Annotated in this window: 50 protein-coding genes (2 of these 50 only partly in view); 14 read left to right on the top strand and 36 right to left on the bottom strand. The window is 42.2% G+C overall.

Features of this window, described 5'->3' with window-relative positions:
• Nucleotides 1–407, bottom strand: partial view of a S9 family peptidase gene (locus tag CLV32_RS12970; RefSeq protein WP_243732307.1) — the beginning only. Its footprint begins 1,486 nt before the window's first position; 407 of the gene's 1,893 nt are visible here — the first part of the coding sequence; the start codon lies at nt 405–407; its stop codon lies off the left edge, out of view.
• 176 nt (nt 408–583) lie between these two features.
• On the opposite strand from CLV32_RS12970, the gene CLV32_RS12965 reads away from it, so the two are divergent.
• The 3 genes from CLV32_RS12965 to rfbC are packed head-to-tail and all read left to right on the top strand — an operon-like array spanning nt 584 to nt 3,274.
• Nucleotides 584–2,395 carry a tetratricopeptide repeat protein gene (locus CLV32_RS12965; protein WP_133556179.1) on the top strand — a complete coding sequence of 604 codons (1,812 nt, stop codon included), beginning with the start codon at nt 584–586 and terminating at the stop codon, nt 2,393–2,395.
• A 14-nt stretch (nt 2,396–2,409) separates the two neighbouring features.
• Nucleotides 2,410–2,712, top strand: coding sequence for a DUF4286 family protein (locus CLV32_RS12960; RefSeq protein ID WP_133556177.1), 303 nt, complete (start codon nt 2,410–2,412; stop codon nt 2,710–2,712).
• 7 nt (nt 2,713–2,719) lie between these two features.
• On the top strand, nt 2,720–3,274 hold the full coding sequence (gene rfbC, locus CLV32_RS12955; RefSeq protein ID WP_133556175.1) for a dTDP-4-dehydrorhamnose 3,5-epimerase: 555 nt from the start codon (nt 2,720–2,722) through the stop codon (nt 3,272–3,274).
• A 54-nt stretch (nt 3,275–3,328) separates the two neighbouring features.
• Here rfbC and CLV32_RS12950 read toward each other — a convergent pair whose 3' ends face one another.
• The 19 genes from CLV32_RS12950 to CLV32_RS12860 all read right to left on the bottom strand — a co-directional run bounded on the left by CLV32_RS12950 (nt 3,329) and on the right by CLV32_RS12860 (nt 22,903).
• Nucleotides 3,329–4,171 (bottom strand): OmpA/MotB family protein, encoded by an 843-nt coding sequence (locus CLV32_RS12950; RefSeq protein ID WP_133556173.1) that lies wholly within the window; start codon nt 4,169–4,171, stop codon nt 3,329–3,331.
• Nucleotides 4,172–4,197: 26 nt separating this feature from the next.
• Nucleotides 4,198–4,866, bottom strand: coding sequence for a DUF2461 domain-containing protein (locus CLV32_RS12945; RefSeq protein ID WP_133556171.1), 669 nt, complete (start codon nt 4,864–4,866; stop codon nt 4,198–4,200).
• The gene (locus CLV32_RS12940; RefSeq protein WP_133556169.1) at nt 4,859–5,113 is read right to left on the bottom strand and encodes a hypothetical protein; all 255 of its coding nucleotides are present in this window, start codon (nt 5,111–5,113) and stop codon (nt 4,859–4,861) included. The genes CLV32_RS12945 and CLV32_RS12940 overlap by 8 nt, the downstream gene beginning before the upstream one ends.
• A 76-nt stretch (nt 5,114–5,189) precedes the next feature.
• Nucleotides 5,190–5,762: a DUF420 domain-containing protein gene (locus CLV32_RS12935; protein WP_317130256.1), complete on the bottom strand. Its 573-nt coding sequence runs from the start codon at nt 5,760–5,762 to the stop codon at nt 5,190–5,192.
• Nucleotides 5,763–5,780: 18 nt separating this feature from the next.
• A complete protein-coding gene (locus tag CLV32_RS12930) occupies nt 5,781–6,488 on the bottom strand; it encodes an SCO family protein (RefSeq protein ID WP_133556167.1) in 708 nt (235 codons plus the stop codon).
• Nucleotides 6,489–6,845, bottom strand: coding sequence for a cytochrome C oxidase subunit IV family protein (locus tag CLV32_RS12925; protein WP_133556165.1), 357 nt, complete (start codon nt 6,843–6,845; stop codon nt 6,489–6,491). It lies immediately after the preceding gene.
• 11 nt (nt 6,846–6,856) lie between these two features.
• A complete protein-coding gene (locus CLV32_RS12920; protein WP_133556163.1) occupies nt 6,857–7,564 on the bottom strand; it encodes a cytochrome c oxidase subunit 3 in 708 nt (235 codons plus the stop codon).
• A gap of 30 nt (nt 7,565–7,594) precedes the next feature.
• Complete coding sequence (locus tag CLV32_RS12915; RefSeq protein ID WP_133556161.1) at nt 7,595–8,173, bottom strand: cytochrome c oxidase subunit 3; 579 nt, start codon at nt 8,171–8,173, stop codon at nt 7,595–7,597.
• A 5-nt stretch (nt 8,174–8,178) separates the two neighbouring features.
• On the bottom strand, nt 8,179–9,081 hold the full coding sequence (gene cyoE / locus CLV32_RS12910; protein ID WP_133556159.1) for a heme o synthase: 903 nt from the start codon (nt 9,079–9,081) through the stop codon (nt 8,179–8,181).
• Nucleotides 9,082–9,095: 14 nt separating this feature from the next.
• Nucleotides 9,096–10,154 carry a COX15/CtaA family protein gene (locus CLV32_RS12905; RefSeq protein ID WP_133556157.1) on the bottom strand — a complete coding sequence of 353 codons (1,059 nt, stop codon included), beginning with the start codon at nt 10,152–10,154 and terminating at the stop codon, nt 9,096–9,098.
• Nucleotides 10,155–10,242: 88 nt separating this feature from the next.
• Complete coding sequence (locus CLV32_RS12900; RefSeq protein ID WP_133557133.1) at nt 10,243–12,036, bottom strand: cytochrome c oxidase subunit I; 1,794 nt, start codon at nt 12,034–12,036, stop codon at nt 10,243–10,245.
• A gap of 123 nt (nt 12,037–12,159) precedes the next feature.
• The gene (locus CLV32_RS12895; protein WP_133556155.1) at nt 12,160–13,407 is read right to left on the bottom strand and encodes a cytochrome c oxidase subunit II; all 1,248 of its coding nucleotides are present in this window, start codon (nt 13,405–13,407) and stop codon (nt 12,160–12,162) included.
• 62 nt (nt 13,408–13,469) lie between these two features.
• Nucleotides 13,470–14,684: a quinol:cytochrome C oxidoreductase gene (locus CLV32_RS12890; RefSeq protein ID WP_133556153.1), complete on the bottom strand. Its 1,215-nt coding sequence runs from the start codon at nt 14,682–14,684 to the stop codon at nt 13,470–13,472.
• A gap of 15 nt (nt 14,685–14,699) precedes the next feature.
• The gene (locus CLV32_RS12885; RefSeq protein WP_243732306.1) at nt 14,700–15,284 is read right to left on the bottom strand and encodes a c-type cytochrome; all 585 of its coding nucleotides are present in this window, start codon (nt 15,282–15,284) and stop codon (nt 14,700–14,702) included.
• Nucleotides 15,277–15,813 carry a DUF3341 domain-containing protein gene (locus CLV32_RS12880; protein WP_133556149.1) on the bottom strand — a complete coding sequence of 179 codons (537 nt, stop codon included), beginning with the start codon at nt 15,811–15,813 and terminating at the stop codon, nt 15,277–15,279. The genes CLV32_RS12885 and CLV32_RS12880 overlap by 8 nt, the downstream gene beginning before the upstream one ends.
• Before the next feature lie 2 nt (nt 15,814–15,815).
• Nucleotides 15,816–17,288: an NrfD/PsrC family molybdoenzyme membrane anchor subunit gene (gene nrfD / locus CLV32_RS12875; RefSeq protein ID WP_133556147.1), complete on the bottom strand. Its 1,473-nt coding sequence runs from the start codon at nt 17,286–17,288 to the stop codon at nt 15,816–15,818.
• Between the two features lie 23 nt (nt 17,289–17,311).
• Nucleotides 17,312–20,332, bottom strand: coding sequence for a TAT-variant-translocated molybdopterin oxidoreductase (locus CLV32_RS12870; protein WP_133556145.1), 3,021 nt, complete (start codon nt 20,330–20,332; stop codon nt 17,312–17,314).
• A 46-nt stretch (nt 20,333–20,378) separates the two neighbouring features.
• Nucleotides 20,379–21,671, bottom strand: coding sequence for a c-type cytochrome (locus CLV32_RS12865; RefSeq protein ID WP_133556143.1), 1,293 nt, complete (start codon nt 21,669–21,671; stop codon nt 20,379–20,381).
• Nucleotides 21,672–21,922: 251 nt separating this feature from the next.
• On the bottom strand, nt 21,923–22,903 hold the full coding sequence (locus tag CLV32_RS12860; RefSeq protein ID WP_133556141.1) for a deoxyhypusine synthase family protein: 981 nt from the start codon (nt 22,901–22,903) through the stop codon (nt 21,923–21,925).
• Between the two features lie 214 nt (nt 22,904–23,117).
• Here CLV32_RS12860 and CLV32_RS12855 point away from each other — a divergent pair, with 214 nt between their 5' ends.
• Nucleotides 23,118–24,251: a BamA/TamA family outer membrane protein gene (locus CLV32_RS12855; RefSeq protein ID WP_133556139.1), complete on the top strand. Its 1,134-nt coding sequence runs from the start codon at nt 23,118–23,120 to the stop codon at nt 24,249–24,251.
• Here the strand turns inward: CLV32_RS12855 and CLV32_RS12850 are convergent.
• Complete coding sequence (locus CLV32_RS12850) at nt 24,248–25,030, bottom strand: O-methyltransferase (protein ID WP_133556137.1); 783 nt, start codon at nt 25,028–25,030, stop codon at nt 24,248–24,250. The two genes, CLV32_RS12855 and CLV32_RS12850, sit on opposite strands and share 4 nt — an antisense overlap.
• Nucleotides 25,031–25,103: 73 nt before the next feature.
• On the opposite strand from CLV32_RS12850, the gene CLV32_RS12845 reads away from it, so the two are divergent.
• A complete protein-coding gene (locus CLV32_RS12845; protein WP_133556135.1) occupies nt 25,104–25,967 on the top strand; it encodes a transglutaminase-like domain-containing protein in 864 nt (287 codons plus the stop codon).
• On the opposite strand, the gene prfB is transcribed toward CLV32_RS12845, so the two are convergent.
• Both prfB and CLV32_RS12835 read right to left on the bottom strand, forming a co-directional pair.
• Nucleotides 25,964–27,041 (bottom strand): peptide chain release factor 2 gene (prfB, locus tag CLV32_RS12840; RefSeq protein WP_133556133.1). Its coding sequence is split into 2 segments (ribosomal slippage): nt 25,964–26,980 and nt 26,982–27,041, totalling 1,077 coding nucleotides; the frame shifts between segments, so codons are not numbered across the junction. The two genes, CLV32_RS12845 and prfB, sit on opposite strands and share 4 nt — an antisense overlap.
• A gap of 18 nt (nt 27,042–27,059) precedes the next feature.
• The gene (locus tag CLV32_RS12835) at nt 27,060–28,364 is read right to left on the bottom strand and encodes an amidohydrolase (protein ID WP_133556131.1); all 1,305 of its coding nucleotides are present in this window, start codon (nt 28,362–28,364) and stop codon (nt 27,060–27,062) included.
• An 83-nt stretch (nt 28,365–28,447) separates the two neighbouring features.
• Here CLV32_RS12835 and pgi point away from each other — a divergent pair, with 83 nt between their 5' ends.
• The 4 genes from pgi to CLV32_RS12815 all read left to right on the top strand — a co-directional run bounded on the left by pgi (nt 28,448) and on the right by CLV32_RS12815 (nt 34,347).
• Nucleotides 28,448–30,097, top strand: a complete 1,650-nt coding sequence (gene pgi, locus CLV32_RS12830; protein WP_133556129.1) for a glucose-6-phosphate isomerase — start codon at nt 28,448–28,450, stop codon at nt 30,095–30,097.
• A gap of 34 nt (nt 30,098–30,131) precedes the next feature.
• Entirely contained in the window at nt 30,132–31,445 is a 1,314-nt protein-coding gene (locus CLV32_RS12825) for a M16 family metallopeptidase (protein WP_133556127.1), read from the top strand.
• 32 nt (nt 31,446–31,477) lie between these two features.
• Nucleotides 31,478–33,553 carry a M16 family metallopeptidase gene (locus tag CLV32_RS12820; RefSeq protein WP_133556125.1) on the top strand — a complete coding sequence of 692 codons (2,076 nt, stop codon included), beginning with the start codon at nt 31,478–31,480 and terminating at the stop codon, nt 33,551–33,553.
• Between the two features lie 272 nt (nt 33,554–33,825).
• Nucleotides 33,826–34,347 carry a DUF4251 domain-containing protein gene (locus tag CLV32_RS12815; RefSeq protein WP_133556123.1) on the top strand — a complete coding sequence of 174 codons (522 nt, stop codon included), beginning with the start codon at nt 33,826–33,828 and terminating at the stop codon, nt 34,345–34,347.
• Here CLV32_RS12815 and CLV32_RS12810 read toward each other — a convergent pair whose 3' ends face one another.
• From CLV32_RS12810 to secA, 8 genes are all read right to left on the bottom strand, one after another.
• Nucleotides 34,348–35,454, bottom strand: coding sequence for a glutaminyl-peptide cyclotransferase (locus CLV32_RS12810; protein ID WP_243732305.1), 1,107 nt, complete (start codon nt 35,452–35,454; stop codon nt 34,348–34,350). It lies immediately after the preceding gene.
• Nucleotides 35,411–35,776, bottom strand: a complete 366-nt coding sequence (locus CLV32_RS12805) for a YraN family protein (RefSeq protein WP_133556121.1) — start codon at nt 35,774–35,776, stop codon at nt 35,411–35,413. Before CLV32_RS12805 ends, CLV32_RS12810 begins: the two co-directional genes overlap by 44 nt.
• Nucleotides 35,777–37,750: a DNA primase gene (gene dnaG, locus CLV32_RS12800; protein ID WP_133556119.1), complete on the bottom strand. Its 1,974-nt coding sequence runs from the start codon at nt 37,748–37,750 to the stop codon at nt 35,777–35,779.
• Nucleotides 37,747–39,309: a serine hydrolase gene (locus tag CLV32_RS12795; RefSeq protein WP_208111001.1), complete on the bottom strand. Its 1,563-nt coding sequence runs from the start codon at nt 39,307–39,309 to the stop codon at nt 37,747–37,749. Before CLV32_RS12795 ends, dnaG begins: the two co-directional genes overlap by 4 nt.
• Nucleotides 39,310–39,311: 2 nt before the next feature.
• Nucleotides 39,312–40,262: a hypothetical protein gene (locus CLV32_RS12790; protein WP_133556117.1), complete on the bottom strand. Its 951-nt coding sequence runs from the start codon at nt 40,260–40,262 to the stop codon at nt 39,312–39,314.
• A 4-nt stretch (nt 40,263–40,266) separates the two neighbouring features.
• Nucleotides 40,267–41,451: a M20 metallopeptidase family protein gene (locus CLV32_RS12785; RefSeq protein ID WP_133556115.1), complete on the bottom strand. Its 1,185-nt coding sequence runs from the start codon at nt 41,449–41,451 to the stop codon at nt 40,267–40,269.
• Entirely contained in the window at nt 41,444–41,881 is a 438-nt protein-coding gene (locus CLV32_RS12780; RefSeq protein ID WP_243732304.1) for an SPOR domain-containing protein, read from the bottom strand. Before CLV32_RS12780 ends, CLV32_RS12785 begins: the two co-directional genes overlap by 8 nt.
• 69 nt (nt 41,882–41,950) lie before the next feature.
• Nucleotides 41,951–45,259, bottom strand: a complete 3,309-nt coding sequence (secA, locus tag CLV32_RS12775; RefSeq protein ID WP_133556113.1) for a preprotein translocase subunit SecA — start codon at nt 45,257–45,259, stop codon at nt 41,951–41,953.
• A gap of 196 nt (nt 45,260–45,455) precedes the next feature.
• Here secA and purD point away from each other — a divergent pair, with 196 nt between their 5' ends.
• Complete coding sequence (gene purD / locus CLV32_RS12770; RefSeq protein WP_133556111.1) at nt 45,456–46,727, top strand: phosphoribosylamine--glycine ligase; 1,272 nt, start codon at nt 45,456–45,458, stop codon at nt 46,725–46,727.
• Between the two features lie 3 nt (nt 46,728–46,730).
• Here purD and CLV32_RS12765 read toward each other — a convergent pair whose 3' ends face one another.
• On the bottom strand, nt 46,731–47,444 hold the full coding sequence (locus CLV32_RS12765) for a DUF2071 domain-containing protein (protein WP_133556109.1): 714 nt from the start codon (nt 47,442–47,444) through the stop codon (nt 46,731–46,733).
• Nucleotides 47,445–47,609: 165 nt separating this feature from the next.
• On the opposite strand from CLV32_RS12765, the gene CLV32_RS12760 reads away from it, so the two are divergent.
• Nucleotides 47,610–49,694 (top strand): tetratricopeptide repeat-containing sensor histidine kinase, encoded by a 2,085-nt coding sequence (locus CLV32_RS12760; RefSeq protein ID WP_133556107.1) that lies wholly within the window; start codon nt 47,610–47,612, stop codon nt 49,692–49,694.
• A gap of 382 nt (nt 49,695–50,076) precedes the next feature.
• Here CLV32_RS12760 and CLV32_RS12755 read toward each other — a convergent pair whose 3' ends face one another.
• Both CLV32_RS12755 and CLV32_RS12750 read right to left on the bottom strand, forming a co-directional pair.
• Nucleotides 50,077–51,225 carry a TlpA disulfide reductase family protein gene (locus tag CLV32_RS12755; protein WP_133556105.1) on the bottom strand — a complete coding sequence of 383 codons (1,149 nt, stop codon included), beginning with the start codon at nt 51,223–51,225 and terminating at the stop codon, nt 50,077–50,079.
• An 84-nt stretch (nt 51,226–51,309) separates the two neighbouring features.
• On the bottom strand, nt 51,310–52,491 hold the full coding sequence (locus tag CLV32_RS12750; RefSeq protein WP_133556103.1) for a formimidoylglutamase: 1,182 nt from the start codon (nt 52,489–52,491) through the stop codon (nt 51,310–51,312).
• Between the two features lie 34 nt (nt 52,492–52,525).
• Between CLV32_RS12750 and CLV32_RS12745 the strand changes: the two genes are divergently transcribed.
• The 3 genes from CLV32_RS12745 (at nt 52,526) to CLV32_RS12735 (ending at nt 56,006) form a co-directional block, all read left to right on the top strand.
• Nucleotides 52,526–53,539: an NAD-dependent epimerase/dehydratase family protein gene (locus CLV32_RS12745; RefSeq protein ID WP_317130253.1), complete on the top strand. Its 1,014-nt coding sequence runs from the start codon at nt 52,526–52,528 to the stop codon at nt 53,537–53,539.
• Entirely contained in the window at nt 53,536–54,831 is a 1,296-nt protein-coding gene (locus CLV32_RS12740) for an HAD-IB family phosphatase (RefSeq protein WP_133556101.1), read from the top strand. The genes CLV32_RS12745 and CLV32_RS12740 overlap by 4 nt, the downstream gene beginning before the upstream one ends.
• A gap of 107 nt (nt 54,832–54,938) precedes the next feature.
• Nucleotides 54,939–56,006 (top strand): branched-chain amino acid aminotransferase, encoded by a 1,068-nt coding sequence (locus tag CLV32_RS12735; protein ID WP_133556099.1) that lies wholly within the window; start codon nt 54,939–54,941, stop codon nt 56,004–56,006.
• A gap of 49 nt (nt 56,007–56,055) precedes the next feature.
• Here the strand turns inward: CLV32_RS12735 and CLV32_RS12730 are convergent, their stop codons facing one another.
• Nucleotides 56,056–56,679 carry an NYN domain-containing protein gene (locus CLV32_RS12730; protein ID WP_133556097.1) on the bottom strand — a complete coding sequence of 208 codons (624 nt, stop codon included), beginning with the start codon at nt 56,677–56,679 and terminating at the stop codon, nt 56,056–56,058.
• 205 nt (nt 56,680–56,884) lie between these two features.
• Nucleotides 56,885–57,671: the 3' end of a hypothetical protein gene (locus CLV32_RS12725; protein WP_133556095.1), read on the bottom strand. Its footprint extends 1,034 nt past the window's final position; 787 of the gene's 1,821 nt are visible here — the last part of the coding sequence; its start codon lies off the right edge, out of view; it ends in the stop codon at nt 56,885–56,887.

Below are 57,671 nucleotides of genomic sequence, written 5' to 3'. Positions count from 1 at the left end.
TCCTTTAACACGCGCATTCTGCTCTTGGCGTTATCATTAAGCTGTCGCTGGTTATTTCCTGATTTATCAATGATAAATACATCTGATTGCCGCCCTGGCCCTTGTTTATCTTTATAATAGATCAGCTCATTATCACTCACCCAAAAATAAAAGCCTACTCCCTTTTCAGAAAGTTTTGTTACCTGAACAGATTCTCCGCCCTCAGTGTTCTCAATAAAGATATTCTGAACCTTATCCGTCAGCTTAAGGTAAGACAATGTCTTCCCATTAGGCGATAATGCGAAGGACACTTTATCCTGTGATTTAAAGAAATCGTTTACAGGAATAAGTTTACCCTTGCCAGGTTTGCAGGCAAACCATAGCGGCAATAAAGCAAACCATAAAAATTTCTTATACCCGTTCATCATATTAAATAGCTTACAAAAGTACACAACACTAGCTCGCCATTGGGACAATACACCAACATTGTTACTTACTCTGCATCGAGATTACATAATCTCAAATTAATGATATTTAAAGCAATCGAAATATAAACTTGGTAACATTTAAAATACTAATTTTAACGTTACAGAATAAAATGTCTATGCGCAAAGTCCTGCTTATCTTCCTGTATTTAGTTTCACAAAGCTTTTTCAGCTTTGCTCAGTTCGATAACGACGACATGGCTGCTTATCGTTTGTATGAGAAGGGCGACTATGAGAAGGCCGTTGTAGTATACCAGCGGTTGTTCGAACAATCCCAGGATGACAGATATTTTGACAATTATCTGAATAGCTTGCTTAAGACCAAACAGTTTGATGTGGCCACACAGATGGTAAAAAGACAGCTGAGCACTTTTCCTGGAAATGCAAAATACCTGATCGCCGCTGGTAGGATTCTGCAGGAGAAAGGCGATGGTGATAAGGCTTCCAAGATCTTCAATACCGTACTGGCTTCCTTACCGAATGACGAATTTAAGATTCGGGAACTTGCCAACAGCTTTTACCAGTTTGAAGCATACGACCTGGCTATCGCCGCTTTTGAACAGGGAAGAAAAAAACTAAATAATCCCCAGGCATTCAATTATGAGTTACTGAGCCTTTTCAGATTCAGGAAAGACAAAGCCCGGCTGATTGCCGAATATCTGAATACGCTGCCTGCAGTACCTCAACTTCTGCCGCAGGCACAGAACATTTTATCCTCAATATTTGAAGAAGATGCAGACTATGTAGTTCTTCAGACTGCCCTGCTTAAAAAACTGCAGAAAAATCCTGATGAAGAAGTACTTGTCAATTTGTTAATCTGGCAGTACCTGCAGCAGAAAAACTACGACATGGCATTGAAGCAACTCATTGCTCAGGATACAAGACTGCAGGGCGAGGGCCTTAGTCTATATCAGAATGCAGGTATCTTTGCAGCTAACGGGGCTTACAACACGGCCATATCCGCTTATGAATATCTTGTTGCTAAGGGCCAAAGCAGCCCCTACTACCTGCCCTCCAGAATGGAACTCATAAATGTTAAATATAGCATCGCGATTACCGGAAAAACAGACCGCAAGGCGCTAACCGAAGTTGCGAGTTTATACCGGGCCCTTTTGCAGAACTCGGGAAAGAATACGCAGACGCTTCAGGCACTAAAGCGACTATCAAATCTTCAGGCCTATTACCTGGACAGTTTACCGCAGGCCGAAGCAGGATTGGAAGATGCCTTAAAGATCCAGGGTGTATCGGCCTCAGAAAAGGGTCAGCTGAAACTGGATCTCGGTGATATCTATATATTAACCGGTCAGCCTTGGGAAGCAATCCTTATGTTTGAGCAGGTGGCTGCTGATTTTGAAAACCAGATTATAGGGAACGAAGCGAGATTCCGATCGGCAAAACTATCTTTTTATCAGGGAAATTTTAGTTATGCTAAATCTCAGGCCGATGTATTGAAAGCATCGACGTCGCAACTTATTGCCAACGACGCCCTAAATCTTAGTCTCCTGATCTCCGATAATACGCAGAGCAGTGCTGACAGTCTCGCTTTGAAAATGTATGCGGATGCGGAACTGCTAAACTTCAGAAACCTTCCGGAAAAAGCATTGCTAAAACTAGATAGCATCAGTGTTAAATACCCAAAAAACACGCTTGATGACGACATACTCATGGCCAAATCCAGAATATTTCTGAAAACAGCCGCTGTAGACAAAGCTACATTAGCGCTTCAGCAGCTTATCACGAACTTCCCGCAGAGTTTATGGATCGATGATGCAATCTTTACCCTTGGCGATGTATACGAAACCCAATTGCATAATACCACTGAGGCCAGTACACTATACCAACGCCTGATCAATGAATTTCCCGGTAGCATGTACACGACAGAGGCCCGTGCCCGTTTTAGAAAATTAAGAGGTGATAATACAGGAACATAATTTATCTTTACACTATGTATTTATATAATGTTACTTTAATACTTGATGATGCTGCAGCAGATGAATGGCAGCAATGGATGCAGGAATCACATATCCCAGAAGTGATGGCCACAGGTAAATTTATTTCAAACAGACTATTGCGGGTTGTAGATTCGCCAAACGAAGGAGTTACTTTCTGCGCCCAGTACGTGGCCGAAACTATAGAAGACTATGAGAGCTACCAGGCTAACTTCGCTCCGGCCTTGCAACACGAACTTAATGAACGCTTCAAAGACAGGTATGTAGCTTTTCGTACCCTAATGGAATATATCGACTAAACTTATTATGAACATTACATCAACGCCAATTGCAGATCTCTTTGTAATTGAACCAAAAGTCTGGAAAGACAACAGAGGCTATTTTTACGAAAGTTATAGTGCCAAAAACTTTGAAGCTGCAGGTATCCATGCCACGTTTGTACAAGACAACCAAAGTTTCTCTCAAAAGGGAACGCTTAGGGGGTTACATGCACAAAAAGCACCTTTTGCCCAAGGCAAACTGGTACGTGTAATACAGGGAAGTGTACTTGATGTTGCAGTAGATGCAAGAAAAGGATCGCCAACATACGGACAACACTTCAGTATTGAGCTTAGTGGTGACAACCATAAACAGCTATGGATACCACCTGGATTTCTTCATGGTTTTTTAACCCTGGAAGATGATACGATCTTCACCTATAAGGTTACCAACTACTATGATAAAGAATCTGAAATTGGCGTAATCTGGAACGATCCCACTTTGAATATCAACTGGAGTGCCACCCTGGATCCGTCGGAATTACTACTATCTGAAAAAGATCTTATTCTTCCTGCATTTGCAGATTTCAGCAGCCCTTTTTAACAATACATACCCATAAAATAAAAGGGAGCATCGTGATCGGTGCTCCCTTTTATTTTATTGTTTGATGAGGTCGTACAGCTCATCCAGTTTTGGAGAGAGTACAATTTCAATTCTTCGATTCTTGCTTCTTCCGTCAGCCGTAGTATTTGGCCCCAATGGCTGGAATTCTCCTTTACCCGTAGCGGTCATCCGTACACTTTCAACCTTTTCAACTTCCGTTAGGTAACGCACTACAGATGTTGACCGGAGTACACTTAGATCCCAGTTATCTTTAATCTGACCAAGGTTGTTTACCTTTTGGGTATCTGTGTGGCCTTCAACAGCGATATTGATTTCTGGTTGTAGCTTTAAAACATTAGCCAATTGCGTCAATGCCTGCTTGCCTTTTTCATCGATGACGATACTTCCAGAAGGGAAAAGCAATTTATCTGTTAGCGACACATATACTTTTCCATTTTTGATCTCGACGGTCAACCCATTCTTAGTGAAACCAAGCAGGGCCTGCTGCAATTTCTCTTTCAACTGATTGGTAGCCTCATCACGTTTACGCAATACCTCTTCTACCTCCTTTAAACGCTGCTCGCGCTTCTTAAGGTCATCCGACAATTTGTTGATCTCAGATGAGCTGTTACTGCGCAACTTAGCGTAGTTTGCATCCATATCAGCATAGCGACCTCTAAGATCTGCCAATTGCCCATTGATATTGGAAGTATCTTTTCTGAGTTTGTTGAGCAGTCGTTCCAGCTCTTCATTTTTTAACTGTGATTCTGTCCAACCATTATTCAATGAATCCTGTTTGGCAAGCATGGCGTTATACTTTTTTGTTGAAAGGACACGGCATGCACTAAAAGCGCTGCAAAATAAAGCGAGGGCTAGGATTAAGCTAAGTTTTTTCATGTATATCTATTTGGCCTTTCGGCTGTTTAATTGCTGTCAGCAACCGCAGTTCTCAGAAAAGAAATCAGCGGGTAAACGGTCTTAAAAGCGATATCAATTTTATTGGAAATACCTGGTTTAAAAAGTTCTTCATCTTTAAGCGGATACACGGCTTCAAAGCTTTTAAGCTTAAGTATATCTATTAAAGGATTATCAATATCGTAACCCTTCGGCGCATTTTTTAAAGTGTCTTCCCGGGTTAACTGAAAAAGCCTTGTAAATGCTTCATCTTCTACAATAGCTCTAAATTCCGCTCCATTATAGTCAATCTCTTCCCTGATTTGCTTAAGGTCTGCCGCCGCTGGCTGCCAATATCCTCCTGCGAAGAAAGATTTACCGGGCTGCAAATGCAGATAATATCCAGGTTGATTTACATGCTTACCAATTGGGGCAAAGTAAATACCATAATTCGTTTTGTAAGGATCTTTATTTTTGCTGAATCTGACATCCCTGTAAATCCGGAGCAGACATTTTTTTGCTGGTGTATCGATAGAAAAAACAGGGTCGGTCTTTGCAAGCAGCGGGATCAGATCAGTTATAAACTGAATAAGATCTGCTTTAGCCTCCTCATACCTGTCTTTATTCAGTGCAAACCATTCTCTATTGTTATTCTGGTCAACTTCTTTTAAAAAATGAAGCGTGTCCCGTTTAATCATGGCCCAGGCTTGGAGTTGATTTTTTACGGAATTTGAAATACCAAAGTGCGCCTAAACTTCCGATAAGTAAATAAGGAATGGCCATCAGGTAAAGTACGCCTGTGTTTAGACCTTTGGCTTGCGTATTACCGTTCTTTACACCCTGCTCGGCACTGATGGTGCACATGGCACATTGTGCCTGGACCGGAGCCGACTGCCCAGCACTAATTGCAATTACCAGTAAAAAGATATAGACTAATTTTTTCATTGACTTATTTTACGATGGAGGAAAATTGATCAATCTTCTCCTATGCTCAAATATACATATAAAACGAAAAAACGTTTCAAAAATTATAATATGGAGAAATCATCAGATAGACAATCACACCTGTTACGGCTACATATAACCACACAGGATAAGCCCAGCGCACAATTTTGCGGTGTTTCTCAATCTGCATGTTAAACCCGCGTAAAAAGCTAACCAGAATAAGCGGTAATACAACGATGGCCAGCAAAATGTGGGTAAGCAAAATAACGTAATAGATGTACCGGACCGCGCCTACAGATGCAGCTTCGGCAGCTGATAACACACCATTGTGATCAATATCGCCAAACTTAGTATCTTTCTCATATAAGTGGAAAATGATATAAAATATTAGGAAGATGGCAGACAGGCAGAATGTAATTACATTCGTCACCTTATGTGCCTGGATATTCTTCTTCTTGATGAAGATCAGGGACAGGATTAGCAGGACCGAGCATAGGGCGTTAATACCGCCAATTAGATGTGGCAGCACATAAACGAACGACGGAATAGGTTGCGGCGCCGGAGCAAGCTTTAAAATGATCACAACAGTAAGTACTACTGCGGTAACAACCCAGATCAGGCGCAAAAAGAATTTATCAGTTATATTCATTGTATTTGGATTCCGGAATTATCTTCCGTCTGTATTATTTCTTAGTTCTTCCGTAATGAGTACTTTAATCTCATCGTCAAGTTTAGAGAGCGCTTCCTGACTTGTCGCTTCATAATAGCCGCGGATCCGGTGTTGTGGATCAATCAGGACAAACAGATTGCTGTAGATAAATTTCTGTCCATTGGCATCTTTTGTTTGCAATGCATCAATAAACAGCTGTTTGTTTACAAGATTATATACCTGGGCACTATCACCAGTCAGGAAATCCCATTTCCGGTATTTAGCTTCCAATTGCTTCGCATAAGGATCGAGCACAGCTGGTGTATCATGTAGCGGGTCAATACTGACACTTACAAAATTTAAGATTCTGTTTTTACCGTAGGTGAATTCGAAAGCCTTGATTGCCTTATTTGCATAGGTTACTCCGAAGTTAGTACCCTTTGTATAGAATAAATTAAGAATCAGGATCTTCCCTTTATAAGTATCCCAGCTTACTACGGATCCTTTCTGATCCAGCAATTTAAAGTCAGCGATCTGATGGTACAATGTGTCGGGAACCTTTTTCCCCCTAACACTATGGAAGGTATTGGCCACAATTTTAGGACCGAAAAAAGGAAGCGGTCTATACCTGTTTTTACCTTTATCCTGTAGTAAATAATATAAAAATCCCGGTACCGCTAAAATGGTGACCAGGATTAATATTTTCTTTATAGAGAAATTCTTCATCTATTGAAATGGCATATGTAAGTGCAAATAGCCGCCTTCAATAAGCATTAGCGTGATAAAGTAAAAGATAAATATAAAGGATACAGTTAGTGAAAGCTGCAATCCTAATTTCTCATATTTCAAGTGCATAAAATAGGCTACGATATAGAACGCTTTTACTAAAGTTAACGCGATATATACGAAGTTACCTACATGGTGTGAAAGGTAACCGTTTGGCAATACCCAAAGGGCGATGATAAATTCAATTACCGTGATCAGCAAAAGAATTCCAAATACCTGCCATATTTTGGCTTTGCTTAGTCCGGCGTGCTCATCATGAGCATGCTCGTCTGTTGTATGTATGTTATGATCTGACATGTGATTGATGATTAAACTAGATAGAAGAATGTAAATACGAATACCCAAACAAGGTCTACAAAGTGCCAGTAAAGACCAACTTTCTCTACCATCAGGTAGTGACCACGTCTTTCAAAAGTACCATTGATAACCATGCAAAGAATAATGATGTTGATAATTACACCGCTAAATACGTGGAAACCGTGGAATCCTGTGATTGTAAAGAACAGATTTGCAAACTGTAAAGCTGCGATATCGGATACTGCACCATTATAGAAGTGTTTCAACTCTTCAGGTCCTGGAATAGATCCCCACCAGAAACCTTCGTGGTGTAAGTGTGTCCACTCTAAAGCCTGACAGCCTAAGAACATGAATCCACCAATAATTGTAGCGATCATCCAGCCTATTACTTCATTTTTAGCACGTCTGTGCCCTGCTTCTACAGCAAGTACCATCGTTACTGAACTCATGATCAGGATAAAAGTCATGATACCTACGAAAACCAAAGGAGCTCCGCTGTCCATAACACCTGGGATAGACTGGAATACCAGATCCGGATCAGGCCATGTAAATTTCGTAAAACGTTGTGCTCCGTAGTATACCAGTAAAGAAGAAAAAGTAAAGGCATCTGATAGCAGGAAAAACCACATCATGACTTTGCCATACTCTACAGACCAAGGTGAGCGGCCGCCACTCCATGGATCGGTTTTAACCTGATCTAATTGTGATAATGAATCCATTTTAAAAATTGTAATAGTTTGTTAAAAAGTCTAACTGTTCAAAAGTAAAAAAACATACAGATATATCCACAATATATCTATAAAATGCCAAAAAATCGAGGTTATTTCCATCCGAAATTGCTGTCTGTCCACAGAAATATTACGGTAGGCCCCGAACAGGCTGCCCAAGACCAATCCAAGTCCTGCTAGAATGTGTAAAATGTGAAATCCTGAGACCACATAGATCAACGAAATTGCTGCGTTATTGTTCGAGAAAACTGCTCCTGTTTGTACCAGAGTTCCCCATGCGCTGATTTGTAAATAAGCGAAAATAACACCAAGACCTAATGTAAGCCAAAGAAAGAACTTCTGCATCGAAAATTCCTGATTTCTGAAAGCTCTGGAGGCCAAAAATAAACATACACTGCTTACCAGTAGCACGCCTGTGCTATACATAAAAAGATCAGGAAGTACCAAACCATGCCCCTTACCTTTCGATGCTGCAAAAACGATGTAATAACTTGTCCATCCTCCAAACATAATCGTTGAAGAAACAACAAATAACCAGATTATAAATTTCTTAGCCCTAAAATCGAGCTTCACTTCGTGTTGATTGATTGATTGTACCATATATACTATTTTGCTATAAGATCAAATAATAGGGCGAGCTGAACAAGTGGCAGGTAAAAGAATGAACAGAACATCACCTTCCGGGCACTAGCCAAATCCTTTTTGATAACCAGCTGTGCTCCATAATAAGAAAAGAAAAGACCGGCGATCAATGAGATACCACCTACATAATATCCACCAAATCCATAATATGTTGGCAACAGTCCTGCAGGTATAGTCAGTAAAGTTGTAATCAAAATAACCACAGCGCTGATTTGATCGCGTTTCCCACTTGGAAGCAGTCTGAACCCCGCCAGTTTGTAGTCATCATCCAGCACCCATGCAATCGCCCAGAAATGTGGAAACTGCCACGCAAACTGAACCAGAAATAAAACAATCGCTATGTTATAATCTACAGCTAAAAAATCGGTCGTTTTACCCAATGCAGCGAGGTATCCAATGAGTGGTGGCAACGCCCCCGGTATGGCGCCAACAAAAACAGAAATTACTGATTTACGTTTGAGGGGTGTATAGGCAAAGGCGTATAATAAAATTGAGAAGACCGACAATAATCCTGTTTCAAGGTTAAGCTTACCCAATAACCAGGTACCCAGCATTCCCATCAATAAACCTGACACAAGTCCTTGTCCTGTTGTCATACGTCCTGCTGGCATAGGCCTGTCTTTCGTACGTGTCATTAGCCTGTCGAGGTCTTTTTCAATAATTTCATTGAAACAATTTGCTGCTCCCGTAACGAAAAACCCACCCACAATAAGAATCAACCAATTCCCCCAGGCTATTCCTTCAATCGCTCCCCTTGACACCTGCATCTTTGACCCGATCAGGAAAGTTACTGATGCAGAAAATACCACCAGAAAAGTAAGTCTGAATTTAATGAGTTTCGAGAAGTCTGAAAAAAACTGTTTCAATCTTATATAGTTAATTATTTATTGTAAGTGCTGGTTCTATATACCAACAGGTACAAATAGAATTGTAAGGTAAATAAGGTAGTAGAAAAAAGTATATGTAAAGCCTGAGCGTAAGGAGGCAATGCAAAGTTAGACAATAAAATCCCAGTTGCAATTTGAACAATCAAAACAATGACAATAGAATTGCTCACCAATAAAGCTGTAGCCCTTCCACCAAATTTATCAGCCACAAATTTATAAACCAGCGCACTTATCACAGCCACCAGAACAGCCATATCACGGTGATAGTCAAAAATAGACCCTGCTTTGAGCACCCAGGTGTTCCGTTGATCATAGCCCAAAGATTTTGAAATAAAGTCTATGGCTTCACGCAGTTCTGTACCCATCACAATCTGCACTACCGTTAACACAAGCGATAAAAATATAAGCAGGCGCAACCAAGTCACATTGGAAATCACTACAACAGGCTCGCTATGCATTTCCCTGGCGTAGTTATAGGTATAAACTAATACCGCAAGTATAACAAGAGCCAACAGCATGTGAACGGTAACAACCCAGGCCAATAGATTTGTGGATACCACAATAGAGCCAAGCCATGCCTGGAAGCCAACCATAACGAGGTTAAACAAACTCAACCAGATTATCCGTTTAGCGGTTTTACGATAGGTAAATGAATACACAGTAAGACCAATCAGGAAAAAGCCAGTAAGTGCGCCCATCAATCTGTTTCCATATTCTGTCCAGGTCTGAGCAGCGTTGAAATGCTCAGGAATCAGGATGGTTTTATCATTTCTGATTTTATCGGCAAGTTCCTTTTTGCCCATTTTGTCGAGCGACTTCGCAAAACGTTCGTTCTTAGCTACCCGCTGTGCAACGTATTTCTGCTGATAATCTGCCGGCAACTGCTCAACGGACGTTGGAGGGATGTATTGTCCAAAGCACTTAGGCCAGTCTGGACAGCCCATGCCAGAGCCCGTACTGCGCACAATACCACCAGCCAGAATAAGCAGTAATGTTACTGCTATTGTGATCAGGTTAAGTCTTACAAACCTACGTTCGGACTGAGAAACCATTGGGGAATACTTTTAAAAAAAATGAGGTATCTGCGGTAAAATATTACTCGAACAGATACCTCAATATGAATACGATCAGCGATCAGCTTTAGTCAACTATTGTTTTTTGTTTTGCTTCCTGTGCAGCCATCCATTCTTCCTGGATACGTTCTGCCTCTGTATTGCCTTCAAAATCGTGTGGCATGTTAGAGCTCATTGTCAATGAGAAAGGAACAGTCTGAGGAATAAAATCCTCTTCAGCACCTGGCTTGCTATAATCATATGGCCAACGGTATACTGTTGGGATCTCTCCAGGCCAGTTGCCATGTAAATGTTCTACTGGTGTAGTCCACTCTAAAGTATTTGCTTCCCAAGGGTTTTGAGGAGCAACTTTACCTTTGAAAATTGAATAGAAGAAGTTGAACAAGAAAGCAACCTGAGCAAGTGCTGCAATAATTGCTGCCCATGTTACGAAGATGTTTACAGTAACCCATTTCTGCATAAATTCAAACTCGGTGAATGCATAGTAACGACGTGGCACACCATCAAGACCTAAGAAGTGAAGCGGGAAGAATACCAGGTATGCACAGATAAAAGTTAACCAGAAATGCAGGTAACCCAATTTAGCATTCATCATTCTACCAAACATTTTAGGGAACCAGTGATAAACACCGGCAAGCATACCAAAGATCGCTGCAGACCCCATTACAAGGTGGAAGTGAGCAACAACGAAGTAAGTATCATGTAAGTTAATGTCTAACGAAGCGTTACCAAGGAAAATACCTGTTAAACCACCCGAGATGAAGAACGATACCAAACCGATAGCGAACAACATTGCAGGCGTAAAACGGATGTTACCTCTCCATAACGTTGCCAGGTAGTTAAACGTTTTTACTGCCGAAGGAACAGCGATAATTAACGTTGTGATCATGAAGACCCCACCTAACAATGGATTCATACCGGTCACGAACATATGGTGACCCCATACGATAAACGACAGGATAGTAATACCAATCAATGAATAAACCATCGCATGGTAACCGAAGATTGGTTTTCTTGAGTTTACAGAGATAACCTCAGAAGAAATACCCAATGCTGGCATAATTACAATATATACCTCCGGGTGACCAAGGAACCAGAACAAGTGTTGCCAAAGGATAGGTGAACCACCTTCATTTGGTAATACCTGTGTACCAATAACGATATCGGATAAGTAGAAACTTGTACCGAAACTTCTATCGAAGATCAACAGCACAACACCTGCAACTAATACAGGGAAAGAAAGGATACCCAAAATAGCAGTAAGGAAGAAAGCCCAGATTGTCAAAGGCATTTTCCAAAGGTCCATACCTTTAGTACGCATGTTCAATACAGTACTCACGTAGTTGATACCGCCCATCAGGGAAGAAACAACGAAGCAGATCATGCTTATCAACCATAATGTCATACCAGTACCCGAACCAGGAATGGCCTTAGGCAATGCAGATAATGGTGGATAAACTGTCCATCCAGCACTTGCCGGACCTGTCTGAACAAAGAAAGAACACATCATTACCACACATGCAGTAAAGAAGAACCAGTAAGATAACATGTTCATGAAAGGCGAAGCCATATCACGTGCTCCCAATTGAAGCGGGATCAATAAGTTACTAAATGTACCACTCAGTCCAGCTGTAAGTACAAAGAATACCATGATGGTACCATGTATGGTTACCAATGCCAGGTAGAACTCCGGACGGATCCTGCCACCTTCAGCCCATTTACCCAGGAATGTTTCCAGGATAGGGAAAGATCTGTCAGGCCATGCCAGTTGCAGACGGAACAAGATCGATAGGCCCATGGCAATAACGGCCATAATGATACCTGTGATCAAGAACTGCTTAGCGATCATCTTATGATCCATGCTGAAAACATACTTGCTTAAGAATGTCTCTTTGTGATGTCCATGAGCATGATCATCATGACTATCGTGGTGTTGATTATTTTGTATTGTTATAGTTGACATAATGTGCTATTCCAGTATGAATTATTTTTTTAAAGCCAATTGATTTGATTTAACAGCTGAAGAATCCTTAGCAGCTGAATCTGCAGGTGCTGCAGCAGCCGGCGCAGCAGGATCCGCTACCAGTGGCAAATTGAATTGCTTTCTCAAATCATTATTTAAATACGTTGGTTGTTTAACAATCCAGGCATTGTATTCTTCCTGAGAAACAACTCTTACTACCTTTTGCATGTTATAGTGTCCTGATCCGCAGATTTTAGAGCAATAGAACAAATACTTAAAGGCCGGATCGTTGGTTTTAACCTGCATATCTGCAGTAGTAATCGTTGGCGTAAACTCGAAGTAAGACACCATACCAGGAACTGTGTTCAGCTGAACCCTGAAGTTTGGCATGTAGAAACTGTGCAGTACATCTTTACTGGTCAGGATCAATCTTACTGGTTTGTTAACCGGGATTACAAGCTCATCTGCTGTTTGATCATCCAGGTTATTTTTGTCTTTAAAGTCGATACCCAATGCGTTCGTACCGGTAATCATTTTATAGTTTTTCACACCAACTACACCGTCTTTTCCAGGATAACGGATAGACCATGCAAATTGCTGAGAAGTAATTTCAACGCTCAATGGTTTGTTGTTAGGGTCTTCCACTTTATAGAAGATAGATCTCCAGGTTAAGAAACCCATCAATACCAAAACACTCAATACTACCGCAGGGATAATAGTCCAGATGCGCTCTAATGCATTGTTATGTGGATAGTAATACGCTTTTCTTTTTCCACTGTGTTTGTAGAAGTAAGAGAATGCAAACAGGATAATGTGTGTTGCTATAAATACGATAGTGGTGATGATCAATGTCAGGTTAAACATCTCATCAATCTTCTTACCGTGCTCTGAAGCTGCCTCAGGAAGGATCATGTTACCATGAACCGTATATTCCCAATACACGCCATATAAACCTACGATAAGGAATAAGGCAAAAAGACTTGCGTTTACGGCATTCCAGTTAATTGCAGCAGGTTTATCCTGAGCTTCTCTGGTTAGCTCATATACCCTGATCGCTTTACCTACAATTGCTATAAATAAGCAAAGTAGTAAAAACAAGAGCGCATAGAACGCTATAGACTTATAGATAGGTTCCATATCTATAGGTTTTGCCGGCGCAGCAGCAGTGGCAGCAGCTTCTTGCGCAAATACACTGGTATTTGCAAACACAGTTAGGATAACTGCCAGACCCGCTATTGTCTTATTACTTATAAATTTTCTTAAACTCATTTTCTTAAAAGTAGTACGTTGTACTTCTATATCTATTAATTAATATGCCCTCTATCTTAATCCTAGAGATGGTGATTCAAACTTTCTTCCAATAACGGGTGATTTTTTGCAATCAACGGTTTCTTGCTTAAAGCGGTTAACACGGTAAAGGTAAACAAACCTACAAAACCTACAGCAGTTCCGATCTCAATAAATCCAAATCCATTGTGTTGTTCTACTGTACCTGGCATAATCATCTGATAATAATCGATCCAGTGACCGCAAAGTACTACGATAGAAACAAACAGCAATACGTTCTCCTGTCTTTTATTGTCACGATCCATTAATAATAGCACTGGCGACAAGAAGTTCAGGAACAGGTTCAGGAAGAACCATATTTTATAATATTCAAATCTTTTGTAGAAATAAACAGTCTCTTCAGGCATGTTGGCATAATAGATCAACATAAACTGTGCAAACCATACGTAAGTCCAGAAGATAGAAAAACCGAAGATAAACTGACCTAAGTTGTGCAGGTGACTGTTGTTTACCCATGGCATATAACCTGCTTTTCTCAACAGGATAATGATGATAGCCATAGTAGCCAGACTGCTTACCCACATGGCAGCAAAGTTGTACCAACCAAACATGGTAGAGAACCAGTGTGCTTCAAGAGACATCACAGTATCGAAAGCGAAGATTGGTGTAGTAAATCCGTAGATAACCAGAAATATACAAGAGTATTTAAAGCTTTTTCTGTAAGAATTCAAACCACCTTCCAGATCTTCGTTATTAGACAACTTGGCAAGCAACGTAGCGAAGAAGCTATAGATAGCTAAAAACACAACTTGTCTGGTCATGAAGAAAGGCACATTTAAGAATGCCGATTTACCATCGATCAGTTTGTCATAATTAGAACTATTAGGATCCGTTAAACCTGGAGCATTCCAGTGGTGATACAGATTATGTGTGTATAGACCTGCACCGATGATGGCAAGCAGGATAACTACAGCAATTGGTAATGTTTTAGCCATTGCCTGAGGCACACGGAGGATCGAGGCCGACCAGCCTGCTTGTGCAACAAACTGTACAGCAAGAAAGAATGCACCCGACATACATACACATGCAAAGTAATATCCCATTAATAACAGGTTTGCAAACGTCCGCTCATGAAGTTCATGATCAGAAAAACCGTAGGCAATCGCAGCGATACCGATAACGATACCTACAATGCTTAAAGTCTTTGCTTTACCTGCAAACTCAAACTGCTCAGTCAAATTATAATTATGAGTTCCCATTTATTTAGTGCTTTTCTATTGTATTTTTTGTAATTGTTGAACGTACATCACTACTTTCCATCTTTCTTCAGGAGACAATTGTGAAGCATGTGAGCCCATGTTATTTAAGCCATACATTATTGTATGGTAGATTTTACCTGCGCTTAGGTCTTTCATTAAACCGCCTCTTGAAGAAGCTGCGTCGCCATGATAAGCCGGTACACCGGTAAATTTCTCTATTTGAACCAGGTGGCCTTTACCATCTCCTGCATCACCATGACACGGTGCACAGAAAACTGTAAAATAGTGCTTACCTGAAGTCAGGTTTTCTTTTGTCAAAGGAAGTGGATTTACCAGGTTTGCCCCTGCTGCCTCATATCCTTCTTTGGTATTCGCATACTCGTATTTAACAAATCCAATCGGATCAGTGTTTGGCGGCGGCGTTTGAGCCGTCTGCCCGTTAGCGAAATTCTTGTTTGCCTGATCCGGATTATAAGCAATAGGATCGTACATATTTCTTGCGTACTCCAGCCCTGTGCTCTGCTTATTTCTGCATGCCGTAAATGACACTGAAACAGCTAACACAAAAAACGCGGCGTAAACTATATTATTCTTATTCATAGCTAATATACTTCCTTTCATTATGCTTCACTTCCAAAGCACCTGCATCTTTTAATAAACCATCAATCTTAGTGTGATCAGCATTTTGTTGTGCATCAACAGCAATAACAAACCTGTCGTCAGTCGCCCTTAAATCCATTACCCTTGGTGCTCTGCCCGGGAAAAGGTGGGTAGATGCGTAGTAAGAACCTACTAATCCGAATGCGGTGAAAAGGATAGTCAACTCGAACATAATTGGAATAAAATCCGGCAATGCAAATGACGGCTTACCACCGATGTTATTTCTCCAGTCTACAACCGAGGTCAGGTAGATCAGTGCAAAGGCAGACATCGTTCCTGTAATCCCGCAGAAAAATGCGAAGATATCCAGTCTGGATCTTTTAACCCCTAATTTAGCTTCAATTCCGTGGATAGGCATCGGTGTATACACATCGTGTATAGAAATGTTGTTGGCCTGCAATTGCTCGATGCCATGCATCATTTCATCAGGATCACCAAAACTGCCTAAAATATATTTGATATTACTCATTGTTATATTTTTGCGTATTCTTCTTGTTTAACACTATCAAATTTCTCTAAAGACTCTACGTATTCATCAACGTAAACCTTGTTCAGGTGACCATCTTTAATTTGCTCCATTTTAGCCTGCTCACTTGCGCTTTTCAGTAGTAGTTTAACCTCTGCAATTGCAATAGAAGGAAGAACCCTCAGGAACAATAAGAATAAGGTAAAGAACACACCGATTGAACCAACAAACACACTCACGTCTACCCATGTAGGAGAGAACATTACCCATGATGATGGCAGGTAATCGCGGTGTAACGAAGTAACGATAATTACGAAACGCTCAAACCACATACCGATGTTTACTACGATCGACAGAATCCAGGTAGCAGGAATGCTCAATCTGATTTTCTTGAACCATAACAATTGCGGAGAGATTACGTTACACGTCATCATCATCCAGTAGGCCCACCAGTAAGGACCTGTTGAACGGTTAACGAAAGCGTAAGCTTCGTATTCAGAACCCGAATACCAGGCAATGAAGAACTCAGTAAGGTAAGCCACACCCACGATAGATCCTGTAAGAATGATGATCTTATTCATCGATTCAATGTGGAACATGGTGATGTAGTTTTCAAGACCCAATACTTTACGTGCTACCAGCAATAAGGTAAGTACCATCGCAAAACCTGAGAAGATCGCCCCTGCAACGAAATATGGAGGGAAGATTGTAGTGTGCCATCCAGGAATTACAGATGTTGCAAAGTCCATGGATACAATAGTGTGTACAGAAAGTACTAGTGGTGTTGAAATACCTGCAAGGATCAGAGACACAGCCTCAAAACGTTGCCAGGTTTTAACGTTACCAGACCATCCAAAAGAGAAGATAGAATAGATACGTCTGCGTACACCCGTAGCACGGTCACGGATTGTAGCGATATCCGGTAATAAACCTGTATACCAGAATAAAAGTGATACAGAGAAGTAAGTTGAGATGGCAAACATATCCCAAACCAGTGGTGAGTTAAAGTTAACCCATAGTGATCCGAATTGATTTGGCAATGGAAGTACCCAGTAAGCTAACCATGGACGGCCCATGTGTGATACTACATATGTAGCAGCACAGATTACCGCGAAGATCGTCATCGCTTCTGCCGACCTGTTGATCGAGTTCCTCCAGTTTTGACGGAACAGCAAGAGTACTGCTGAGATCAGGGTTCCGGCGTGACCGATACCTACCCACCATACAAAGCCGGTGATATCCCATGCCCATCCTACTGATTTATTTAATCCCCATGATCCGATACCGTTCCAGAAGGTATAACTTACGGCAACAAGCCATAAGGTAGCACCCATTAGGGAAACGATAAACCCTATCCACCATGCCCGGTTAGGCTTATTCTCAACCGGCATTAAGATATCATTCGTAATCTTTGAATACGTGATATCGTTACCGGTGATTAATGGTTCTCTTAATATTGATTCGTTATGTCCTGACATAATTGTTTTTCTTTAATATCAGCTTACGCTTGTACTGTTGTGTCTGTATTTCTAATTTTTGTCATGTATCCGATTCCTGGCTGTACATTGATCTCTTCCAACACATAATAGATACGTTCGCTGCGAAGTGCTTTAGACACTTCTGAGTTAGGATCGTTTCCATCACCGAAGATGATTGCGTTAGCCGAACATGCTTCCTGACAAGCCATTTTGATATCGCCATCTTTCAACGGACGTTTCTCAATTTTAGCCTGCAGTTTACCTGCCTGGATGCGTTGAATACACATAGAACATTTCTCCATAACACCTCTTGAACGTGTAGTTACATCAGGGTTAAGTACCAACTGAGTAAATTCATTGTTCAGGTAGTTATCGAAACGTGAATCATTCCAGTAGTTGAACCAGTTGAAACGACGCACTTTGTATGGACAGTTGTTTGCACAGTAACGTGTTCCTACACAACGGTTATAAGCCATGTGGTTTAAGCCGTCTGAAGAGTGAACAGTTGCCAATACCGGACATACAGTCTCACAAGGAGCGTGGTCACAGTGCTGACAAAGCATTGGCTGGTGAACTACAGATACGCGATCCATATTTTCCAGATGTGCAATCTCTTTTTCTTCAGTTACACTCTCGCCGTTTTCTTCGAAGCTATAGTAGCGGTCGATACGGATCCAGTGCATTTCTCTACGTCTGCGTACTTCGTCTTTACCTACAACAGGGATGTTATTCTCTACGTTACAAGCAACGATACATGAACCACAACCTGTACATGCATTCAGGTCAATCGCCATAACCCAGTTGTTACCTGGCTTCTCGTATTTATCCCAAAGATCGTAAGTCTTATGTTTCTCACCGTGGTTACCAGAACCAGCAGCAGGATCTTTCACATATTCTTTAAAGGTAGCTTCGCGGATAATGTTACGTCCCTCAAAAGAGTGGTGCGTTTGTGTTTGCGCAAGCTCTTCTGTTCTTCCTGTGCCGCTAAGCTTAACTGTAGTTGCATATTTTAACGTGCCATTTGCATAACCTACAAATGGATAGGCATTCTGACCAACGTTATTTCCAGCTTTACCTACTTTAGTACGACCATAGCCTAAAGCTATTGAAGCTGTACCCTGAGCTTGTCCCGGCTGAATAAGCACAGGCAATTCAATAGTATAACCTTTATCGTCTTTTACAGATACAACATCAAATTCTTTGTATCCTAACTTCTCAGCAAATTTAGGTGCTAAGGCAATGTAATTATCCCATGTTACTTTACTAACCGGATCAGGAAGCTCTAATAAGAATGCGTTGTTTGCATACTTACCATCGCGCATCGGCAAACTTTCGTAAACCTGAAGCTCAATGTCCTTAGCTAATAATTTACTGCTGCTTGCAATTGAAGAAGCAACAGCGTCTAATGATAAACTGAAAGTATAAGCACCGGCAGGTTTTGCTGTAGCAGCAAAAACCCCTGTCTGCAACAAGTCATTCCAGGTTTTTCCTAATCCAGGAAGGATAGTAGCTTCCCAGTTATTACGTACATACTGATAGTATTCTTTAACCGGACCGTTAGACCAGATCAATAAGCTCTCTTCTGCCTGACGTGAGTTAAATACGGGATTGATTGTTGGCTGTACGATAGAATAGTATCCTTCGTAAGCATTAGCATCACCCCATGACTCCAGGTAGTTCGGATTGATTGCAATCACATCACACAGTGAAGACGTTTCGTCTGTTCTGTCTGAGAATGATACTTTCAAGGCTACTTTTGCCAATGCATCAGTAAATGCTTTTGAATTTGCTACATCGTAAGCAGGGTTTGAGTTCAGGAAGAACACAGCACCTACTTCACCCCTGTTCATTTCATTGATCAACTCAGCAAACTCAGCATCGTTACCATTGTAACGTTTGCTTGGATTATCTAAGTCGATTGTAGTACCATAACTACCGATAGCGGAGTTGATGGCATTCACAAGGATTTGTGTAGAAACATCATTAGAACCGCAAACAACAAGGGATTTACCTTTATTTTGCAGCAATTCTTTACCCAATAACTTCAGTGCTTTATCAGCAGATCCGTTGTTTGGCAGTCCACCACCAGCAAGGTTACTTCCTGTGATAGCATTATATAAGGTAATTAAGGCTGGGCCTTCTTCTGATAATTTTACGGGGATACGGGTATCCGCATTGGTACCTGTTAAGCTCATTCCAGCCTCAAACTGGAAGTGGCGCGACATTTTGCCTTTAGCAAGAGATTTATGATCTCTGTTTGATACATACTGCGAAGTGAACTCTTCACCGCTGATCCACGTTCCAAGGAAGTCAGCAGCGAAACTTACTACTAAGTCAGCTTTGTCAAAATTGTATTTAGGGATTACCGCTTTACCAAAGCTGTTCTCGTTCGCTTTGATGATACCTGTATAAGATACAGCATCATATTGAACATGCTTTGTAGTAGGATATACTTTAGTAAAATCAGCAACAACAGCTTTTGTTGACGGACTGTTTACTGATGATGAAACGATACGTATTTTCTTTCCTGCAACCTTAGCTAAACCATCTTTCACAAACTGATCTATTGCCGCCCAGTTCGCTTCAGCATTCTTAAGCACCGGAGCTTTCAGCTTAGATACATCGTACAGGTCTAATACCGAAGCCTGCGCTACAGCATCAGTACCACAGTTGAATGCACCAGCATTAGGATTTGGCTCGATTTTAATCGGTCTGCCTTCCCTGGTTTTAACTAAGATACTCTGTCCATTGAAACTAGACACATAATAGTTAGGTATTCCTGGTACTACTTCTTCCGGCTTGATTAAATAAGGAATAGACTTGTGTACCGGGGCAGGTTGACAGGCCGCCAGCGTAACTGCACCAAGACCAAAGCCTAAAGCTTTCAAAAAGTCGCGGCGCGGAGTTACTGTACTCAATCCTGCTTCATTTAAAACATCTTCTATTGGAAGGGGCTCAGCAAATTCGTTTTTGTTGTTGTCAACAAAATCGGGAGTGTTTTTATACTCCTCTAAGCCTTTCCAGTATTTTTTATTGCTTTCCATTTAAGCTATATTACTGTTTATCGAACGTTCTTTTTACTAAACTCTATTAATAGTGACATTTACCGCATTCCATACCACCAAGGGCAGCAGGTGTAAGTTTCTCGCCTTTTTTGATTTTCTCATGCGCTTCAATGATTTTGTCATAGAATGCATTGCCTTTCATATCAAGCTGCGTCTCTTTATGACAGTTGATACACCATTTCATGGTTAAAGGAGAATATTGGTAGATTTCCTGCATGGTATTCACCGGACCATGACAAGCAAAACAAACCGGCTCATTAGGTTTAAGTCCCTTAGCCTTACGGATAGACTCTTCAGCTACAACAACGTGTTGTGAGTGGTTGAAGTAAGCGAAATCTGGAAGGTTATGAACACGAATCCATTCAACTGGCTTCTCTTTAGATTTATCGTAAGTCATTTTATCTGCATCGTAACCCAATGCATTGTAGATTTTCTGAATCTCAGGAGAGATGTTGCCATCATGGCTGTCTCTTGCCTGAACCTGCTTGTGACAGTTCATACAAACATTCAATGAAGGGATAGAAGCATTTTTAGACTTGAATGCACCTGAGTGACAGTATTGACAGTCGATCTGATTCGTACCCGCATGAAGCTCATGTGAGAACTTAATCGGCTGTACCGGCTGGTAGCCTGTATGAACACCAGTGTTCCACATACCCATCCAACCAAATGTACCCAACACCATCGCTACGCATAGGATGAAGAAAAATACGAATTTTTTGTTTTTGAACAGCAGGCCTATTCCTTGTGATAAAGGCACCTTAACGTCCTCTTCAACAACAATACCTTGTTTTTGCAGAATCAAACGCTCCAGCATTTTAACCGCACGTCCCAGAAGAACAAGGATAATGATAGAGACAACGATGATCGCAACAACTCCTGCAATAGAGAAGCTAGATACTTCGTCAGAGCCAGCAGGGTTTTTAGGATCGTCAGCTTTCTTAGGCTCGCCTACTTTAACATAAGCAAGGATGCTTTTGATCTGCTCCGGAGTTAACGAAGGAAACGCTGTCATCTCCGCATTCGGATTGAACTTCGAAGCCTCAACAGCTTCTTTGTCTCCAGACGCAATAAATGCAGGCGCATTGTTAATCCATTTTAACAAGAAGGCCTCACTCTTCGTTGGAACGATTGTTTGCAGAGCCGGACCAATCAGATCACGGTCTAAAGCGTGACAAGAAGTACATTTCTCTTTAAAAATTTTCCGTCCTTCGGCGGCATCTTGTGCTTGTGTACCAGAAACAATTAAAACAGATAGAGCCGTTAACATAAACGCCGACTTCCAAACTCTTCTAATGATCAATGAGATATTCCTCATAATGAGTATTTTAATGCTTTATTTTAATAACTTGATATTAAGAATTGATGTTTAAACGCTCGTCTATCACCAAAACGTCAACAAAAGTAAAGTTTTATAGGATACCAATGACAAATAAATGACAGGAAATACAATTTATAATCGTTCTAAATTATGCGCTTAAATGCTTTTAAACGAAGAAAATCAGCAATTTTTTACAATTGCTGATTTTCAGGCACTCAAAAAATTTGAGTAAAATTTGCAGATTAAAATTACATTTTTAATATCCACGCAAACATCAGTGGAGCCACGATGGTTGCATCAGATTCTACAATAAATTTCGGTGTATGGATATCAAGTTTACCCCATGTGATCTTCTCATTTGGCACAGCACCAGAATAAGATCCGTATGAAGTTGTAGAATCAGAGATCTGACAGAAGTAGCTCCAGAACGGAATATTCTCCATTTCCATATCCTGATACAACATCGGTACAACACAAATCGGGAAGTCTCCCGCAATACCGCCACCAATCTGGAAGAACCCAATTCCTTTACCATCACTGTTGGCGATATACCAGTTGGCTAACCAACCCATATACTCTATACCACTCTTCATGGTTGTTGCTGTAAGCTCCGATTTCATCACATAAGAAGCGAAGATATTACCCATAGTAGAATCTTCCCATCCTGGAACAACGATAGGCAGGTTTTTCTCTGCCGCTGCAAGCATCCATGAATTTTTAGGATCAATCTCATAGTATTGCTCCAAATCTCCACTCAGCAACATTTTATACATAAACTCATGTGGGAAATAACGTTCACCAGCATCATCTGCATCTTTCCAGATCTTATGGATGTGTTTTTGCAACCTGCGGAAGGCCTCTTCCTCAGGAATACAGGTATCTGTTACCCTGTTGTAATGGTTCTCCAACAGATCCCATTCGTCCTGTGGACTAAGATCGCGGTAATTAGGTACTCTTTTATAGTGTGAGTGTGCAACAAGGTTCATGATATCCTCTTCCAGGTTCGCCCCTGTGCAGGAAATAATGGCTACTTTGTCCTGACGGATCATTTCAGCTAAAGAAATGCCCAGCTCAGCCGTACTCATCGCACCCGCAAGGGTGATCATCATTTTACCGCCCTCATCTAAATGCGTTTCATAGCCTTTGGCTGCGTCCATCATTGCCGCAGCATTAAAGTGAAGGTAATGCCCTTCCATGAATTGAGATATAGGTCCTCTTGTTATGCTCATCTTTTCGTTTTTATGAACCGCAAAAATAAGTAAATATTTAGAATCACCGCATTTTGGTATCAACAGCCAATTCATATTGTTTTTGGCACGCTACATAACAGGTGTAAAGCAGCCGAAATGGCCTACAACCTAAAAAAGTATTCCCAAAAAGAATAACTCACAAAAAAGTTACAAAGCATGCTTTAGATATCAATCCTTTATCTATTTTTAGCTCATGGGAAAATTCATGTTGTGTGTCTTGCTCCTCCTAAGCACACAAGCATTCTGTCAGCGCAAACTGATTAACAAACTTTTATCGAACGAGTCAGACACCACCAGGAAAAGCAGCTTCATGCCGATACCTGTGCTTGGATACAGTCAGGAAACAGGTTTACAATTTGGATTGGGAGTGTTATATTCCACTTACCTGGACAAGAATGACACCCTCAACCGCAGTTCCAACTTTTCCGGAACCAGTGAGATGACCACGCAGAAACAATACCTGCTATCTCTCCGCGGTGATGTATGGACTAAAAGAAATGATATCCACCTGATCGGTGAATTGCGTTTTAAACGCACTCCCTTTAATTTTTATGGCATAGGTAATAAAACGTTGGCTTCAAACATGAGCAGACTTGTTGGAGAACGATTCGGTTTTCTGATAGAAGCTGAAAAGAAAGTTATCAAAAATGTATACTCAGGGATCTCCGTTGGATTTGACAAACAGAAATTTACCAACAAAACTGAAGGCGGCTACTTTGACACTAATCCTGATATCCTTGGCAAAAGAGGCGGATCGGTACTCTTTCTTGGCGTTTCTCAGGCCTACGACAACCGTAACTCCAATAACTACCCTACTCACGGACTTTTCGCAAGGGCGACATTCCAGTATGCACCAGACAATTTTTCAACCAGAGATTTTACAGCGAACCAATTTAAAGTTACAGTCAGCAATTTCTGGACAGTGATGCCGAAAGTAGTACTGGGTGTAAATGGTTATTTCCAAACCATCCAAAGCAATACCAAAAGAACCCCTTTTTATCTGCTTCCGCAGCTTGGCAGCGATGAAATGATGCGCGGATATTATAGTGGCAGATTCAGAGACGAGAATTACATCACTACCCAGGCAGAGTTACGCTACCGTTTCAGCAATCGCTTTGCCGTTGTTGCTTTTGGCGGACTTGGTAAGGTATATCCTAACGGACAATTATCTTTTACCTATCTAAAACCGTCTTATGGCGGAGGTGCCAGATATTTCTTTGATCCCGCAAAGGGACTAAGTGTTCGGATGGATTATGGAATAGGAGAAAAACCGATCAATGAACCCCGTCAAACTGGTTTCTACATCAGTCTCGGCGAAGCTTTCTAATACCGGATTTTAAAATGTTCCTTAGCCTGCCCCTTTTTAAAGAACACTAAACCTATCCAGAACAAGTCTATCGTTACCGTAACCTCGGGATGTGCTTTGATTTCCGCCCAGGCTTCTTTCATTCCCTCACTCCAATAAATATCATCGAAGATGAGCATAGACCGCCCGGTAACTTTAGGCAGGCACCATTTAAAATAATTAAGTGTAGCATCCTTCCTATGGTTACCATCAATATACACAAAGTCCAGCTGCTCCTGCCCTGCTATTACATCAGGCAACAGCAGGTCAAAGTTTCCTACCAATAATTCAATATGCTGCAAGCCCAGCTCCTCGAAGTTCCGTCGGGCAACTGCTGCCGTTTGCGGACAGCCTTCAATAGTGATCACCGCTGCATCGGGCGATGATTTAGCCAGATACGCTGTTGTTAAACCTAAACACGTCCCCAGTTCGATAATAGATGATGGTTCAGCAAAGCGTGCCAGCCTGTAAATCAACTGTGCCAGTTTCGGACTCTTCAAGGCATTCTTGGCAATCTGTTTAACGGTCTTTTTCCTGTTCTTATTCAGGTGCGAACCCGCCCCCAGGTCGGTCACCTCAACGATGGATTCGTCATGATAAAGTTTTTTTCTTTGCGCTTCAATGCTTTCATAATCACTTTTAGCAGCAAAATCGTAAATTACCTCATCGGTAAGCTTATAAACAAAAGGTGAATGTGTGCCATGCCTGGAATTGGAGGTAAGCCAATGCTGCACATAATCTTTGATGAAAGTAAATACCATATAGCAAAAGTAGGGAAACAAATGAAACCTGCCTAAGGTTATGGCAATATTAGAACCGTTAAATTGCAGATCAATGGACAAAAGCTCAGAAATCAACGCACTCGTAAAATTACTTGACGATCCCGATCCGGAGGTCTTTGAACATGTAGAAAAGCGCTTGCTTGACTATGGTAACTTCGTGATCGATTATCTCGAGGAAGCCTGGTCAGATTCTCTGGATACCAACCTTCAGGAACGCATAGAAAATGTGGTACACCAGATTCAGTTTAATAATGTTAAAGAAGACCTGAACCTCTGGTACCAGAGTGGTGCTTTCGATCTTCTTCAAGGTGCATTGGTCATCAACAGGTACCAATACCCTGACCTTGATGAACAAAAAATCATCAATCAGATTGAAGAAATCAAAAGGGAGATCTGGTTGAACCTGCAATATGAAATGAGTTCGATCGAAAAGATCAAACAGATCAATCACGTATTTTATAACGTTTACGGCTTTTCAGGTAATACAAAAAACCACCACGACCCACAGAATTCGTACCTCAGTCAGGTTGTAGAAAGCAAAAAAGGAAACCAGATCTCTTTGGCAATCCTGTATGCTACATTGGCCCAGAAGCTGGATATTCCGGTCTACGGTGTAAACCTGCCTCAACATTTTATTCTCGGCTATATTGACGAAAGCAAAAGGGAAGAGCAGGAGTTTGGTGTGCTCTTTTATATCAATGCCTTCAACAAGGGGGCTATCTTTGGTAAACACGATGTGGATCAGTTTTTACGACAGCTAAATCTGGATCCCATGCCAGGCTTTTATGCTCCCTGCAGCAATGTAGAAATCATCAGGCGCATTATCCGAAACCTGATCTCTGCTTACGAGAATCTTGGCTCTACAGATAAAGTTGCAGAGTTGAAGCAGCTTCAGGATATCCTGATGAAGCCCTAAAACTCCATCAGGTAAGCCTTTAAAAAGTCGTTCAGATCACCATCCAACACAGCCTGTGCATTGGAAGTCTCATAATTTGTGCGCAGATCCTTGACAAGTTTGTAAGGATGCAGCACGTAGTTACGGATCTGAGAACCCCATTCTATTTTCTTTTTCGAACCTTCGATTGCGGCCGAAGCTTCCATCTTTTTACGCATCTCAATCTCGTAGAGCTGTGAGCGTAACAGACGCAAAGCGTTTTCTTTATTTTGCAATTGGGAGCGCGACTCCTGGTTCTTGATTACAATCCCGGAAGGTTTGTGGTATAAACGCACAGCAGTCTCCACTTTATTCACATTTTGTCCGCCAGCACCACCAGACCTGAACGTTTCAAACTCAATTTCAGAATCCTTCACATCAATCTCTATGGTATCATCTACCAGTGGATAAACATATACAGAGGCAAAAGAGGTATGCCGGCGGGCATTGGAATCAAAAGGGGAAATCCGCACCAGTCTGTGCACACCATTCTCCCCTTTCAGGTATCCATAAGAGAATTCACCAGCGAACTGCAGCGTAACCGACTTGACACCGGCAATCTCACTTTCCTGATAATCCTGTTCTGTAACCTTATAACCATTCTTCTCGCCCCACATGATGTACATCCGCATCAGCATCGCCGCCCAGTCGCAGCTCTCCGTTCCACCTGCACCTGCCGTAATCTGCATCACCGCCTGCAACTGGTCTTCCTTGCTACTCAGCATATTCTTAAGTTCCAGGTCTTCTACGGCATGTAAACACAGTTCGTATTGTTCCTGCATCTCTTCCTCAGTAGCATCACCGGCCAGCATAAATTCAAAAAGCACCTGAGTATCTTCCAGCAGGCTGTTTACACGCTGCCAGCCATCAGTCCATACTTTTTTTGCGTTAAGTGCCGCTAAATGTTTTTCTGCTTTTTTGGGATCATCCCAGAAATCTGGTTGCAGGGTAAGTTCCTGCTCGATATATATATCTTCTAAACGTGTTTCGACGTCAAAGATGCCTCCTCAGAGACGCTACTCTGTCTCTTAAATCCTGAACTTGTTCTTTAGTCATACAACAAAGGTAAAACAATTATTTCTTCATGGCCATATAATCCAGTGTTAGATTACATAGCGTTTTAACGCCAAGCACAAAGCCACTCTCATCGATAAAGAAATCGGGTGTATGATGTGATGGTGCTTTAACCGCATCTCCGCCTTTTGGCATTCCACCCAGAAACACAAAAAGTCCGGGTACCTTCTCCTGAAAAAACGAGAAGTCTTCTGCCCCCGTTACCGGTGGTCTGAGCAGTACATTTTCAGCTCCCGCACTATTGCGCAGACTTGGCAACATTTTCTCCGTTAGCTTCACATCGTTGAACGTTACCGGATAGTGATTGCTATAAGGGATCTTCACCTCCGCTGTAGCACCATAGGCTTCCGCTGTTTTAGTGGCTATTGCTTTGATCCGGGAGATAAATAGGGCTTCATCTTCCTTAGTGAAGTTCCTGATCGTACCCAGCATCTCTACTTTCTCAGGAATGATATTTGAACGGACACCGCCATGTAACGAACCGATGGTTACCACGCCTGGGTTTTCGGTCACGTTCAGGTTCCTGCTTACTATGGTCTGCAGGCTGTTAATAATTGCTGCCGACGCAACAATCGGATCAACACTGCTCCACGGATAGGCACCATGAGCCTGACGCCCCGTTACTGTAATTTTCATATCGTTAACACCTGCCATCGTTCCGCCCGGGCGGTAGGTAACCTTACCTACAGGTGTCTGGGAATTGATATGCAGACCGAAGATCACATCTACCGCAGGGTTCTTCAGCACACCTTCCTTCACCATCAGCTCTGCGCCACCTTCTTCACCTACCGGAGCTCCTTCCTCAGCGGGCTGAAAGATAAATTTTACCGTTCCGGGAATTTCACTCTTCATTCCCGCAAGCACCTCGGCCACCCCCATTAAGATCGCGACATGTGTATCATGCCCGCAGGCATGCATCACACCTACCTCCTGCCCGTTGTACATCGTTTTTACTTTAGATGCAAAGGGTAAATCTACACGCTCTGTAACCGGCAGCGCATCCATATCTGCACGCAGTGCTACTACAGGCCCAGGCTTACCGCCAACCAATAACCCCACTACGCCGGTTTTAGCCACGCCCGTTGTTACCTTTATGCCCAGCGACTCCAAATGCTTCGCAATAATACCTGCCGTACGCACTTCCTGGTTACCAAGCTCCGGATGCTCATGGAAATCGCGACGCCAGGCAATAACCTTCTTTTCGATGGCCTGAGATTTATCAGAAATCTGTGCTGAAACAGTTTTTTTCTGTGCAAAAGCCACAGAAGAGGATAGCAGTAAAATAGTTAGGTAAGTGACTCTCATCGTGTTAATTTTCTTAAATATATAAATAAATCACTTTTTAACCCGGGTTATAACCCCTATTTTTAGCAAATAAATTAAAAGATATGTTACCTACAATAAATTTCACAGAAACAGAAGCCTACAAATATCTGGCTGATCACTTTATCGACATCAACGAAAAAAGTCTGAAAGATCTCTTCACCGAGGACAAGGAGCGCTTTGAGAAGTTCTCTTTATTATTTGAGGATATCCTGCTGGATTTTTCTAAAAACAGGATCAACGATACCACATTTGCGCTACTGATTCAACTGGCAAAAGAATGTAAGTTGGATGAAGCCATCAAGGCGATGTACGCCGGCGAGAAAATCAACCAGACCGAAGACCGTCAGGTTTTACATATTGCCCTGCGCAACCAAAGTAACACACCTATCCTCGTTGATGGGAAAGATGTGATGCCCGAAGTGAACAAGGTATTGGATAAAATGAAAGATTTCAGCGCGAGGATTATTTCTGGCGAATGGAAAGGATATACCGGTAAAGCCATTACTGATGTAGTAAATATCGGAATCGGTGGGTCTGATCTGGGTCCCGTTATGGTGACTGAGGCTTTAAAAGCTTATAAAAACCACCTGAATATGCACTTTGTGTCAAATATCGATGGCACACACATGGTGGAAACGTTAAAGACAGTAGATCCTGAGACAACACTCTTCCTGGTAGCTTCAAAAACTTTTACTACCCAGGAAACGATGACTAATGCCAATTCTGCGCGCGACTGGTTTCTTGAATCTGGCGCTGTTAAAGCAGACATCGCTAAACACTTTGCCGCATTGTCGACCAACGAAAAGGATGTAACAGCTTTCGGAATTGATCCTGAAAACATGTTTGGCTTCTGGGATTGGGTAGGTGGCCGCTACTCCCTTTGGAGTGCTATTGGTTTACCTATTGCTCTAAGTGTAGGCTTCGACAATTTTAAAGCGTTGCTGCAAGGTGCACATGCCACTGATCAGCATTTTGAAAGTACACCTTTCGAAAGCAATATCCCTGTGATTCTTGGCCTGCTCGGCGTTTGGTACATCAACTTCTTTGGTGCAGAAACTCAGGCTATCCTCCCTTACGATCAATACATGCACAGGTTTGCTGCCTACTTTCAGCAGGGTGATATGGAGAGTAACGGAAAACATGTAGACAGAAACGGAAACGAAGTAACCTACGAAACAGGACCTGTAATCTGGGGAGAACCGGGAACAAACGGGCAACATGCATTCTACCAATTGATCCACCAGGGCACCAGATTGATCCCTTGTGATTTCATCGCACCTGCAAATAGCCTGAATCCATTAGGCGAGCATCACCCGATACTCTTGTCTAACTTCTTTGCACAAACGGAAGCGTTGATGAACGGCAAAACCGAAGAACAGATCGTTGCTGAGTTGCAGAAAGATGGTAAATCTGAAGCAGAAATCACCAAGCTTGCACCGTTCAAAGTGTTTGAAGGAAACAGGCCAACCAATTCTATTTTATTAAAAAAAGTAACACCTTACACACTTGGGAGTCTTATAGCCATGTACGAACATAAAATATTTGTTCAGGGAATCATCTGGAACATCTTCAGTTTCGACCAGTGGGGCGTAGAATTAGGTAAACAACTGGCAAAAAGCATTTTGCCTGAACTTAAAGACAACGAGCCGGTATCGACACATGACGCTTCAACAAACGGACTGATCAACCAGTACAAAAACTGGAGAGCATAAAACTAACCCAATATATTATCCATAAAACAAAAACATGAAACAAAAATTGTTTTTTACCCTGGCCATTTCAGGTCTTTGCCTGAGTGCAAGTGCCCAGAAGGTCAAATTCACAGAATATGATCTTGATAACGGCCTTCACGTTATTTTGCATCAGGACAAGACGGCGCCAGTGGTTGCCGTTTCCGTAATGTACCATGTCGGATCTAAAGATGAAGATCCACAGCGTACAGGCTTCGCCCACTTTTTTGAGCATTTGCTTTTTGAGGGTAGCGACAACTTGAAACGCGGTGAATTTATGAAAACGGTGAGCAGTAACGGTGGTCAAAACAATGCCAACACCTCGCAAGACCGTACTTTCTATTACGAGGTGTTTCCTTCCAATCAACTGGAATTGGGCATGTGGTTGGAAAGCGAACGCATGCTGCATCCAAAAATTGATGAGATCGGCGTAAAGACACAAAACGAAGTAGTAAAGGAAGAAAAACGTATGCGTATAGACAATGCTCCTTACGGACAGTTTGCAGCAAACATCTTCCAGAAATTATATGCAGGAACCCCTTATCAGTGGGCACCAATCGGTACTATGGAGCACCTTGATGCAGCCAAGCTGAGCGAGTTCCTGGCTTTCTTCAAAAAATACTATGCACCAAACAATGCCGTGCTGACTATCGCCGGAGATCTGGACATTGATAAAACGAAAGAACTGGTAACAAAATACTTTGCTGAAGTACCTAAAGGTGAGCCGGTGGTTAAAAAACCGTATGACCTGAAACCAATTACCCAGCAGATTATTGATACCGCTTATGATGCCAACATCCAGATTCCTGCGATTATGGCTGCATACCGTGTTCCCGGCATGAGAAGCAGGGATACCAAAGTATTGGAAATGATCAGTACGGTATTAACTGGCGGCGCAAGTTCAAGATTAAACACCAAGCTTGTTGATGAAAAGAAAACAGCACTACAGGTAGGTGCCTTAAATTACACGCTGGAAGATGTAGGTGCCTATATTACCTATGCATTGCCTAACAACAATACCCCGATTGCTGATTTGCTGAAAGATATTGATGCTGAGGTAGTACGTATACAAACAGATCTGATCTCTGAGAATGAATTCAAGAAATTACAGAATCAGTTTGAAAACAGTTTCGTGAGTGCAAACAGCAAGATGCTCGGCGTAGCTGAAAACCTTTCCAACGGCTATACTTTTCATAATAAAAATACGAATGATATCAATGAAGAACTGGATGCCATAAAATCCATTACACGTGAAGAGATCAGAGATGTTGCCCGGAAATACCTGAACAGCAACCAACGTGTGGTACTATATTATTTACCTAAAAAATAGTTGATTCTTCAGACCAAATAATTGAAATTATCATGAAAAAAATATTCATAATTGCCCTTACAACCCTATTTGCCCAAGCTGTTGTAGCGCAAAAATTAGACAGAAGCCAAAAACCTAAACCAGGACCGGCGCCAACGATTACTTTTACCGACCCGGTAATTTATACACTACCGAACGGTATTACCATTCTCGTGGTTGAGAATCATAAATTGCCTAAAGTATCTGCCTCATTCAGAATTGATGCAGGACCGGTCTTTGAAGGAAAGAAAGCAGGTGTACTTAGCCTGATGGGCAGCATGCTCAATGAAGGTACAACAACCAAAACTAAAGCCCAGTTTGATGAAGCTGTAGATTTATTGGGTGCCGATGTATCCCTGAGTTCCTCGGGTGGCTCAACATCTGCATTGACAAGGTATTTTGACAGTGCCTTCCTTTTGATGGCCGAAGCATTACGTAAACCCTCATTTCCGCAGGCATCGTTCGATAAACTGAAATCGTTAACCATCACTGATCTAAAATCAAGTGAACGCAGTGCAAAAGCCATCTCCGGCCGCGTGGTTCCTGCCCTTGCCTATGGAATAAATAACCCGATGGGTGAGTTTATTACGGAACAAAGCATCAATGCGCTAACCTTGGCAGATGTGAAAGCAGAGTACACAAAATATATCACGCCTTCCAGAAGCTACCTGACGTTTGTAGGTGACATTAAGCCTGAAGCAGCGAAAGCAATAGCCATCAAAGCATTTGGCGATTGGAAAGGTACTGTATTGACACTTCCTGTAGTGGCTAAAGCTGCTAACCCTGTAAAAACAGAAATTGATGTAATCAATGTACCCAATGCTGTTCAGTCAGAAATTACGGTTACAAACCTGATCGACCTTCCACTAAGCAGCCCTGACTACCATGCGGTATTGTTGGCCAACCAAATCCTTGGTGGTGGCTCTGATGCTAAGTTATTCAAAACATTGAGAGAAAAACGCGGCTTTACTTATGGTGCCTATTCTTCTACAGGTGCTGGCCGTTTCCAGGAAACCTTCAACGCCAACGCCGCTGTCAGAAATGAAAAAGTGGATAGCGCAGTAGTTGAATTCCTGAATGAGATCAACGTAATGCGTACGCAAAAGGTGAGCACTGAAGACTTACAGAATGCTAAAAACCTGTACAACGGATCATTTGCCCTGGGTCTTGAAAACCCGGCACGTACTGCAGGTTTCGCCAGCAACATCCTGATCAATAAATTACCGAAGGATTTTTACCGCACCTACCTTCAGAAAATTAACGCTGTTACACCCGACGACATTCAAAGGGTAAGCCAGAAATATTTTGGACACGATAACACCCGTATCGTTATCGTTGGTAAAAAAGAAGTTTTCGCTGCTGGTTTAGCTAAGCTTGGTTTTACGATCAAAGACTATGACAACTTTGCTGCGCCTGTAAAAGCTGTTGCAGCAAGCACCGCAGCTACCAAAACCGCTCAGGAAATCCTGACAAAATATATCACTGCCGTTGGTGGTGAAGCTGAAGTTAAAAAAGTAACCTCAATAGTTTCTACTGGTGATTTCGAAATCCAGGGACAAAAGCTTGCGTTAACCATCAAACAGATGGCTCCTAACATGGAAAGCACTGAAATCTCTATGGGTGGAAACGTAGTGATGAAAGATGCATTCAACGGAACTGCAGGTTCAAAAAGCCAGGGCCCAAATAAAATGGCCTATTCAGCTGATGAAGTAACTGAGAAAAAAAGCAGAACCAGCTTATTTGAACAACTCAACTATGCAAAAACTGCTAAATTAGAAACTGCAGGCGTAGCGAAAGTTGGTACAGCAGATGCCTACAAATTGATCATTACTACTGCATCCGGTAAAAAACACAATGAGTATTATGATGTGAACAGCGGATTGCTGCTTAAAGAAGAAGCTACGCAAACACAAGGCGGAATGGACATCAACACAGTTACAGAATATGGTGATTACCGTAAAACTGGCACTGTTCTGATCCCATACAAAATCTCACAAAGCGTTCAGACGCCACAAGGCAATCAGGAATTTGTGATGAACATTAAAGAAGTTAAAGTGAACGCGCCACTAACAGCTGCAGATTTTAACTAATCAACACAACCAAAAAAGCCCTGCAAATAGATATAGCTATTTGCGGGGCTTTTTTGTGCCCATTTCCCTCAAACTATGCTGAAAGGATACATACTAAGCTAACCTCAAAAAATCGAATTTTTAAGGCTAGCTCAAATTCTGACCTTAAACGTGTAGTAGATGATCTGAATTACCAAAACTTCTTTTTGTCATATTTCGAATCTATGCTAACTGATTTTAAACCTTTTACCTAAAAAAGAGTTAAATTAGTAACACACATCAAATATAAACACATGAAAAAGTCACTGTTATTGGCACTTACCATCCTGGCGATAAGTACGCTGAATACCAAAGCGCAAACTGATTCGGCAAAAACACGCCAGCTGGTAGAAGCACAGAATTTTCTTTTTAATGCGACCAACGCGATGCCGATGTCCAGTGCCGATATCAACCGCATCATGAGTCGCTTACCCGGCAATACCGGCAGTAATATCAACCTCAGCGGATCAAACTACGATCTCCAGATCACTAAAGATAGTGTTGTAGCTTACCTGCCCTATTATGGTAGAGCCTTCACCGCAACGCTTAATCCCGATGATGCGGGCACGAAATTCAAATCAAAAAATTTTAAATATACCAGCGTTAAGAAAAAGAAAAACTGGATCATCACGATAGATCCAAAAGATGTAAAAGACAGTCAGCGTATGACCTTATATATCACAGAAAATGGATACGCCACACTTACCGTCAACAACAGCAATAGGCAGTCCATCTCCTACAATGGTACGATCGCAGAAATAAAACCTAAAAAGTAATTACTTCTTTACCGGGGCAATGCTGATTTCAAACAGCTTGTCCCATTTCTTACCAGTCACAAATAAACGCTTACCAGCTGCATCCCAGGCAATGCCATTCAGCACGTCTGTATTTTCGAATTTATCTTTTTGTGGTAGCAATCCGGTTGCATCGATATATGCGGTTACAGCACCTGTTTTAGGATCTATAATGGCAATCTTATTGGTCAGATAGATGTTTGCATACAGTTTACCATCAATATATTCCAGTTCATTCAGTTGATCCACCTGACCTTTATCATCAAAAACATCAATAAAACGCTCTTCCTTCATTGTTTCCTTATTCAGAAACCAGATCCTGTTGGTACCATCAGATTTCAGCACCTGTGTTCCATCATAGGTTAAACCCCAGCCTTCTCTGCTATTCTGATAAGGGAAAGTACCCAACTGTTTAAAGGTTGTGGCATCAAATATAAAACCCAGGTTATTTTGCCAGGTCAACATGTATATTTTATCACCAATTAAAGTAGAGCCTTCGCCAAAATACTGCTTATCAATACCGATCTTTTTTAGGGCTTTACCCGTAGCCGGATCAACCCACCTCAAAGTAGAGCTCCCATATTCACCGGTACTTTCTAAAAAGCGACCACCATGGTATTCCAAACCCTGGGTATAAGATGTTGTATCATGTGGATACGTTTTAATTACCTGATAAGTATAATCAACTGGCTTCAGATCCGACTTCAATACAATATTTACCGTAAGGGTATCAGTAGCACCACTGTGCTTTACAATCGCAGTAATTAGCTTATAACCCAAAGAAAGATCTTTAGTAGGGAAGCTAAAATCATCCCCGTTAGCTTTTGTGCCCAGCTGCTTACCATCCAAAAGATAAGTGGCGCCTGTTACCTCTTCCCCTTTCGGGATATCCAGCGATACCTTCACGTCCTGACCCAGCGTAAAGTCTTTCCCCTGCTCGGGTAACTTAAAGCCTATAGCCGTAGACCCCTGCTGCTTGCAGGAAAACAGTACGCCCATAGCAAGGCCAAGTAAAATAACATAAAATGAATTGGAGTTGGTGGTTTTAAAAGTCAGGCCAGAATGCATCTTCGATATGATTAATTGCATAAAGGTCTTCATTTTCAAATACAATTGCAATTATATCAAAGCGAATCTCTCCCTGATGATTTACCCGCTCGATATATGCCCCGGAAGCAAATTCTAGCTGCTGCTCTTTCTTCCAGTCTACAAATTCATCCGGCGTACCATGATCCGAAGACCGTCTTGTTTTAACTTCCACAAAAATCAGCTTGCCCGCTACAGCCATGATCAGGTCTACCTCTGCACGTCCGTAACGCCAATTCTGTTCCAGCAAACGATAGCCCTTGTTCAGCAGATAGGTTTTGGCAAGTTGCTCGCCCAATATACCCAGATCGAGGTGCTTTGCCATTTATTTCAGGATTACAGAACCCAGGAATTTGGAGATTTCTTTTTCAACGTTTTTAATATAAGCATACCGTTGCATCAGGATTTCCTGATTTACCTGGTCATGCTCAGTCTTGATCTCCTGCAGCAGATCCAATAAGATACGGTCAACCTTGCGCTTCTTCAAGTGGAAGATCCCACCAAGGATAGTGGCTTTCAAATTGATCGTTTCATCACGCACATAGATCTGGTGTTTGTTGTACCAGTTTTCACTTAACGCATATGGGGAGGTCGACAAAGTAATTGCCAGATCCGCAATCTGCCTGTCTTGCCCATTTATAAATTGACTGGCCACCGGAAGGTGCCCATTTTCAATCTCTTCCCTGTAGGCCTCAATGATTTTCTTACAGATCGCATGTTTAAAGGAAACATCAGATAAGTTCTGGATGATAAACGAGCCGATAAACATATTATCGATATTATCCCAGCTTACCAGTTCGTGCCCGTAAAAAAGGAGTAGGCGTACAATTTCCTGTTCCTGTAATACATCATCAGCATTCTCATCAACTTCAACAGGAGCTGCTACTACGGCACCTGGTGTATCGTCAAATAAATTCTCTGGCGGAGCATCACCATATGGACTTTGTTGCTGCGACTGTTGCTGCTGTCGGCCCTGAGGATTGGATTTCTTGATCTTCGCATCTTTGATCTTATTCAATTCCGACAGCAGGATGCGCTCCTCTACTTCCAATAACCGGCTGCATTCACGGATAAACACTGAAGCCTTGATGTCATCAGGAATCTTCGCAATACTTTCTACAATATCCCGGATAATCCCGGCCCTTTTGATCGGGTCGTTACCAGCATCTTTTAGTAAAGTTGTTGCCTTATATAAGATAAAATCCTTGCGGTTGTTCTCAATATAGGCTTTAAAAGCTCCCGCACCCACCAGGTGCATATAGGAATCCGGATCATGGCCATCGGGGAAGTTCACAACCTTTACATTGAGTCCTTCTTCAAGGATCATATCAAGTCCTCGCAATGAGGCTTTGATCCCCGCGGCATCGCCGTCATATAAGATCGTCACGTTTTGCGTAAAACGCCCGATCAATCTAATTTGCTCTGTTGTTAATGAGGTACCTGAAGAAGCGACTACGTTCTCTACGCTTGCCTGGTGCATAGACAGCACGTCGGCATAACCTTCAACGAGGTAACAATTATCGGTATCACGGATGGCTTTCTTCGCATGGAACAAACCGTAAAGCACATTCGACTTATGGTAGATTTCACTCTCCGGAGAGTTTACATACTTAGGAACATTCTTATCTGTCTTGAGCGTACGACCCCCAAAACCGATTACCCTTCCCGTAAAGTTATGAATCGGGAACATCACACGGCCCCTGAAGCGATCGTACAGCTTCCCCTTATCATTCTTGATGGCAAGGCCTGTCTGTTCCAGGTATTCTTCTCTGTGTCCTGCCGCCCCGGCACTTACAATCAGCGCATCCCAGGAATCCGGCGAATAGCCGAGTTCGAATTTCTTAATGATATCTTCCCTGAAACCGCGTTCCTTGAAATAGCCCAGCCCTATGGCCCGGCCTTCAGAATTTGTCCACATCTGCTCGGCAAAGAAAGCCGCAGCATATTGAGAAACGATATACAAGCTTTCCCGCGCATTCTGTGCCTCAATATTTTGAGGACTCTGCACGGTTTCTTCAACCTCAATATTGTATTTATTGGCCAGGAACTTTAAAGCCTCAGGATAGGAATACTTCTCGTGGTCCATAATAAAATGGACCGCATCCCCGCCTTTGCCGCAACCAAAACACTTGTAAATTCCCTTAGCCACAGAAACATTAAAGGATGGTGTCTTCTCATTGTGAAAAGGACAATTTCCGATTAAGCTGCTGCCACGCTTTTTTAACGACACAAAATCACCTACTACCTCCTCAATACGGACGGTATCCATGATTTTATTTATGGTATCGTTATTAATCATATTTTCTTGAAGTCCAGATCCTGAAAATCGAAGCTAAAGTCGGTCAAAGGCGAGATGGATTCTAACTTAAACCCTACGGGCTTGCCATCATGATCGAGGTTAAATATCACGTAGGCATCAGCATCCAGACTCCGCTCATTCCATTTTACGATGTACGTGTTGGCTTTATAGTAAAACATTTTACCTTGCAGCTTTGGCGAAGCCTTTGACTGCATATACAAGCCGCCATTTTGCGTTGAAATAATAACTTCTCCAAACCAGGCATCAGCATATTTTCCTTTAACATCCTGAATTGGGCTTACTGTGCCCGCGCTTTGTGCAGCAGCTATTGTTGCAGTAACTTCGGCAGTGATGTCATTTGCTTTCTTTTCATTTGCCAGTCGTGCATCATTGTATTGTTTAATGCGATCCTGACCTTTAACGCCTAAATAACCATCTTTAATACTATTGGTGATCGAGTTAAATGCTGCACCCGATTGCTGGTTGGTCAACACAATAATACCGAGTTTCATTTCCGGGATAATCGTTACCTGGGTAACAATTCCCGCCAAACCGCCGGTATGTGTTGCCTGGAAATAACCATTCACATCACTCAAAAACCAACCCAATCCATAACTGCTAAAATGAGTGTTGTATGGAGAGCTTCCGCGGATGATTGTTTGTGGTGTCCACATCTCATCGTGTGTCTTTTTGCTAAATAAGGATTTGCTTAAGTCAGCTCCGTATTTACCGTCGTTGATCTGCGCAATTACCCACTTGCTCATATCAGTTACATTGGAATAAATTCCACCTGCCGCATTGGCAACTTCTGTAAAACTTAAACCAACAGTATTCAGGTGATCACCTACAGGTGCATGCCCGTCAATGATATTACTTTTATTTTTTAACCGGTACCAGGAAGCCGCCGTTTCATTCATGCCCAATGGCTTGATCAGCCTGTTCTCGATAAAGTTCTCATAGCTTATTCCCGAAACACGTGCTACCACCTCGCCTGCAACAATGTACATCAGGTTATCATAGTCATATTTAGTACGAAAAGAAGATACCGGTTTAAGGAACCTCAGGTTGTGGATCAGCTGTGCCGTAGTTACTGAACTTGAATCTGGAAAGATCATCAGGTCACCAGCACCTAAACCTAGTCCACTTCTATGGGTAAGCAGGTCGCGCACGGTAAACTCTGCTGTTACATACGCGTCATGGAGCTTAAACTCAGGGATGATATCCGTAACCTTAGTATCCCAGCTTAGCTTGTGCTCATCTACCAGAATCCCTATTGCCGCAGCCGTAAAAGCTTTGGTATTGGAGGCTACACCAAACAAGGTATGTTCGTCTACTTTCTCTTTTCCTTTGATGGAACGGATACCGTAGCCTTTGGATAAAATCACCTTCCCGTCTTTAACAACGGCAACAGCAATGCCCGGCACATTGAAGGTGCTCAGTGTCTTGTTAACCACACTGTCAATTTGTTTTGTAGTCAACACCTGGGCATCAACTGTACCAGCAAACGATACAGCAGCCAAAACAGGAAGCACTATATTTTTTAAGGAACTCAACATCATCTTTACTTTTCTTTTCCTAATGTATAATCTTTGTGAACAATCAGAAAACTTGCACGTTCTTCCTTTTTAAAAGGAACATTCCAATTGCCCTGATAGGTAATTTTAGTCGGCAATTTAACATCATCAAAATTGCTCATTTCTATATTCATCTGCACATCAAAGTCAAACAGCATATTGCTGTACTTCATGTCTACAGAACGACCCAGTATTTCCAGGTTCCGCTTATCAAAGGTAGTCACGAGTTGCTTAATCATCAACCCATCTTTTGTCCAGCTGCTCAAATCAGGCTTAACAACAACCTTAAAAATGTATACCGGAATAGAATCCAGATACATGCCGCTGTAGAAGCTATAGTCATAATACTGCCTCATATTGGCAGAAAATATCTCTGTTTTGCTGCCGATAAAAGGCAAGCCCTTAACAGGCTTCCCCGGAGAGAAGATCAGTGTTTTCAGTTTATCTTTATAACCCGCATTGCCACCTTCCTTACCTCCGCTAAATGTTGCATCCGAGTATTCAGATTTGTAGGCATTCATAAAGATGTAGTCAAACATCTCCAGGGTGTACAACTCGTACTTTCCGTTCTTCTTAAACAGCTTCCCGGCATCTTCCTTGGCCAGGTATTCCATCTTTACAGGCTTGGTATTATAATGCCTGATCTTCCTGTAAATCCTGCCCTCTACCTTGTTTTTTTTATCATAGGTAAAGATCCTGTTCTCGGCAGTGAAGTTATATTTCTTCATCAGCCTGAACGCTTTATAAAAGCTGGTATCTGTAGTTACCGCCTGGATAAAAGTTTCAACGCTCAACCGTTTTGCACGGATGTTTACCACCGAATCCAATTGAATTGTCTTGATGGTATCCGGATTAAAGCGCTGTATATCCTGACTATATCCTGCAGTTGCAAAAAGACAAAGCACTAAAACCAGCAGTACATGTTGGTATCTGATCATGTAGCTAGTTCCCCAATTGCTTTAATGCGATATACGCCATTAAACCTGTAGAAGTACGTAAGGCATCCTCATCAGCATCAAACCTTGGATGGTGCACAGAGTATGTTGTTTCTTTAGCTACATTCCCAGTACCCAATCTGTAAAAACAGGCATCAGTTACCTGAGAGTAGTACGCAAAATCTTCTGCCGCCATCCAGATATCCAGATCAACCACATTTTCTTCGCCTAAATAATCTACCGCAAATCCGCGTGCGCTGGCCGTAAGTTTCTCTTCATTGATCAGAAACGGATAACCGTTGGCGATTCTGAACTCACAGCTTCCACCCATACTTTCGGCCATACCTTCGGCCATTTTCTTCATCAGTGCCAATGCCTCTTTGCGCCATTGCTCATTTAAAGTTCTGAAAGTACCTTCGATCTTAACCTCGTTCGGGATAATATTTGTTGCACCATTGGCAATAACTTTTCCGAATGACAATACTGTTGGTAATCTTGGATCTGCATTCCTGCTTACAATCTGTTGCAAGGCAACAATGATATGTGCAGAGATCAAGACCGGATCAATATTCTGATGCGGCTGTGCACCATGCCCACCTTTTCCTGTTACAGTAACATACAGCTCATCGGTAGAGGCCATATAAATTCCCGAACGGAAACCCACTTTACCTGTATCAATAAGCGGCATCACATGCTGACCAACGATATGCTGTGGTTTAGGGTTTTCTAATACACCTTCTGCAATCATGATGCTCGCTCCACCGGGAAGCAATTCCTCTGCAGGCTGGAAGATCAATTTAACTGTTCCGCCAAATTCCGCTCTCATGGAGTTAAGGATGTATGCTGTTCCTAGCAACGACGAAGTATGTACATCATGTCCGCAGGCATGCATAACCCCTGGGTTCTTTGACGCGTAAGGTTTATCATTAGCCTCAAGAATCGGCAGTGCATCGATGTCTGCCCTTAGGGCGATCACGTTATCCGAAGGAAGATCACCTGTAATTAATCCTACAACCCCGGTATTGGCCATTGTAGTAAAAGGGATACCCCATGCTGAAAGCTGATCCTGGATATATTGTGAAGTCTTAAATTCTTTAAATGACAGCTCAGGATTGGCGTGGATATGCTGACGGAAGCCTACCACTTCGTTAAAAATGTCGCCTGCCAGATGCTGTATCTTGTCTTTAATCATTATTGTTGCTTGTTAATGGTGGAGGATTGATTTTCTCCCTGAAAATAAACAGTGTAGGATATACGCCTTTCAGGGTATTCATAAACTTCTGTGCTTCTAACCGGGTTCTGAAATCTCCCGTACGCAGGTAATAATTAGGTTCCTTATAGGTAATATAAGTCGGGTAATCATAGCTTGCCGTAAACCGGCTCTGCTCCCGGTATACCGCTTTCCTGTCAGAACCGTAATAGATCTGCACCCGGTAACCCATAGCAGACACCACCGGTGCATTGGTGCGGATGGTGTGGTTAACGTCCTTTTTGTTCAGCTCAAGCCTTTTGGCGATGAGGCTGTCTATCTTGGGATCTTTTGTTACAGTAACCACACCGCGTGTTTGTGCCGATACTGAGATCGCAAAACACCATAAAATAACTGTGAGTATCTGTTTCATGAAAGGTCCTTAAAAAAAGAATGCCGAAATTCTGTTACAAAAATCGGCATTCTATATGTGTATTACAAATTACAATCCTGCACCATGGCAATTTTTGAATTTCTTGCCGCTTCCACAAGGACAAGGCTCGTTACGGCCAGTTGTCACTTCTTTACGGATAGGCTGCTGAGGCGCCTGCTCACGGGTATCACCCATATCAACAGATTCACCACCATCCAGGCTAAACTCGGGCTTAGACATTTTCAATTTGCTGGGTGCCGCCTTGGGTGCCTGTGCTTCCTGAATCTGCTCCGCTTCCTGTTGCACCGGAATGCCACCTTTATATAAGAAACTTACCACTTCTTTATTTACAGAGTTCAGCATGCCTTTAAATAAGTTGAAAGCCTCCATCTTATAAATGATCAACGGATCTTTCTGCTCGTAAACGGCATTTTGTACCGACTGCTTCAACTCATCCATTTCACGTAAATGCTCTTTCCAGCTTTCGTCAATTAAGCCCAGAATAATCGTTTTCTCGAAAGATTTAGTGATCTCCCTGCCTTCGTTAGCGATAGCAGTATGCAGGTTTACAGGAATCTGTATGCTGCGCAATCCATCAGTGAAAGGAATTACGATCTGCTCAATCTGTGCACCACGCTCATCATAAACCTGTCTCAGTACCGGCATAGCCTGGTGTATGATCGCCTCAGATTTTCTGGCGTAGAAATCTTCTGCCTCAGCAAATAATTTATCGGTCAGGTCATGAATACCTTTAGATGAAAATTCTCCCTGCTCAATGCTGGTATCCATAGAGAAGTTTCTGATTACTTCCAGTTTAAAACCTTCGTAATTTCCTTCTTCTTTATATTCAGTAACAATGTCTTCTGCAACGTCAAATACCATGTTGTTCATGTCTACATCCAGACGCTCGCCAAACAAGGCGTTTTTACGTTTGGCATAGATTACAGAACGCTGCGAGTTCATCACGTCATCATACTCCAGTAAGCGTTTACGAATACCAAAGTTATTCTCTTCTACTTTCTTCTGTGCACGCTCAATAGATTTGGTGATCATAGAATGCTGAATTACTTCACCATCCTCAATACCCATCTTCACCATGATGTTAGAGATTCTTTCAGAACCAAATAAACGCATCAGGTTATCTTCCAGTGATACGAAGAACTGGGTAGAACCCGGATCTCCCTGACGACCTGAACGACCGCGTAACTGTCTGTCTACACGACGCGACTCATGACGCTCGGTACCTACAATCGCTAAACCGCCAGCGTCTTTAACACCTGGGCCTAATTTAATATCTGTACCACGACCAGCCATGTTGGTAGCGATCGTTACTGTTCCTGCCTGACCAGCTTCGGCAACGATATCTGCCTCTTTCTGGTGCATTTTAGCATTCAGTACGTTATGTTTAATACCACGCAACTTAAGCATACGGCTTAACAATTCAGAGATCTCTACTGATGTTGTACCTACCAATACCGGACGGCCTGCCTGGGTTAAGTTTACAATTTCTTCCGCAACAGCATTGTATTTTTCACGTACGGTACGGTATACATAATCCTGCTGATCTTTTCTTGACATGGCACGGTTAGTAGGAATCTCCACCACATCCAGTTTATAGATCGACCAGAACTCGCCAGCTTCAGTAGTCGCTGTACCAGTCATACCGCAAAGTTTGTGGTACATCCTGAAGAAGTTCTGTAAAGTAATCGTAGCATAAGTTTGTGAAGCATCTTCAACTTTTACGTTCTCCTTCGCTTCAATTGCCTGATGTAATCCATCAGAGTAACGCCGACCGTCCATAATACGGCCAGTCTGCTCATCTACAATTTTAATCTTTCCTTCGTCGATGATATATTCAACGTCGGCCTCAAATAAAGTGTAAGCTTTCAATAACTGGTTAACCGAGTGGATACGCTCTGCTTTGATAGAATAATCACGCATCAGCTCATCTTTACGTGCAACCTTCTCGTCATTGCTAACTGTAGATTTTTCGATTTCAGAAATCTCAGTACCCACATCAGGTAATACAAAGAAATGTGCATCTTCACCAGACTTGGTGATTAGCTCAATACCTTTCTCAGTAAGTTCAACCTGGTTGTTTTTCTCATCGATATAGAAGTACAGCTCAGAATCTACCTTAGGCATATTCTTAGACTGATCAGCCATATAATGATTCTCAGTTTTCAATAAGGTTTGCTTAACGCTACCCTCACTTAAAAACTTGATCAATGCTTTATTTTTAGGTAAACCACGGTAAGCTCTTAACAAAGCAAGACCACCTTCACCTTCTTCGGTTCCGGCTTTACCATCGTTAATTAATTTTTTAGCTTCATTTAAAGCTTTAGTAACATAGTCTTTTTGAGCAGATACCAAACGCTCAATGCGTGGTTTCAACTCATGAAATTCATGCTGATCACCAAAAGGTACAGGACCAGAAATGATCAATGGCGTTCTTGCATCATCAATCAATACTGAATCGACCTCATCCACCATCGCAAAATGCAATTTGCGTTGTACCAACTGGTCAGGAGTCTGCGACATATTATCGCGCAAGTAATCAAAACCAAACTCGTTGTTCGTACCATAAGTGATATCAGCAAGGTAAGCCTGTCTGCGTTCTTCAGAATTTGGCTCATGCTTATCGATACAATCTACACGTAAACCATGGAATTCAAACAATGGACCGTTCCACTCAGAGTCACGTCGTGCCAGGTAATCATTCACCGTTACAATGTGTACACCCTGACCGGCCAAAGCGTTCAGATAAGCTGGCAATGTACTCACCAATGTTTTACCCTCACCCGTAGCCATCTCAGCAATCTTACCGTTGTGTAAAACGATACCACCAATCAACTGCACATCGTAATGTACCATGTTCCATACTACATCACTTCCTGCGGCATCCCAATGGTTTGCCCATAAAGCTTTGTCGCCATTAATGGTGACATTTGCCTTTCTGGCAGCATAATCACGGTCGTAAGCCGAAGCTGTAACTTCCAGGAACGGATTTTCAGAAAATCTTCTTGATGTCTCCTTAACCACAGCAAAGGCTGCAGGCAGTATATCCAGCAATACCACTTCCAATTCTTTATCACGATCTTTAGCCAAAGCATCAATCTGATCATACAAAGCCGTTTTCTCTCCTAATGACAACTCAGAACTTTCAGCATCAGCTTTCAGTCCGCCTATCTTACCATCAATTTCTGCCAGTGCCTTAGCAATAACATCTTTAAAATATACCGTTTTAGCACGCAGTTCATCATTCGATAACACTGATAACTTAGCATATTCTTCGTTTATCTTGATTACAAGGGGTTGGATAGCTTTGATATCTCTTTCCGATTTGCTTCCAAAAACCTTGGTTAAAAATCCTAACATCTCTTATTTCTGTCTTTTGTTTGTTTAAAATCCTAAAATTACAACAACCACGCCATAGTAATCTATAAGTCATAATGGCAGTTGTCGGGCGCTAAAATTACTAAATATCCTGTACTTTGTTTAAGCTATCGGGCATTATTTCAGGATAATTCAACATAAACTATAAAAAGTTACGCAAAGCGGTATCTTTGCCCCTATGAATATCTTACTATTAGGATCCGGCGGCAGAGAAAGCGCCCTAGCCTGGAAAATGAGTCAGTCTCCACTATGCAGCAACTTAGTAATCGCCCCGGGAAATGGTGGTACTGCTGCTTACGGCAAAAACATCAATGTAAATCCCAACGACTTCGAAGCCGTAAAGGCCCTGGTTATCAAGGAGCAGATTGAATTTGTTGTTGTAGGACCTGAAGAGCCTTTGGTAAATGGTATTCATGACTTCTTCCTTGCCGATGAGCAGCTGGCTCATATCCCTGTAATAGGCCCTAAAAAAGAAGGCGCCATCCTGGAAGGAAGTAAAGATTTTTCTAAACAATTTATGGTACGCCACGGCATTCCTGCCGCAGGCTCAAGGTCTTTTACTAAGGATAACCTTGAAGAAGGACTTACCTACCTGGAACACCATGCCTTGCCAATTGTATTAAAAGCCGATGGCCTTGCCGCAGGTAAAGGTGTACTGATCCTGGAAGACCGTAAGGAAGCACAGGAAGAACTACAGCTGATGCTGAGTGGTAAATTTGGTGATGCCGGTACCACGGTAGTTGTTGAAGAATTCTTATCAGGCATCGAGCTTTCGGTGTTCGTGTTGACTGATGGCGACAACTATGTCATCCTTCCCGAGGCCAAAGACTATAAAAGAATCGGGCAGGCCGATACCGGATTAAATACCGGTGGGATGGGTTCAGTATCCCCTGTTCCTTTTGCAACGCCAGAATTTTTAAAAGAAGTTGAACAGACCATCATCGTCCCAACAATTGAAGGATTGAAGAAAGATGAGATCGATTATACAGGTTTTATCTTCTTCGGATTGATCAAAGTAGATGGAAAACCTTTTGTAATTGAATACAATTGCAGAATGGGTGATCCGGAAACAGAAAGCGTTATCCCGAGGATTGAGAATGACCTTGTTGAAGTTTTTGTTGCCGCTGCACAGAAAAGACTAAAAGATGTTACGCTAACAATAAGCCCTAAAAATGCAGCAACGGTAATGATTGTTGCGGGTGGTTACCCTGGTGATTATGAGAAAGGCAAAGCCATTACCGGTATTGAGAACATCCGCAAATCTATTGCTTTCCATGCAGGAACGTTAGCTGATGGCGGCGTGATTAAAAGCAATGGCGGACGTGTACTTGCGGTAACAAGCATACAGGATACTTTCTTCGAAGCCTTGCAGTCGGCAACCGCCGATGCCGCAAGAATCTACTTTGATGGTAAATACTTCAGAGAGGATATCGGCTTTGATCTGATGTAGGCATTACAGGCAAATCACTTTCTTGGTCTCGACAGACACCTCAGAACCTTCGGCGAGCATTACCGAATCGGGCTGTTGCTGATTTAAAAACGCAAACTGCTTACCGTAGTTCAGCGCAAAATCTATGTGGATGGAAAAGCTTTTTATCTTGTACTGCATCCAGCGCGGATGGATCACCTCATAGGCATTTGTCCGCTGCTCATTATATCGGGCATAGCCCCAATAATGTTCAGTAATAAATTCTGCCTCGCTCTCTGGCAGGATTTCTTCTAACTCGGCACCAGCCTGCATTTTGATGTATTGCCACTGCCTTTTATAGCGCCAATGGTATGCTACATCAAGGCTTTCGTTGGTCTCCAGCCAGCTGTGCTTCATTGGTACGGCAACATAATTCTCATTGTAAATGGTATTGGCAATAAAGGAGATGGCGTAACGCGGAACAATCTCTCTGATAAAGACAACACCACGTTTCCAGACTTCAGCATCCTTATACCGAACATAAAAGCGCAGGTTAACTTCCTCAAAATTGGCATGAAAAGGAATGCGTACACCCAACAACTTAACGTTCTTAAATAAGAAACCGATCAGGCTAACATAACACTTACCGTTCCACAGATCAAGTTCTGTACCCGCCGGGAGATAAGGCAACAGCACACGCTCATCCACTGCATAATTAGCAATAGCCAGCTTTCTCCATTCAGCAGTTAAAAAACTCATAAGGCCCAATAAACGTATTTATTAACAATAACATCGATAGCGCTCCCTTGTTTTTTGGATAGATTTAAATATTTTCTTGAAATCTTAAGTATTTCATTATTTTAGCATGAAAGAGGGATATATTCATTTTAAGAACATTTTGCGCAGCACCCGTCAGCAGACGGTATGGGTAAAATACAGCGCAACAGGTTAATGACAGGAATCGCAAGAATCAGCAGGTTTATTTTAGTTCGGTACTACTGGATAGGGCTGTTCCTGATCAACCCATGTTTTGCGCAGATCTCTAAAGTTAAGACCCTGCAAAAGGAATATAAATCGGCTAAATCAGATACTTCAAGGCTACGCTTACTCCAACAACTTACCGAAGCCTACTCCACTGTTGATCCCGAATTAAAATTTGAGTATGCGACCATATATAAGCAGCTCGGCGAGAAACTGGACAATGATTCGGCAGTGGCCGATGCCTATATCCATATGGGCATCTCCTATGGCATTCGCAGTAAACTCGATAGCGCCCTGTATTATTTTGAACTCGCACATAAGCAGTCGGTCAAAAGCAAGTACCTCATAGGCACCGGCCGCAGTCTTGCCGACATAGCTTACGCTTATGACCGACTTGATAATAAGCTGGAGTCTATCAAATACAATTTCCAGGCATTGGAAATTTACAAGAAGATAGGCTATACACGTGGGATCAACCAATGTTATGTCAATATCGGATCAATCTATTTCGATCTAAAGCAGTATAAACTTGCGGAAAGTTATTTTAACCAGGCGCTGAACAGCTATACAAGAAGTAAAGACCAGGCCGGGATTGGCAGTGTTTTGTATGAATTGGGAAATATTTACCTTGCTTTAAATGATGCCACTAAGGCGCTTGATTACCACCAGCGAGGTCTGACAATCCGCGAAGGCATGGGTGATCTGAATGGCAGTTCCTTGTCAAGAAAAGGCATTGCTACAGTACTACTTCATCAGAAAGAATACACTGGCGCCCTTACCGTATTGAAGAAAGCACTTGCCGAAACGCGCATTTTAAAGGATAAATTTCTGGAAGGTAATGTGCTCAGGCTAATGGCAGAGGTTTATATCGCCATGAAAAACTTTGCACAGGCTGCAGCAAACGCAAATGCCGCCCTTAAGATTGCACAGGAGGTAAAGTCAAAAATCGCGGAGTCTGCAGCCCTGGAAACATTGGTTATCGTATATAAAAATACTGGCGACATCAACAAAGCCTTTGCCTATCAAACTAATTTTCTAGCAGTAGAACGGAGCATACAGGCAGAAAAAACACTAAAAGACATTACCCTTGCTGAATTCAGCAGAACGAGGACCGAAAATGCAGAACTTGAAAAAGACAACCAACTGATCAGCTCCAAAAATACCGATTATGTAACCCGGCTAAATAATTACAGCACTGCAATCTCCGTAACACTGGTTATCCTGATCTCTGTATCACTGATGCTTATGCAGCTGTACCGCAGCAACAAGGAAAAACAAAAGGCCAATAGGATGCTCTTGCTGCAAAAAGAAGAAATTGACGCCTATAACCAGGAACTCAGCATGCTGAATGAAGTCAAGAATAAGTTTTTTTCCATCATTTCTCATGATCTGCGAAGCCCACTCAACACCCTGCAGTCCTTGTTTACAATCTATAGGGAAGGTGATATTGAAGCGCATGAGCTGGGCATGTTGCTGGGTAAAATGGAAGGAACTATTCTGTCAACCGGAACCTTCCTCGATAACTTGCTGGAATGGTCAAAAAACCAGCTCGACGGTATGCAGGTAAATCCTGTACGTTTTAACCTTAGCCGCCTGATCGCCGAAAACGTGGCGATGTTTGAGACCAATGCCGGGTTAAAAAGTCTGACCCTTAAAGATGCCGATGCAGAGCAGGTATATGCCTTTGCTGATGACAATATGATCAACCTGGTGATCAGAAACCTGTTGTCTAACAGCATTAAGTTTTGCAATCCCGGAGATACGATCTCTTTCTATGCAGCACAACAAGGCACTTCGGTAATCATGTCTATACATGATACCGGTCCTGGTATCAATGAGAAAACCCGGAATAACCTGTTTAACCTGGATCATGCCCTGAGTACCGGCACACATGGTGAAAAGGGAAATCGTCTCGGTCTTGTCCTTTGTAAGGACATGATAGTGCAGAATAAAGGGAAGATCTGGTTCGAGAGCAACCCTGGCGAAGGGACGACCTTCTGGGTTGAGCTGCCTGCTGCAAAATCATAACCTTATTTTTCACTACCTCGCAACACGCTAAATAATGGCGCGCACATTTGCTGAAGCACAGTTTTACATGAGTAAAAGGTGAGTCCAAACTGTGTTCGGCATGCTACCATGATTCCTTCGGTGTTGCGTCGGTGTTAGTTCGGGGTTGGTTCGGTGTTGGTTCGGTAGCAGACCGACGCAACACCCTTTCAACACCGACGCAAGCCCGATGCAATATCGAGGTAATTACGGTACCACTACGGAAGCACTATGGCTGCAGAACGGACTCACTAGCTTGTGTGTATAGTCAGTACGATGCCCCATTTGCCCGCCGGACAAAAAAAAAGCCGGCCCGAATACGGGCCAGCCTTTTGAAATTTAAATATTTGTAACCTTAATAAAATTATTTAGATGCTTTGCTTCCAAGGAGTTCAGCAAGCTTAGCTTGTAAAGCCTCTTCTCTTAAGTTTCTGCCAACGATTTTACCAGTTGGATCTACCAGGAAGTTAAATGGAATAGCCTGTACACCGTACATTTTTGAAACTGCGTTGTCGAAATAATTTAAGTCAGACACATGAGTCCATGTTAAGTTATCGTCTTTGATCGCCTTGATCCATTTTTCTTTACCATCAGGTCTGTCTAATGAAACACCCAAAACAGTAAAGTTTTTGTCTTTGTATTTGTTGAAGGCAACAACTACGTTCGGGTTTTCCTGGCGACAAGGTCCGCACCATGAAGCCCAGAAATCTACCAGTACATATTTACCTTTGAAATCAGATAATTTAACTGGTTTACCGTCTGGATCATTCTGCGTAAAGTCTGCAGCCATGATACCAATTTGCGATTTTTTAGCACCAGCAATTGCATTTGAAATGTCTTTACCTAAAGTTGTTGCTTTTAATTCAGCACTGAATTTGTTAAAAGCAGGTTCTGCAGTTTTAGGGTCGATGTCATATCCCAATACTGTTCTGAAAGCGACAAGGGCTACATAAGAAGATGGATTCTCGTCAATAAATTTTTGGTTAAGAGGGCCCATTTCCTTTTCGATAGCATCCGAACGATCGTAAACGGTCTGCATGTACGCCTTGTCTTTACGCTGCTCAGGCGTTTTGCTGCTATATTCTGCATTCAATGCAGCCATTTTATCAGCCGCCGGCTTAAGTGCAGCTTTTAGCTTTGCGTTATCCTCATTAACAGGAGACCCTTTAATCACTGCTTTTTTTACGGAGTCAGCAGCTGTCAGGCTGAACGTTTTGTTCTCGATATAAAATCCAAGCACATCAAGTGGCACCCGTTTAGCAGGATCTACTGGTGTTGCATCATGTTTGATTCTGATTGACGCAGAAACTGGATTGGCTACTTTGCCTTTAAATTCGAAAACACCGCCTTTAATATCGGCCGAATCAGTAACCTGAGTTGATCCTACTCTATAAGCCAAGTAAGCTTTAGCTGGCGCATTTAAAGCACCTACTTTACCCTTAAGGACAAAGCCGCCCTGAGCCATAGCTGCGATTGGCAATAATAACGCAGCCGATAATATCATCTTTTTCATTGTTTGTGGTTTTTTGGGGTTGATATGGTCTTGAACTCAAAGATAATTATTGAAATTCAATTATTTACTAGAAATCCCGTAAAATTAAAGTAACTTTTGATACGTACGCCACCATAAATCGGGCATCTCGCCATTTACAGCGGTATTGTAATCTTCGTAACGGCAGGGCACCAGGTGATATCGTTCGTTCTTGGATATCCCTGTAGGGTACGGAACCTGCATCCACCAGCGGTCAGATTTCTTACTTTTCACAAAAAGCATCTCTCCGGTACCGTCGGCCAGACTGGTTCTATACGTAAGGTATTGCGATTTTGGCGTAAGCGGGAAATCTTTCTTACGGTTGTAAAAGCCATCAATAAAATACCAGACAATCTGTGCCAGCAGCATTGCTGTTTGCCCATTCTGATCAAAGGCCGGATTAAACTCATAAAATCCGATTGAGTTCAACTTATCATTCATCCCCGCATAGCGGGCAATTCTGCAGGCCTGCTCGCCATAAAATCCATTAGGCCCGGCATTGGCATTGGCCACCGCATCTGAAGAGCGGATTGCAGAGATATCGAAACTCAGCATATTACAGTTTCGCACAATAGGCTCTGTAAGGGAAATATCATCCATAAATTCGCCCAGACGGTGTACATCGAAGTACAGCTTATTCATCACCTTCAGGCTATCCTGATTTACGTAATAAGTCTGATAGCCAATATTGCTGAAGTTGAACAGGTAATTGGGCTGGTGTAAAAAGATCTTATTCAAATAGGCATCAGAACGTGTGGCAACACCTTCATCATCAGCCTCATCCAGGTCAAAGCGTGGATCTACAATAACAAGGTCAACCTTTTGCTCCAGCTCTTCATAAGCCATATATTGGGCATAGGTGATATCCTGACCCCCGCCAATAATCACGGGTAGGATATTCAGTTTGATCAACTCAGCAACAACGGTCTTAACAGCTACATAGGTGTCTGATATCGATGCGCCGGCCTTGATGTTCCCCAGGTCGATAATCTTACTGGTAAAACTGCCTTCATTGAGCAGGTAAAACTGAGCACGGAAATAATCCGGACCCAGGGCACAGCCATTATTGTTTACGGCTGCCCTATCGTCTTGCACACCGATAATAGCGATATCGTAACTGTTTTCTTCCAGTTCTGGAAAGGCATCGGTGTAAAATAAAGCTTTTAAACCGAGCTGACTGGTGTAAAATCCACTTTTAGGCGTGAATTTATCCGGATTAAGCGGAAAAAAAAAGTCTGATAAGCTCATAATTAATATAATCTATGGCCTCAAATATCTATTTTTGAGACCATATATTAATGCAGAAGCTAAAAAAAATGAAATGATCCTGATTACTGGTGCTACTGGATTTTTAGGTGCGGAGCTTACGCATAAGCTTACCAATCAAGGCCTTCGGGTCTGCGCCTTAAAAAGGGAACACTCCGTGATTCCTGAATTGCTGAAGGGCAACTCCCTGATTGAATGGCGAATTGCTGACATCAACGACTTTTCTGCCCTGGAAGATGCTTTTGAAGGGATTACGCAGGTATATCACTGCGCAGCATTCATTTCTTTTGACCCTAAAGACAAGGCAAAACTGCTCCGCATTAACATCGAAGGTACCAGCAACATTGTTCATCTATGCCTTGCCGGCAACCAGCGACTGGTCCATGTAAGTTCTGTAGCCGCCCTTGGTGATGCCAAAAAAGGAATGCAGATTACAGAAAATGACCACTGGGAATACAGCCCTAACGTACATTCTTATGCGATCTCAAAATATGAAGGCGAGATGGAGGTGTGGCGTGGCATTGCCGAAGGGCTCGATGCGGTGATTGTAAATCCCTCGGTTATTATCGGTCCCGGAGCAGGTTATTCTGGCAGTGGTGCCATCTTTAAACTGGTAAAAGAGGGTTTGGCTTTCTATACCAAAGGTGCTACGGGAATTGTTGACGTGCAGGATGTGGTGAAAAGCATGATCGCCTTAATGAACAGCTCAGAACATGGGCAGCGTTTTACCATTTCTGCAGAAAATCTGCACTACAAAACCTTCTTTGCCGAGATTGCCAAGGGGTTTGGCGTGAAAGCACCGGCCAAGGAGGCTAAAGCATGGATGCTGGGCATTGCCTGGCGCGGTGCCAAACTCGCTTCATTCTTTACCGGAAAGCCCGCCGCCTTAACAAGCGACGCAGCAAAGAGCAGCATGAATGAGAGTTTATACAGCAATGACAAGATTACAAAAACGATAGGCATACAATTTAAACCGCTGAGTCAAAGTATACAGGAAATCTGTACGGCACTCATCAATAGCAGACCATGACCCCTAAAAAATTCTATATTATCGATTTCGACAGTACGTTTACTCAGGTTGAGGCATTGGATGAAATGGCAAGGATTTCTTTGAAGAAACATCCTGAAAAAGAAGCCATTTTCCAGAAGATTGAGGATTATACCAACCTGGCCATGGAAGGCAAGTTGTCTTTTGGCGAGAGCCTCACCCAACGGGTTAAACTCCTTGAAGCCAATCAGGATCACCTGAAGCAACTGATTAAGCACCTCAAAAAGAAAGTGTCCAGTTCTTTTTCCAGAAATGCTGCTTTCTTTAAGAAACACGCTGATGAAGTATTGATTGTATCGGGCGGTTTTAAAGAATTCATCATTCCGGTGGTGAGCCAGTATCATATTAAGAAAGAAAACATTTACGCCAATACGTTCATCACCAACGGTGACGGGCAGATTATTGATTACGACCATGCCAACCCTTTGAGTGAGGAGGGCGGTAAGGTAAAGCTAATGCGTCAGCTGGATCTTAAAGCCGACCTATATGGTATTGGTGATGGCTATTCTGATTTTCAACTCCGCGAAAGCGGACTGATCAAGAAGTTCTATGCTTTTACAGAAAATATCTCGCGCGAGAGTATTGTTACCCGTGCCGACCACGTTACACCGAGTTTCGATGAGTTCCTCTTCGTAAACAACCTGCCGCAGTCTATCTCCTACCCTAAAAACAGGATCCTTTGCCTCGTGATAGGCGATGTACCGAAGGAAAGTATTGAGCTGCTTAAAAAAGACGGCTTCTCGGTACGTCATAAAAATGATTTCGAAGCCAAGTATGTAAAGGATGTACATATGCTCCTGCTTGCCGATGGCGAGACGCTCAATGCTGATAACCTGGCGAAGGCAACAAAACTAAAGACAATCGGATATCTGGGCAGCGCAAAGAAACTGCAGATAGATACCTGTACTGAAATGGGTATCGTAGTTTTTGACGATCATAAGCATAATCCACGCAACACACAGTTTATCCCTAAAAGGATGGTTGATTTTATGAATACAGGAACAACCTATCTGAGTTCAAACTTCCCTAACCTGCAATTGCCAAGAATAGAAAAGTCGCACAGACTGATCCATATCCATAAAAACGTGCCTGGTATCATGGCGCAGATCAATACCATTTTTGCAAAGCACGACATCAATATTGTGGGCCAGTTTTTGATGACCAACAGTAAGATCGGATATGCGATTACGGATATCAATTCTGAGTACGATAAAGCGTTATTCAAAGCGTTAAAAAAGATCGAACATACCATCAAATTCAGGGTGTTATACTAAGGAAATCTGAACGCCTTAGTGTACCTGAAACACCAATAGAATGAAAATAATGCAAGGTTAGGAGTGGATTTTTTCCTAATTTTGTCAGGAATTTAGAAAGGAATACTGTGACTGAAACATTAACCATTAAAACGACAAAAACTGAACATTCCAGGTTTGCGGAAACTGATTTCGCCAACCTGCCTTTTGGAAAGGTATTTACCGATCACATGTTTGTGGCCGATTATGAGGATGGTGTTTGGAAGAACTTAGAGTTGGTGCCTTACGGCCCGATTGAGATGAGTCCGGCAATTTCTGCTTTGCATTATGGGCAGGCTATTTTTGAAGGTCTTAAGGCCTACAGACAGCCTAATGGTGATGTAAGTGTTTTCCGTGCCGACAAGAACTTTGCACGTTTCAACAAGTCTGCTACGCGGATGGCGATGCCAACGATACCTGAAGAGGTGTTTATGCAAGGACTCGAGGCGTTGATTAACCTGGATAAGAACTGGGTTCCTGATGCTGAAGACTACGCACTGTATATCAGACCGGTGATGTTTGCTACAGATCCGTATATGGGTGTGCGCCCTTCGGCAACTTATAAATTTGTGATTTTGACTACGCCAACCGGACCTTACTTCAGTAAGCCATTGAAGGTTAAAATAGAATCGCACTTTACCCGTGGTGCTGATGGTGGTGTTGGTGCAGCTAAAACTGCAGGAAACTACGCACTGTCTATGTTCCCCACAGCCGCAGCACAGGCAGAAGGTTATGATCAACTGATCTGGACTGACTCAAAGGAACATCTGTACGTAGAAGAATCTGGTGCTGCTAACCTGGTATTTGTAATGGATGGAAAGGTAGTTACTCCTGAAGTAAGAGAAACGATCCTGGATGGTGTAACCCGTGATACAGTATTGACCCTGGCAAAAAGTTTGGGTTATGAAGTTGAAGAGCGTCGTATATCTATTCAGGAAGTTTTGGAGAATATTGAGAACGGTCGTTTAACAGAGGCTTTCGCTGTGGGTACTGCTGCAACAATTACGCAGATTGCTGAGATTGGTTACGAAGGTAAATTGTACACTTTAACTGATCCCGCTACCCGTACAGTTTCTGTTGCTATAGCTAAAAAGTTAAATGATATCCGTTTTGGTGCCGCCGCTGATGAGTTTGGCTGGAACTGGGTAATCGCTTAAATAAGGTATACTGATGAAAATACGGGCTCTGAAAAACGATTAGCATAATTTATCGCCAGGTTTGAGGGCAACTCAAAGTTATTTTGTCATTGAGCTTAATTTCAGTTTCCAATAGACATTTTTTAAAAACACTTTCATACCTATGTAGATGAATTACTGCATCGCAATTAGAAGTTAAGTTTACAGAATGACGTTCAGGTGGGAAGTGGAAAAATATCTTATGCTGTGGATTCATTTCTTTTGCCAATTTAATTGCGGGTACTAGATCACTGTCTGCGCTCACAATAATGGATGTATCACAAGAACGATTGTGTATATTTCTTATCAAAGAGATTGCGATGTTTACATCAGTTTGTTTTTCTTCAAAAGGCTTATATTCAACACCGCCGTATTTAACTCTTTTTTCAAGAAATTTACCATAAATCAATTCAAATTTTGGGTTTAATTTATTCGCTTTAAAGAATGCTGACTGTCTATTCTTCTGTGCATTGTTCGTAGGTACTGCTGTACAATAGTAAACCTTATTTAGTACTTGTCCATCTTTTATAAAACATTCAAAAAATTTAACGATATCTAACCAATAGTATTTTTTCCAACCTTTTTGTTTTAATCCATAATAGAAATTAAAACCATCGACATAAACGTTAACTCGAAATGGATTTTTATTTGGCATAATTTTAAGCAAAAAAAAAGCACCTTGGAAGGTGCTGGATCTAACGATACCTCGTTAGAGGGGTATGTAAATTGCTTTACAGGAACAAATTTAACTATCTTTCCAACATTTACAAAAATTAATTTAAATTTTATTTATAAATATCTTCAACTGAAAAAGCTGACTTCGAATTAACTATTTTCAGTTCTAACAACAAGGCTCCGGATTACGGGGCCTTTTTGCGTTGCAGCAATTCCCTTTTTCTTCTGTTTGCCCTGCGCTTCTCGCGGTCGCTACGCATTTTGCGGAAACTTTCTACCTGCACGCGGATCTTCTCCTGCTTGGCATCTGTAAGACCGATACTGTTACGGATACCTTCATAAAGTGAGCGGTAGATAAACCTGAAGAATGATGCCGTAGGTTCTCTTTTGTAGTTGATTATAGCTGGAGTAAACTTACCCGTGTAATCAGGATTTGAAGTGTTAATCACCAGATTATTGGCCAGAAAAGATAGCCAGCCTCTTTTTTGGATTTTCTCTTCCCCTTCTTCGCGCTTAAACAGATTTATGGCCAGTCCTTCATATCTGAAATCTACTCTTCCTTTTGCGACACTGTCATTCGCCTTCACATCAAACTTAAGTTCGTGTACAAAGCCACTTCTTACTTCGAGCATGCCGAGCGGTCGGGTAATTCTGTTGAGCTGCTTACCTTCCATATTTTTTAGGGTACCAGCGTAGGCAAAGGCACCATCTTTGGCACTCAGATCGAACTTAAAATTTACGGCCAGGCTTCCTCTGCCCATCAGGTTGCTGGTCAGCTTTGCTTCTGTGATGGGATTAGCAGCCTTAAACTTTGCCGAGTTGGTGGCATTGGTGATGACGCCGGAGGTATTTTCGAAGGTGATCACACCACGCTCCCTGCTGTCGGGATCAAAGGCAGCATAACTGATGTGGATATTGTCGAGATTCAACTTCTTTACCGTGATCAGTCCTTTTACCGTTTGGAGTAATTGA

The sequence above is a fragment of the Pedobacter duraquae genome (genome assembly GCF_004362245.1).
GTDB lineage: Bacteria > Bacteroidota > Bacteroidia > Sphingobacteriales > Sphingobacteriaceae > Pedobacter > Pedobacter duraquae.
Note: the sequence above shows the minus strand (reverse complement) of the source record. Positions and strands in the feature narration are given on the sequence as shown.

What these genes read in the sequence shown, in the direction of transcription:
- CLV32_RS12965 (WP_133556179.1), top strand. Translation starts at nt 584, where the DNA reads ATGCGCAAAGTCCTGCTTATCTTCCTGTATTTAGTTTCACAAAGCTTT.
- CLV32_RS12960 (WP_133556177.1), top strand. Translation starts at nt 2,410, where the DNA reads ATGTATTTATATAATGTTACTTTAATACTTGATGATGCTGCAGCAGAT.
- rfbC (WP_133556175.1), top strand. Translation starts at nt 2,720, where the DNA reads ATGAACATTACATCAACGCCAATTGCAGATCTCTTTGTAATTGAACCA.
- CLV32_RS12950 (WP_133556173.1), bottom strand. Translation starts at nt 4,171, where the DNA reads ATGAAAAAACTTAGCTTAATCCTAGCCCTCGCTTTATTTTGCAGCGCT.
- CLV32_RS12945 (WP_133556171.1), bottom strand. Translation starts at nt 4,866, where the DNA reads ATGATTAAACGGGACACGCTTCATTTTTTAAAAGAAGTTGACCAGAAT.
- CLV32_RS12940 (WP_133556169.1), bottom strand. Translation starts at nt 5,113, where the DNA reads ATGAAAAAATTAGTCTATATCTTTTTACTGGTAATTGCAATTAGTGCT.
- CLV32_RS12935 (WP_317130256.1), bottom strand. Translation starts at nt 5,762, where the DNA reads ATGAATATAACTGATAAATTCTTTTTGCGCCTGATCTGGGTTGTTACC.
- CLV32_RS12930 (WP_133556167.1), bottom strand. Translation starts at nt 6,488, where the DNA reads ATGAAGAATTTCTCTATAAAGAAAATATTAATCCTGGTCACCATTTTA.
- CLV32_RS12925 (WP_133556165.1), bottom strand. Translation starts at nt 6,845, where the DNA reads ATGTCAGATCATAACATACATACAACAGACGAGCATGCTCATGATGAG.
- CLV32_RS12920 (WP_133556163.1), bottom strand. Translation starts at nt 7,564, where the DNA reads ATGGATTCATTATCACAATTAGATCAGGTTAAAACCGATCCATGGAGT.
- CLV32_RS12915 (WP_133556161.1), bottom strand. Translation starts at nt 8,173, where the DNA reads ATGGTACAATCAATCAATCAACACGAAGTGAAGCTCGATTTTAGGGCT.
- CLV32_RS12905 (WP_133556157.1), bottom strand. Translation starts at nt 10,154, where the DNA reads ATGGTTTCTCAGTCCGAACGTAGGTTTGTAAGACTTAACCTGATCACA.
- CLV32_RS12900 (WP_133557133.1), bottom strand. Translation starts at nt 12,036, where the DNA reads ATGGATCATAAGATGATCGCTAAGCAGTTCTTGATCACAGGTATCATT.
- CLV32_RS12895 (WP_133556155.1), bottom strand. Translation starts at nt 13,407, where the DNA reads ATGAGTTTAAGAAAATTTATAAGTAATAAGACAATAGCGGGTCTGGCA.
- CLV32_RS12890 (WP_133556153.1), bottom strand. Translation starts at nt 14,684, where the DNA reads ATGGGAACTCATAATTATAATTTGACTGAGCAGTTTGAGTTTGCAGGT.
- CLV32_RS12885 (WP_243732306.1), bottom strand. Translation starts at nt 15,284, where the DNA reads ATGAATAAGAATAATATAGTTTACGCCGCGTTTTTTGTGTTAGCTGTT.
- CLV32_RS12880 (WP_133556149.1), bottom strand. Translation starts at nt 15,813, where the DNA reads ATGAGTAATATCAAATATATTTTAGGCAGTTTTGGTGATCCTGATGAA.
- nrfD (WP_133556147.1), bottom strand. Translation starts at nt 17,288, where the DNA reads ATGTCAGGACATAACGAATCAATATTAAGAGAACCATTAATCACCGGT.
- CLV32_RS12870 (WP_133556145.1), bottom strand. Translation starts at nt 20,332, where the DNA reads ATGGAAAGCAATAAAAAATACTGGAAAGGCTTAGAGGAGTATAAAAAC.
- CLV32_RS12865 (WP_133556143.1), bottom strand. Translation starts at nt 21,671, where the DNA reads ATGAGGAATATCTCATTGATCATTAGAAGAGTTTGGAAGTCGGCGTTT.
- CLV32_RS12860 (WP_133556141.1), bottom strand. Translation starts at nt 22,903, where the DNA reads ATGAGCATAACAAGAGGACCTATATCTCAATTCATGGAAGGGCATTAC.
- CLV32_RS12855 (WP_133556139.1), top strand. Translation starts at nt 23,118, where the DNA reads ATGGGAAAATTCATGTTGTGTGTCTTGCTCCTCCTAAGCACACAAGCA.
- CLV32_RS12850 (WP_133556137.1), bottom strand. Translation starts at nt 25,030, where the DNA reads ATGGTATTTACTTTCATCAAAGATTATGTGCAGCATTGGCTTACCTCC.
- CLV32_RS12845 (WP_133556135.1), top strand. Translation starts at nt 25,104, where the DNA reads ATGGACAAAAGCTCAGAAATCAACGCACTCGTAAAATTACTTGACGAT.
- CLV32_RS12835 (WP_133556131.1), bottom strand. Translation starts at nt 28,364, where the DNA reads ATGAGAGTCACTTACCTAACTATTTTACTGCTATCCTCTTCTGTGGCT.
- pgi (WP_133556129.1), top strand. Translation starts at nt 28,448, where the DNA reads ATGTTACCTACAATAAATTTCACAGAAACAGAAGCCTACAAATATCTG.
- CLV32_RS12825 (WP_133556127.1), top strand. Translation starts at nt 30,132, where the DNA reads ATGAAACAAAAATTGTTTTTTACCCTGGCCATTTCAGGTCTTTGCCTG.
- CLV32_RS12820 (WP_133556125.1), top strand. Translation starts at nt 31,478, where the DNA reads ATGAAAAAAATATTCATAATTGCCCTTACAACCCTATTTGCCCAAGCT.
- CLV32_RS12815 (WP_133556123.1), top strand. Translation starts at nt 33,826, where the DNA reads ATGAAAAAGTCACTGTTATTGGCACTTACCATCCTGGCGATAAGTACG.
- CLV32_RS12810 (WP_243732305.1), bottom strand. Translation starts at nt 35,454, where the DNA reads ATGCAATTAATCATATCGAAGATGCATTCTGGCCTGACTTTTAAAACC.
- CLV32_RS12805 (WP_133556121.1), bottom strand. Translation starts at nt 35,776, where the DNA reads ATGGCAAAGCACCTCGATCTGGGTATATTGGGCGAGCAACTTGCCAAA.
- dnaG (WP_133556119.1), bottom strand. Translation starts at nt 37,750, where the DNA reads ATGATTAATAACGATACCATAAATAAAATCATGGATACCGTCCGTATT.
- CLV32_RS12795 (WP_208111001.1), bottom strand. Translation starts at nt 39,309, where the DNA reads ATGATGTTGAGTTCCTTAAAAAATATAGTGCTTCCTGTTTTGGCTGCT.
- CLV32_RS12790 (WP_133556117.1), bottom strand. Translation starts at nt 40,262, where the DNA reads ATGATCAGATACCAACATGTACTGCTGGTTTTAGTGCTTTGTCTTTTT.
- CLV32_RS12785 (WP_133556115.1), bottom strand. Translation starts at nt 41,451, where the DNA reads ATGATTAAAGACAAGATACAGCATCTGGCAGGCGACATTTTTAACGAA.
- CLV32_RS12780 (WP_243732304.1), bottom strand. Translation starts at nt 41,881, where the DNA reads ATGAAACAGATACTCACAGTTATTTTATGGTGTTTTGCGATCTCAGTA.
- secA (WP_133556113.1), bottom strand. Translation starts at nt 45,259, where the DNA reads ATGTTAGGATTTTTAACCAAGGTTTTTGGAAGCAAATCGGAAAGAGAT.
- purD (WP_133556111.1), top strand. Translation starts at nt 45,456, where the DNA reads ATGAATATCTTACTATTAGGATCCGGCGGCAGAGAAAGCGCCCTAGCC.
- CLV32_RS12765 (WP_133556109.1), bottom strand. Translation starts at nt 47,444, where the DNA reads ATGAGTTTTTTAACTGCTGAATGGAGAAAGCTGGCTATTGCTAATTAT.
- CLV32_RS12760 (WP_133556107.1), top strand. Translation starts at nt 47,610, where the DNA reads ATGGGTAAAATACAGCGCAACAGGTTAATGACAGGAATCGCAAGAATC.
- CLV32_RS12755 (WP_133556105.1), bottom strand. Translation starts at nt 51,225, where the DNA reads ATGAAAAAGATGATATTATCGGCTGCGTTATTATTGCCAATCGCAGCT.
- CLV32_RS12750 (WP_133556103.1), bottom strand. Translation starts at nt 52,491, where the DNA reads ATGAGCTTATCAGACTTTTTTTTTCCGCTTAATCCGGATAAATTCACG.
- CLV32_RS12740 (WP_133556101.1), top strand. Translation starts at nt 53,536, where the DNA reads ATGACCCCTAAAAAATTCTATATTATCGATTTCGACAGTACGTTTACT.
- CLV32_RS12730 (WP_133556097.1), bottom strand. Translation starts at nt 56,679, where the DNA reads ATGCCAAATAAAAATCCATTTCGAGTTAACGTTTATGTCGATGGTTTT.